Here is a 56,456-nt window from a genome sequence, read left to right on the forward strand (position 1 = left end):
CACCAGCTTGTCGGTGGTGATCGAGCCGTTGGCGTGGCGCAGCACGGTCTTGTTGCCGTACTCGACTTCGGTGATCGGCGTGCGCTCGTACAGGGTGACGTTGGCCGGCAGGTTGTCGGCCAGGCCCTTGACCAGCGCCGACGGCTGGATCAACGAGGTGCCCGGGGTGAACAGCGCCTTGCGATAGAAGTGGGTGCCGATGTGCTCGGGCAGCTCGCTGGCCTCGATCATCTGGTATGGCTGGTCGAGCTTGTCAAGGCCACGGCGGTAGGCCTCGAGCACGGCGATGCCGCGAGGCTCGACGGCAGCCTGGTACTTGCCGCAGTGCTTCATCTGGCAATCGATCTGGTAGCGCTCCACCAGTTCCTTGAGATACGACTGACCACTGAGGTTGAGCTTGAGCGTCGTGCGGGCCACGCCGATGTCGCCGATGTAGTCGTCGGCGCCGATGTCGTGGGGCAGGTCGATGGCGAACCCGGCGTTACGCCCGGACGAGCCGAAACCAACCTCCTGAGCTTCCAGCAGCACGATCTGCTCGTCGGGAAAGTTCAGCGCCAGCTGGCGTGCCGCGGCAAGGCCGGTGAAACCGGCACCGACCACAACCCAGCGCGCCGTGCTGTGGCCGCTGTGCGGCGCCTTGATGCGCCGCCCTTTGCTCAGGTGATACCAACCGCACGTACTGTCGTCGGCGGGCAACGAGGTGATCTTTGTCATGTCAGGAACCAGATGTTGTTTTTAGCTTCTGTTCCTCATCACGCCCGCCCTTCCCGGCCTCCAGCCGGGTGGTGGGGTGGCGGTGAGTTTCACGTCAAGGCCAGTGCCACTTCCATTCCCTGGGGCGCCGCGTATTCGGCCATGCGGCGACGGGACAGCTCGAAGTGCTCGCGCACCAGCTGCCCGGCGGTTTCTGGATCGCGGCGTTCGATCGCCTCGATCATCTGATCGTGTTGGGTGCAGGCCAGCTCGAGGTCGCGCTGCATGTCAACGGTGGTCGGGTGGCGGTAGAAGATCTTGCCCAGGCGGGTGTGGTCGATCAGCAACCGGCGCAGGCTCGGCATCAGGTAGTCGTTGTGCGCCATCTTGCCGATTTCCAGGTGGAAGGCATCGTTGTAGAGCACGCGGTTTTCCACGTCCTGGGTTTCGATGGCCTGGCGGAACTGGGCCTGGATCGCCTTCAGCCCCTCGATTTCCTGCGCGGTGGCATGGGTTGCCGCCAGCTGCGTGGTGGCGATGTAGATCAGTGGCGCGGCCATGAAGAAGCTGTGCAGCGAGTCGTGGTTCATCGCTGCCACACGCGGTGCGCGGTTGGCTTCCAGCTCGAGGTAGCCCTCGGCTGCCATCTGGCGCAGCAGTTCGCGCACCGGAGGCCGCGACAGGCCGAACTCTTCGCACATCGCCAGTTCATCGACCACCGCGCCAGGCGCCAACTCCATGCTGAGGATGCGTCGGCGCAGGGCGTCGGCGAGGACGCCCTTGCGGTCGAGCGGCACATCGCCAGTGGTGGGTTGGACATCGACGTTGGCTTTCATGGAGGCCTTTTTGCTTGTCATAGGTCTGTGTCTACAATTTGTATAATGACTATAGGGTAGCGTTAGACAATGTGTCTACAGCTTTTTCGATGAGCGGTTGAAGTGTCGGAAACACCTGTTGCGCGCTTTGGGTATTTGACCACATCCGCTGTTTACCCGCGCTGGAACGGGCCTGAGGGCAGACGCTTATCCATTGGCGACAGAATCATGCCCGGCAACGACGGTTTTGCGCGCTGTGTTCGCCCGCCCTCCCGCACGCAACCCCATGAAACGCATGGGTCGCTGAGTATTCTTGCTGAATTTTTTAAGTATACATAAAGAATACAATGCGATTGACCGCCCTCCGATCCCGTGCGAGTCTGCTGCAAAACAGCCATCACTCCGGGTGTCAGCGCAGCGGGGGTCTTCATGAGAAGCGGCAAGAACGATCTGTACGAGGATCTGAAAAACCAGATCCTGACCATGGAGCTGGACCCCGACCAGGTGCTCGACGAACTGGGCCTGAGCGAGCGCTACGGCCTGTCGCGAACCCCGGTCCGCGAGGTGTTCCGCCGCCTGGCCGGCGAAGGCTACCTCGACATCCAGGAAAACCGTGGCGCCCGGGTGGCGCCGATGAACCACTCGACCCTGCGCAACTTCTTCCTGGTCGCGCCCATGGTCTATGCCGCCATCGGCCGCCTGGCGGTGCACAACTACAAGCCGGGCCAGCTGCGCGACCTGCGCGCCACCCAGGAGCGCTTCCGCCTTGCCAGCGCCGAGCACGACGCCCGCACCATGGTGGTGGCCAATAACCGCTTCCACGAAATCATGGGCCAGATGTCGGGCAACCCCTACCTGGAACCCAGCCTCGGCCGCCTGCTGATCGACCACGCACGCATCGGCCACACCTTCTTCCGTCCGCGCAACAGCGAGATGGAGCGCCACCTGGCCCTGGCCGTGGAACACCACGACAGCTTCATCGAAGCCTTCGACCGGCATGACGAAGGCGCGGTGGTCGACCTGGTGTTCGAACACTGGGAGCTGTCGCGCTGCAACATGCAGCTGTACATCGCCCCGCAAGGGCTGGTCGACGACCTGGCCAGCGGCATCGGCGGCGGCTGAGCGCACCCCGGGCGGTGCCCGGTGAACAACGGACTTGGTAGTACGCACCCCTGGCGGGCTTCGGCCCGGCGGCGGACCTGCGCAGGTGAAATTCAACAACGACAACAACATGAAGGGCCCCCAAAGCCCACACGACACCTCGAAGGAGCAACACATGAACCGCATCCGCAAGGCGCTCTGCGCACTGACCATCGTTGGCCTCGGCCTGTGCCAGGCCCACGCCGAAGACAAGGTCATCAAGATGGGCACCCTGTCCTGGGAAGACCTCACGCCCATCAGCGGCATCACCAAGAAAGTCCTGGAAGACGCCGGCTACAAAGTCGAGGTGACCTCGTTCTCCGAATGGGGCATCGCCTACGCGGCACTGGGCAAGGGTGACGTGCAGATCCTCGCCTCGCAGATCGACTACGTGGCCCAGGACTACTGGAACAAGAACAAGAACCGCCTGGAGAAGATCTCGCCGGTGTCCCACGGCCTGTACCAGGCCATCGCCGTGCCCAAGTACGTGACCATCGACTCCATCGAGCAGCTCAATGAAAACGCCGACAAGTTCGGCAACAAGATCGTCGGCATCGAGCCCGGCTCGGGCCTGATGAACGAAGCCGCCAACGCGGTGAAGGCCTACGACCTCAAGCTCAACCTGCTCGAGGGCAGCACCGCGGCCATGACCGCCGCGCTCAAGTCGGCCGTTGACCGCAAGGAGTGGGTGGCCGTGACCCTGTGGGAGCCGTCCTGGATGGCGCAGAAGTACGACATCAAGTTCCTCAAGGACCCCAAAGGCGCCTTCGCCCCACCCCAGGGCTACTACTGGGTCGGCCAGAAAGGCTTCTCCGCCGCCAACCCTCAGGCCCGCGAAGTGATCGCCAGCGTCTATGTGCCCCTGGCCGACATCACCGCCATCAACGGTGAGGTGAAAGATGGCAAGACCATGGACGACGCGGTCAAGGACTGGGCCGACAAGCACGCCGACCTGCTCAAGCGCTGGGAAAACATCAAAAAATACTGATTAACGCCACACCTTTTCGCCACTGCCGAACTTGACACAAGAACACACCAGAAGACTCTGGTTCGGGTGCACCTATGAATACTGAACATGCTGTTGAAACACTGGTCGATTGCCGCGGCGTCTGGAAGATCTTCGGCGACCGCGCGCCGGCCGCCCTGCAGGCCTACCGCGAGTGCGGCCTGAGCAAGACCCAGATCCTCCAGGAATACGGCTGCGTGGTGGGCGTCTCGGACGTCAGCCTGCAGGTCCGCCGTGGCGAGATCTTCTGCATCATGGGCCTGTCCGGCAGTGGCAAGTCCACGCTGATCCGCCTGCTCAACCGGCTCATCACCCCCACCAGCGGCGAAGTGCTGGTCAAGGGCCGGGATATCGCCAAGCTCGATGCCGCCGCCCTGCGCGACGTGCGCGCCAAGCACATCGGCATGGTGTTCCAGAGCGTCGCCCTGCTGCCGCACCGCACGGTGCTGGAGAACGCCGCCTTCGGCCTTGAAGTGCAAGGCGTGAACAAGGCCGAGCGCCACGAGGTGGCTGGCCGCGCCCTGGCCAAGGTGGGCCTGAGCGACTGGGCCAACCGCTACCCGGCAGAGCTGTCCGGTGGCATGCAACAGCGCGTCGGCCTGGCCCGGGCCATCGCCTCGGACCCGGAAGTGATCCTCATGGACGAGCCGTTCAGCGCCCTCGACCCGCTGATCCGCCGCCAGTTGCAGGACGAGTTCCGCCAACTGACCAAGTCGCTGGGCAAGTCGGCGGTGTTCATCACCCATGACCTTGAGGAAGCGATCCGCATTGGCGACCGCATCGCCATCATGAAAGACGGGGTGATCATCCAGGAAGGCACCGCCGAGGACATCGTGCTCAGCCCCGCCGACGACTACGTGGCCGAGTTCGTCGCCGGCATCTCGCGCCTGCACCTGGTCAAGGCCCATTCGATCATGCAGCCGCCGCCCCGTGGCGAGAGCCTCGAACACCTGGAATGCGCCAGCCCCGACAGCGACCTGGACACCCTGATCAACCTGCTGATCCGCTCGGGGCACGATGCCGTGGGCATCCGCGACAACGGCGCGCTGGTGGGTGTGATCAGCCAGCGCGCCCTGTTGCGCGCGGTGCAGGGCGTAGCGCCGGAAACGCCGCTGCATGCGGTACCCACCTCGCGGGAGGGCTCGGCATGAACCCCGCCGACTTTGCCGCTGCCTTCGACGAAACCGTCGACAACGGCCTGATGTGGCTGTCGGACAACGCCTCGCAGCTGTTCGACGCGGTCAACGACGTGCTCAAGGCGCTGTACGAGGCGGTGCTGGCCGTGACCACCCTGGCGCCGTTCTACGTGGTCGCCGTGCTGTTCGCCCTGCTGGCCTGGCGCCTGGCCGGGCGGCGCTTTGCCCTCGGCACCCTGGCCGCGCTGCTGTTGTGCGCGGTGATGGGGCTGTGGCCGCAGACCATGAGCACCCTGGCGCTGGTGGTGACCGCCACCAGCCTGGCGCTGCTGGTGGGCATCCCCTGCGGCGTGGCCGCCGGCCTGTCACCCACCCTGTACCGCATCAGCGAACCGGTGATGGACCTGATCCAGACCCTGCCGCCGTACATCTACCTGCTGCCGGCCATCGCCCTGCTCGGCTATGGCGCCGGCACCGCGCTGGTGGCCACCTTCATCGTCGCCGTGCCGCCGGTGGTGCGCCTGACCGCCTTGGGCATCCGCATGACGCCCAAGGTGTTCATCGAGCTGGGCCACGCCAGCGGCACCACCGGCTGGCAGCAGTTCGTCAAGATCCGCCTGCCGTTCGCCCTGCCGAGCATCATGACCGGCATCAACCAGAGCCTGATGATGGCCTTCGGCATGGTGGTGATCGCCGGCATCGTCGGCTCCGGCGGCTTGGGCGAGGTGATCTACACCGCCATCCGCACCCTGGACATCGCCCGTTCGATCAACGCCGCCATCGCCATCGTGGTGCTGACCCTGATCCTCGACCGCCTCGCCCAGAGCGGCACCCGCCAGGAGACCGGCCATGACACTCACTGAGCTTAAGTTTTCCCCCGGCGCCTACCTGGCCCCCGTCTTCGACTGGCTCAATGCCAACCTGCACGGCCTGTTCGTCGCCATCAGCCACTTCGTCGAAGCGGTGCTCGGTGCCATCGAGGCAGCCCTGCTGCTGCCCCCGGCCTGGGCACTGATCGCCGTGGTGTGCGGGCTCACCGCGCTGTTCATCAGCCTGCGCAACGCGCTGCTGGCCGGCGTGCTGCTGGGCTTCTGCTGGGGCAGCGGCTTCTGGACCGCGTCGATGCAGACCATCGCCCTGGTGTCGGTGGCGGTGCTGATCGCCGTGGCCATCGCCTTCCCGCTGGGCATCCTGGCGGCGCGGGTCAAGCGCTTCGACAACGCCATCGGCCCGCTGCTGAACATCATGCAGACCGTGCCGCCGTGGGTGTACCTGATCCCGGCGGTGATCATCTTCAGCCTGGGCAAGGTGCCGGCGATCATCGCCACCATCATCTATGGCATCCCGCCGATGCTGCGCCTGACCAGCCTGGGTTTCCGCCAGGTGCCCAAGGACCTGCTCGAACTCGGCCAGGCCACTGGCGCCACACCCCGCATCATCCTGCTCAAGATCGAACTGCCCAGCGCCCTGCCCACCCTGCTGGTAGGCCTTAACCAGTGCATCCTGCTGTCGCTGGCCATGGTGGTGCTGGCCGGGCTGGTGGGTGCCGGTGGCCTGGGCGCGGAAGTGACCCGCGGCCTGACCCGCATGGAAATGGGCCTGGGCCTGCGCGCGGGGTTGGCGATCGTGGCCGTGGCGCTGCTGCTCGACCGCTTGTCCCGCGGCCTGCTGGAACGACGCCGGGGCGCCCTGCCCGCCCATTGAACCCACACGCGGCGGGCAACGGTGCCCGCCGTCTTTCAACCTGCCAGCAAGAGAAACACCCGTTGCTCCCGACACGACACTTCAGCAACGCCCTGCAAGGGCACAATTCACGGTTCACCAGCAACGCAGCACAGCCCACCGGCCACCAGGCCCGCGTGGGCTTTCTGCTGCTGGAGCACTTTTCCCTGCCCGCCTTCACCCAGGCCCTGGACACCCTGGTCACTGCCAACCTGATCCAGCCCGACGCCTGCGCCAGTACCACCTTCAGCCTCGATGGCCACTCGGTCACCAGCGACCTGGGCATCGTCATCTGCCCCGCCGGTGCCATGGCCCACAGTCTTGAACAGCCGCTTGACCTGTTCGTGGTGTGTGGCGGGCTGCGCACCGCGCTGGCGGCGTCGGCGGAGCTGGCCGGGCTGCTGCAGGCCCTGGCACGCAAAGGTGTGGCCCTGGCCGGGCTGTGGAATGGCGCCTGGTTCCTCGGCCAGGCCGGGCTGCTCGACGGCCACCGCTGCGCCGTGCACCCGGAGCATCGCGGCGCGGTGGCCGAGATTGCCCGGCACAGCCAGGTCTCGAGCGACAGTTTTGTGGTTGACCGCGACCGCCTCAGCGCCGCCAGCCCCAGCGGTGCATTCGGCATGGTGCAGGAATGGCTCGGCCGCCTGCGCGGCAGCGAGCTGGCAGAAGGGATCGGCGCGATCCTGGCGTTCGAGGCGTCACGCTACAAGCGCGCCACGCCAGCGCCGCAGACCAACATCAGCGAGCCCCTGCGCGAGGCGATCAACCTGATGAGCGCGAACCTCGAGGAGCCGCTGAGCCAGGACCAGCTGGCCGACTATGTAGGCCGCTCCAAGCGCCAGATCGGGCGTTTGTTCCAACACCAGTTGGGCACCACGCCGGTGCGCTATTACCTGGAGCTGCGGATTACCGAAAGCCGGCGGCTGCTGCAGTATTCCGACCTGCCGATCCTGGACGTGGCGGTGGCCTGCGGGTTTGTCTCGGCCAGCCATTTCAGCAAGTGCTATGCGTCGTTCTTCGGCTACAGCCCGTCGCGGGAGAAGCGGTTTGGTTGTGTAAAGGCGCCTAAACGCGACGGGGCTTGAACTTCTGTCTGCCTGATATGGCCTCATCGCTGGCAAGCCAGCTCCCACAGGATAAGCGCACGCGGTCGAGGTGGGAGCCGGCTTGCCGGCGATGAGGCCAATGCTGTCTCAGGCCGTACGCTCGACCAGTGCCGCCCCATGCCGCCGCTGATTGACCACCCCGATCAGCAGAATCACCACCGCCAAGCCAAGGGTCAACGACACCTCCAACCGATGCTGCGGCATCACGAACATCACCCCCAACGCAAACACGATGAAGCCGATCACCGCCCAGGTCAGCCAGGGGTACAGCCACATCTTGAAGGCGATTTCCTGGTTCTGCCGCTCAAGGATCGCGCGCATGCGCAACTGCGAAAACGCAATCGCCAGGTACACCAGCAGCGCGATGGAGCCCGAACTGGCCAACAGAAAGCCAAACACCTCGGACGGCGCGAAGTAATTGACCACGGTGGTGAGCATGCCGATCAGCGTACTGCCGATCACCGCCGCGCGCGGCACCCCGACCTTGGACGTACGGCCAATGGCCGCCGGTGCGTCACCGCGTTTGGCCAGCGAGAACAGCATGCGCGAGGAAATGTAGATCGACGAGTTCAGGCAGCTGGCCACCGCCACCAGTACCACCATGTCCACCAGCAGCTTGGCGTAGGGGATCTGCATGACCTCCAGCGCCCGCTGGTACGAGCCCTGCACCGGCAGCAGCGGGTCGTTCCACGGCACCACCGAGATGATCACGAAGATCGACAGCAGGTAGAACACGCTGATGCGCCAGATCACCGAACGGGTGGCCTTGGCAATGTTGCGCGCCGGGTCCGAGGACTCGGAAGCGGCGATGGTCACCGCCTCCGTGCCCAGGTAGCTGAACATGGTGGTGAGCAAGGCGCCGATGATCGCCGTCCAGCCGTTGGGCATGAAGCCGCCGTGCTCGTTCATCAGCCGCGTCAGGCCACTGACCTCGCGCGCGGGCAAGGCCCCGGCCAGGGCAAACGCGCCGAGGGCGATGAAGGCAACGATGGCGATCACCTTGAGCATGGCGAACCAGAACTCGAACTCGCCGTACTTGGCCACGCTGAACAGGTTGGTGAAGGTCAGCAGCACCGTCATCGCCAGGGCGAAGAACCAGGGTTCGATGTGTGGGAACCAGTTGTTGAGCACCACCCCGGCGGCGATGGCCTCGATGGGGATCACCAGCACCCAGAACCACCAGTACAACCAGCCGATGGTAAAGCCCGCCCAGCGGCCGATGGCGCGGTCGGCGTAGGTGGAGAACGAGCCGGTGTCGGGGCTGGCCACGGCCATCTCGCCGAGCATGCGCATCACCAGCACCACCAGGGTGCCGGCCAGGGCGTAGGCGACGATGGCCGCCGGGCCCGCCGCGGCGATGGCATGCCCGGAGCCGACGAACAGCCCGGCGCCGATCACCCCGGCGATCGACAGCATGGTTACGTGCCTGGGTTTGAAACCTTGCGCCAGCTGGCCGCCGGCATGTCCCGCGCTTGGATTGGTCATCCTGATCCCTTCTTGGAGTTGTTATGGGAGCGCGCCAGGCCGGGTTGGACGGGCTTGGCGCCAATCCAAGCTAAGCGAGCGCCAGCGGGGCGGATTGCCCAAGACGGACCTGCACTTGGCCAGGGAGGTCATGCCAGAGCGGTTGTGTGCAGAGATCGAAGGGAGGGACGGAGTTGGCGGCGCTCAACGCAGGTGCCGAGATGGCGACGCGGGGCCTGGCACGGTTTGCCTGTCAGGGCCTCATCGCCGGCAAGCCGGCTCCCACAGGGTCAGCGCACGCGGTCGGTGTGGGAGCTGGCTTGCCAGCGATTAGGCCGGCACAGGCGATAAAAGTAATCGGATCTAGCGCACCAGTTTGCTCTGCAACACCTCGGACTGGCGCCCGAGCACGTTCTCGCTGATCTGCACGAACTCTTCGGTGCTCACGCTGGACAGGCGCATCAGCGCCCGCGCCACATCGTCCAGCGAGCGCTTGTCGTGGTTATGCAGGCGGATCTCGCGGTCCAGCGCCTGCAGCAGCAACACCCCTCGGGCGACCTGCCCGGCGTCGGCCTTGGCGCCCTTGAGCTGGGTCACCTTGGCGCCCTGCTTATGCAGACGCGCCTGCAGCGCCTCATAACGGTCATCGCTGATCCCGCCGGCCCGGCGCAGCAGTTCGGTGGCGTAGTAGTCGGTGAGGCTCTCGCCAAGCCAGTCGCTGCCGTCGCGGTCGTTGATCTGCGCGAACAGCTGCACCACCTCGCGCAGCAGCGGGCTGGCGCCGCTGTCATTGATCAGCGGGCCGCCGCTGTACAGGTACAGCGAGTTGTGCCCGGCCAGGGCACCGCGCCACATGCCGTCCCGGGCGCCGACCAGCAGCAGCTTGGGTGGGTTGCGCGGGAACACCGCCTGCAGTTGCGGCCAGACGAAGGTCAGCAGGGTCAGCGTATCCATGCGGCGCATGCCCTGCCCCTGCGGCGCGGCCACGGTGACCTCGGTCTCGCCCAGGCGCGCACGGCGGCTGCCGAGGTTGCCGGCGAGCATCCAGCCGGTGGGGCGGTCGAACAGCCGCGAAACATCGTCGATACGGAATTTCTGCCGGCCGATGCGCGGCCAGGCGGTTTCCACGCTTTTCCAGCCCGCGGGCAATTCGAAGGTCAGGCGTGCCACCAGCTCGGTACCGTCCTGCTGGTCGAGGCGCGCCGGCGGCACCAGTTGCTCGCCGCGCAGCAGGGCCCACTGCGCGGTGACACGGGCCTCATGGCTGGCGCCAGGCTGCGCATGGTCGAGCAGTACCCGGTAGCTGAGGCTGGTCTTGCCCGGGGCCGGGCGCCACACACCGCGGCCACCCTGGGCCTGCCACTGGCCGTCGGCGAGGAAGTCGCTGTAGGTGCCGCCCTGGCCCAGGTCGAAGTCCAGGCTGCGCACCACGCTGCCGTCGGCCAGGGTCAGGCGCACTTCGGCCTGGCCGCTTTGCGGCAGCAGGCGCACCTGGTAATCGAGGTCGACTTTCTTCGCCAGTACCTGGGAACTGGCCAGCAGGCCAAGCAGCAGCAACAGCGGGCGACGCATACAGAAAACTCCTTGTTCCCCAGAGGCGAAAGCCCGGGCGATTCAACCAGCGCGGAAAATCAGGTGATCTTCCCAGTCGTCTTCATCCACATCGTTTTCACTGAGCATGCGTCCGGACCGGGAAATGCGCTGCTCGTGGACTTGCTCGCGGTCGCCGCTGACCAGGTGATGCCAGGCCGGCAGGTCCTTGCCCTCGCTGACCAGGCGATAACCGCAGGTGGGCGGCAGCCACTTGAACTGGTCGGCCTTGCCCGGGGTGAGCTGGATGCAGTCGGGCACCTGGGCGAAGCGGTTGGGGTAGTCGCTGCACTGGCAGGTGGTGAGGTCGAGCAGCTTGCAGGCGATGCTCGTGTAATAGACGCTGTTGTCTTCTTCGTCCTCGAGCTTCTGCAGGCAGCACAGGCCGCAGCCGTCGCACAGCGACTCCCACTCGCGCGGGTCGAGTTCTTCGAGGGTCTTGCGCCGCCAGAAGGGCGCGGTGTCGGCGATCATCACACGTATTCCTGCAATCAACTTGAATCCGCGGCGCGCGGCGGCGCCAGTCTAGAGGCTGTCCGGCGGCAACGCCAGACCGCTTGTCAGTGCTTGCCGGACGCAGTAGCGTGCGGTCTTTACCCCGCCCACTGCAGGAGCAGCCATGAGCGCCACCCCTCGTATCGCCGACTACGCCATCAACGAGCAGTTCATCAACCGCTGGTCGCCACGCGCCTTCACCGCCGAGCCGATCAGCCAGGAGACCCTGCTGAGCTTCCTCGAAGCCGCGCGCTGGGCGCCGTCGGCCTACAACTCGCAGCCTTGGCGCTTCCTTTATGCGCGCCGCGACACGCCGAGCTGGGAGCGCTACCTGGGCATCCTCAACGAGTTCAACCGCAGCTGGGCGCAGCAGGCTTCGGCGCTGGTGCTGGTGATTTCCAAGACCACCTTCGCCGCACCGGGCTCGGATGAAGAAAAGCCGGCGCTGTGGCACACCTTCGACACCGGTTCCGCCTGGGGCCACCTGGCGCTGCAGGCCAGCATCAGCGGCTGGCACACCCATGGCATGGCCGGTTTCGACCAGGACCTGGCCCGCCGCGAGCTGAAGATCCCCGAGGGCTACGCACTGCATGCGATGGTGGCGATCGGCAAACTGGGCGACAAGGCGACCCTGGCCGAGGGCCTGCAGGCCCGCGAAGTGCCGAGCCCGCGCCGGCCGCTGAGCGAGCTGGCGGCTGAGGGTGAGTTCAGTCTTTAAGCGGTAGGTTGCCTGCCCTGGCCCCATCGCTGGCAAGCCAGCTCCCACAACGGCAAACGTGACCCTGCGGGAGCCGGCTTGCCGGCGATAGGGCCTCAATCAGTACCCGCGGGCGAAATCCACTTCGCCGCGCAACCCCTGCCCTGCCTCATACGCCCGCATATTCTCGACGAACAGACGCACCATCGCCGGCGGCGAGGTCGGCGCCGAGCTGTGCCCGGTCAGCAGCAGCCCCCAGGCCGTCCAGAACGGGTGCCGTTGAGGCAACGGCTCCTGTCGGCAGACATCGATCACCGCACCGGCCAGATAGCCTTCCTTGAGTGCCTCGACCAGGTCCGCGTCGACCACCGCCGCGCCACGCCCGGCATTGATGAACAATGCGCTGGGCTGGAAGCGCTTGAACAGCGCCGTATCGTAGAGGTCATGGGTGGCCGGGGTATCGGGCAGCAGGTTGAGCACGTAGTCGGCCTGCCCGACCATGCGTGGCAACTGGTCGAGCCCGACCACCTCGACGAACGGCGCCTGCTCACGGGCGCTGCTGGCCACGCCGTACAGGGTCACGCCAAAGGGCACGAGGAACTCGGCGACCCGCTGGCCGATGTCGCCCGTGCCGACGATCAATACCCGGCGCCCTTCCAGGCTGCGCCCGGGGCGGTCGTCCCAGCGCCGCTCGACCTGGCTGACCAGGCGCGACAACACTTCGCGCTCGTGCACCAGCATGTAGGTGAGCATGTACTCGGCCATCACCTGGCCGAAGATGCCCACTGCCCGGGTCAGGCGGTAGTCACGCGGCAGCGCATCGGCCAGCAGCGGAGTGATGCCGGCCCAGGTCGATTGCATCCACTCAGGTTTATGGCCCTGGCGCAGCAGGCTGGCCAGCAGGTCCGGCTGGCCCAGCCACACCGGGCATTCGGCGGCGAAGCGCGCCAGTTCGGCGGAGTCGCCGCTGGTCAGCACTTCCAGGTCCGGTGCCGCCTCACCGAGCAGGCGGGCGTAGTTGGCATGATCCTGTTCAGCGATCAGTACGCGCATGTGAAACACAACCTTGGCAAACAACGAAAACGGCCCGCCAGGCGGGCCGCAGCTATGAGGGTGACCGTGGCCGAATCAGACCGGGTCGTTGCGGCGCAACAACTCTTCGGGCAGGTGCTCGATGTACTCGTCGTCCGGCGGCGGCATCTGCAGGTGGTAACCCTGGCTGTCGAGGTTCTCCAGCACTTTCACGATGTCCTCGCGGGCCAGCTTGCGCTCCGGGGTCAGCACCAGGTCGAAGGCGTGCATCGGGGTGCCGAAGATTGGCAACAGGCCTTCCGGCATGCGCTCCAGGCCGTCGGCCTTGAGCACATAGAGGTACATGCCGTTCTTGCGTGGGCTCTTGTAGATCGAGCAGATACGTTTCATTTAGCGTCTCCGGCGCCTGCCAGGTCGTCCAGCAGGGCCTGGCCCATACGCTCGCGACGCCAGCCGCGCAGCGAATCGGGCAGTTGATAGGGGCCGTCGGGGTAGCCGCTCTTGAGCAGGGCTTCGAGGGTCTTCTTGCGCAGCATCAGCTCCGGGGCGATCTGCAGGCGCTCGCCTTCGGCCTGGCCGATGGCGCGCAGGCGCTTGAGGATGCCGGCGGCCTCGATCGGCAGCGGCTCAGGCAAGCGCTGCGGCCACTGTTCGGCGGGAAGGCCGGCGGCGCGCTTGATCAGCTGGATGAGGAACTCGCCGTCCTGGCGGATGGTACGCGGGTGCATCTCTTCGATCTTGCCCAAGGCCTGCAGGCTGCTGGGCTGGCCCTTGGCCATGGGCCACAACGAGTGTTCCTTGAGGATACGGTTGCGCGGCACGTCGCGGCTGCGGGCCTCGCGCTCGCGCCAGGCGCACAGCTCGCGCAGCACAGCCAACTGCTGAGGGCCCAGCTTCCAGGCCAGCTTGACGTCGCGGTACAGGGTTTCGGGCTCGACTTCGCGGCGCAGCGCAGCCACCAGCTCGGCGCCGTCGTCGAGCACCCAGGCGTACTTGTCGTCGGAGAGTTTCGGGCGCAGCACGCTGAACAGCTCGGCCAGGTGCACGGCATCCTCGGCGGCGTAGCTCACCTGGGTATCGGACAGCGGGCGCTGCAGCCAGTCGGAGCGGGTCTCGCCCTTGGGCAGTTCAAGCCCGAGGACTTCCTGCACCAGGCGCGAATAGCCCATGGAGAAGCCGATGTTCAGGTAGCCGGCGGCCAGCTGGGTGTCGAACAGCGGCTGCGGCAGCTTGCCGGTCAGGCGCAGCAGCACTTCGAGGTCTTCGCTGCAGGCGTGCAGCACCTTGACCACGGCCGTGTCGTCGAGCAGTTCGCCCAACGGCTGCCAGTCCTTGATCAGCAAAGGGTCGATGAGGTAGGCGTGCTCGCCGACGCCCACCTGGATCAGGCCGGCTTTCGGGTAGAAGGTGTCGACCCGCATGAATTCGGTGTCGAGCGCTACGAAGGGCAGTTCGCGCCAGCTTTGGCAGTGTTCGGCCAGGGTCTGGTCGTCACGGATCCAGTGAATTTCGATGGCCACGAGGCTCTCCCACTAACATTGGCGCGCAGTATATACGGCGCGGCCCCTGGGGGTGAAACCTCGCGCCATCCATGGTGCCGGGCGGTCGCCCGGAACAGTGACCGGACTTCATCATCGCGAGCTTGCTCCGCGATGGCATAAACACCGTGGTTCAGCGCCCTGCCGCCATCCACGGCCGGCAGCTGGCGAACATGTCCAGCGATTGCTGGTAGACCTGGGTGCGCACCTGCAACAGGCCGAGCATCGAGTGGAACAGGTTGTCCTGGGACAGCGGCGCGTCGCGCAGCTTGGCCAGACAGTCGGTGTCCAGGCCGAAGTCCTGCTGGTAGCTGTCGGAGAACCAGGTCAGCAGCGGCACGTGCTTCTGCTGGTCCGGCGCCATCACATAGGGGGTGCCGTGCAGGTAGAGGTTGTATTCACCCAATGACTCGCCGTGGTCGGACAGGTAGATCATCGCCGTGTCGACCTTGTCCTGCTTGCTGCGCAGGGTGTCGATCAGCGAGGCGAGCACCTTGTCGGTGTAGGCCAGGGTATTGTCATAACCATTGACGATTTCCTGCTGGCTGCACTGGTTCAGCGCATTGCTGCGGCACACCGGGGTAAACGGCTCGCTGCCCGTCGGGTAACGCTTGAAGTACTCGGGGCCGTGGCTGCCCATCTGGTGCAGCACCAGCACGGTGTCCTGGTCGAGGTTGTCGATCAGCTCGCCCAGGCCCTGCAGGAGGATCTCGTCGTGGCACTCGCCGTTGGCGCACAGGGCCGGGTCGGTGAGGTTGCTCACGTCGACGAACTGCACGCGGTCGCAGGTGCCCTTGCAGCCGGACTGGTTGTCACGCCATTGCACGGTGAGGCCTGCGCGCTGGAGGATGTCGAGCAGGCCTTCGCGGTTCTTGGCCACGCGGGCGTCATAGTCCTTGCGGGTCATGCCGGAGAACATGCACGGCACCGACACGGCGGTTTCGGTACCGCACGAGTGCACATCGGTAAAGCTCAGCAGGCCCTGCTGTCTGGCCAGGTTCGGCGTAGTGTCGCGGGCATAGCCCAGCAGGCCGAAGTTCTCGGCGCGGGCACTTTCCCCCACCACCAGCACGGTCAGCGACTTGCGCTCATGGTGCTGCCAGGCGGCATCGCGACGGGCATCCGTGCCGTAGGGCTGGAAGGGACGAGCCGCAGTACCGATTTTTTCGCTGACATAACCGATGGACGCACCGACGATATTGCTCGGGGTAAGCATCAGGCGCAGTTCGTGGTGGTTGCGAAACAGCGACGAAAGCCCTTGGTAGTTGACCAGTGCCACCGAGCCCAGCGCTGCCACACAAGCACCCGTCACCACCAACTTGCCCAGCACTTCGCGATACCAGGGGCGATAGGCGATTCTTGCCTTCCACACCAACAACGACGGCAGCACACCGAGCAGCACGATATACAGCGCAAACTTGATCGACAGCAGGTCACGCACTTCCGCCACGTTGGTTTCCGCCACATTGCGGAACATGCCGGTATCGATCAGCACGCCATATTGATTCATGAAGTACGCAACACCCGCGCCACTCATGAACAACAGGATCAATATCGGTTTCAACACATACTTGAATGCCAGCAAGGTCAATATCAGGTTGAAGGCGAACAACATCAGCACGGCGAACGCCAGGCCCAGCCACAACCCCACCATGCCGGGCGGCACGATGGTTTGCAGGTGTTGCCAAAGGAAGGTGTTCAAGCCGATCAACAGGTAAAGGCTGGCCAGCAGCGTGACCCATTCAGTCCGCAGGGATTTGACGTTGAGCATGGCATTCGCAGGTAGAGTTCATGAGCGGCCAGGGTGCCCGGACGGGCACCTTGGGAAGTTGGCCGAACTCTAAGAAGGCTAGCATCAATTTTTTGTGAAAAACTTGGTAACAATTGGTCGGGACGCGACTTTCATCAATTAAACAAGTTTCATTCAGCCTTTATTCAGCCGGCAGGCGCAGCTTGGCGTAAGGCTCTCGGTCGATGTCCAGCACCTCCACGCACAGCTGGATGTCCAATCCGGCCTGGGCAGGGATCGCGTCCTGCAGCACCGCCAACAGGCTGTTCGACAACTGCTGCTTCACCTGCTCGGAACGCCCGCTGAGGATCGCCAGGCGGACATGGGCGAAGGCTCGCTCGCCCGGTGCCGTGCCCACCCGGTACCTGGCGAAGGCCTGGGCGCGGCTCTTGATGTCGGCTTCGTCGGCGAACTGGCCGCTGCCTACCAGGGCGTGGTTCAGGCGCAACAGCAGCACATCGACGTTGAGTTCACGCAGGTTGTCGCTGTATTCCAGGTTCAGGTGAGGCATGGCGCAGGTTCCGGTCACGGGAAAAGATCTGACAGACTACTCCAGTCCCCCAGTAGGGCAAAGGCGACTATCCTCATGGTTCAGGCCCGTTCGCCAACCCTGAAAGAGGTGAAGAAATGCCAGTTCCGCACGATTTGCTCGCAGACCTGCACGTTAGCGCCGACCAATTCCAGGCCCTGATCGACAAGAACCAGGACCTGCACAAGCTGCACAAGGACTACAACGCCAAGGACAAGGAAGTGCTGGCTGCCGAAGCCAACGGCACCGCCGATGACAAGGTCAACCTGCTGCGCAAGGAGCGGCTGCTGATCAAGGACAAGATCGAACGGATCATCCATCCGCCCAAGTCCTAAATCGCATTCCATCGGGGCCGCTGCGCGGCCCCAAAATCTCAAGCCTGAGCCGAAGCCTGCAGCGCCACATCCAGATCCTCGATCAGATCGCGATAATCCTCGATCCCCATCGACAACCGCACCAGGTTCTCGCTGATCCCCATCACGCCCTTCTGCTCCGGGCTCAGCGAGTTGTGCGACATGCTCCAGGAATGGTTGATCATGCTCTCCACCCCGCCCAGCGAATCGGCCAGGACGAAGATCTGCAGCGCCTCGACCAGGCGATTGACCGCGGCCCGGTCACCCTTGATGCGAATCGCCACCACGGCCCCGCCGGTGCGCATCTGGCGCTTGCACAGCTCATGCTGCGGGTGGCTCTCCAACCCCGGGTAGTACACCTGCTCGACCTGCGGATGGCCTTCCAGGTACTGCGCCACGCGCAGGGCGTTTGCGCTCTGGCGCTCCATGCGCACGTCGAGGGTCTTCAGCCCGCGCAGCGCCAGGTAGCAGTCGAACGGCCCCTGGATCGCGCCCACCGCCATGCTGATCTTGCGCAGGCGCCCCAGCAGCGCGTCGTTGGCCGCCACCACCACGCCGCCGGTGAGGTCGGAGTGGCCGCCGATGTACTTGCTCGCCGAGTGCATCACCAGGTCCACGCCCAGGGTGATCGGCTGCTGGTTCCACGGCGAACAGAAGGTGTTGTCGATGCAGGTCATGATGCCGCGGGCACGGGCCAGGTCGCAGACCGCCTTGATATCCACCAGGTGCAGCAGCGGGTTGGTCGGCGACTCGATCCAGATCAGTTGCGTGTCCGGGCGGATCGCCGCGGCCACGGCTTCCACGTCGTTGAGGTCGACGTAGGTGGTGGTCAGGCCCGAGGTGCGCCCGCGGTAGTCTTCCAGCAGGCGGAAGGTGCCGCCGTAGACACCGTTCATCACCACCACATGGGCGTCCTTGGACAGCAGTTCGAGCACCGTGGCCGTAGCGCTGACGCCAGAAGCACAGGCCACCGCGCCGACACCTTCCTCAAGGGCCGCCACGCAGGTCTCATAGGCATGCCGGGTGGGGTTGCTGACGCGGCTGTAGGCGTATTCAGGGTTATCGTCCAGGCCACGCTTGATGAACGAGCTGGAGGTGACGATGGCCGGGAAGATGGCGTTGTCGGCAACGCTGGACTGCTCGCCGGCGTGGATGGTGCGGGTGGCGAAATTGCGCGGCTTTTCGGACATGGTCGGGTCCATTGACTAGGGGTGGAAAAGCGCAACTATCTCATATCCGCCACCGACCGGCGCCAGCCAGAACATTATTACCTTATGCGAGCCTTGCCGATTCCAAGCTGCACCGCCAACGGCTAATCTCGGGAAACTTTTTCTCGCCTGGAGCCCAAGAGTGGCATGGACAGTTTCGACCAGCACATCCTCACCCTGCTCCAGCGCGACGCCTCGATTTCGCTCAAGGACCTGGCCGAAGCGGTCAACCTGACCACCACCCCCTGCTGGAAGCGGGTCAAGCGCCTGGAGGACGAAGGTTATATCCGCGGCCGGGTTGCCCTGCTCGACCCCGAACGCCTGGGCCTGGGCCTGACGGTGTTCGTCCAGCTCAAGACCCAGCGCCACGACAGCGCCTGGCTGGCGCAATTCGCCGCCACGGTGACGGCGTTCGAGGAGGTGATGGAGGTGTACCGCATGTCCGGTGACTGGGACTACATGCTGCGGGTGGTGGTGGCTGACATAAAGGCCTACGACTCCTTCTACAAGAAGCTGATCACCAGCACCGACGGGTTGTCGAACATCACCTCGAGCTTTGCCATGGAGCAGATGAAGTACACCACGGCGTATCCGGTGAGCCGCTGATTCCGCTGCCTGCAGGCCCGGCCTCATCGCCGGCAAGCCGGCTCCCACAGGGATAATGCGAACCCACTGTGGGAGCCGGCTTGCCGGCGATGAGGCCCTGACCGGCAACCGATCAGTCAGCCACTGCCGCGATCCGGTTCCCCGCGCTGGCCTTCTGCAGCTTGATCGCCACGAACTTCGAGGTCGGCGTGTAAGTCCCCTCGCCATAACTCTCCAACGGCACCAACGGGTTGGTCTCCGGGTAGTACGCCGCCGCCTGCCCCTCGGGCACGTCATAGGCCACCAGGCGGAACCCCGACACCCGCCGCTCGCGGCCATCCGCCCACAGCGACACCAGGTCCACCTGCTCGCCCGGCTCGAAGCCCAGGCGGCGGATGTCGGCTTCGTTGACGAACACCACTTCGCGCAGGCCGAACACCCCGCGGTAGCGGTCATCCAGCCCGTACAGGGTGGTGTTGTACTGATCGTGCGAGCGCAGGGTCTGCAGGATCAGGTCGGGCTTGTCGCCACGGGCCAGCACCTGGTCGTTGACCAGTTGCTCGGGCAATGCGCTCGGGGTGAAGCGCGCCTTGCCGGTGGCAGTGCGGAAACTGCGATCAGCGGCATTGTTGCCCAGATGGAAACCGCCCGGATGCTGCAATCGCTCGTTGAAGCCGGCAAAGCCCGGGATCACATCGGCAATCATGCTGCGGATACGGCTGTAGTCGGCAATTGCATACATCCAGTCGATCGGTGTGTTGCCCAGGGTGGCCTTGGCCATGCCGGCAACGATCGCCGGCTCCGAGCGCAGGTGCGGCGAACGCGGCTTCAGCTGGCCATGGGAGATGTGCACCATGCTGAAGGTGTCTTCGACCGTCACCCCCTGCGGGCCCTCGCTCTGGATATCGATCTCGGTACGGCCCAGGCACGGCAGGATCAGCGCGTCGCGCCCGGTCACCAGGTGCGAGCGGTTGAGCTTGGTGGAGATCTGCACGGTCAGCGCGCAGTTGCGCAGGGCCGCGTGGGTGCGGGGCGTGTCCGGGGTGGCCTGGGCGAAATTGCCGCCCAGGGCGATGAACACCTTGGCCTGCCCCTCCTCCATGGCCTTGATCGCCAGCACGGCGTTGTGGCCATGGGCGCGCGGCACCTGGAACTGGAAGCGCTTTTCCAGGGCGTCGAGCAGTTGCGCCCTGGGTTTCTCGTCGATACCCATGGTGCGGTCGCCCTGCACGTTGCTGTGGCCACGCACCGGCGACAGGCCGGCACCGGGCTTGCCGACGTTGCCGCGCAGCAGTTGCAGGTTGACGATTTCCTGCACGGTGGCCACCGAATGGCGGTGCTGGGTCACGCCCATGGCCCAGCACATGATCACCCGTTCGGCCTTGCGGTACATGCGCGCGGCCAGCTCGATCTCGGCCTTGGTCAGGCCGGACTGCTCGACGATATGGTCCCAGGGCGTGGCCTCGACCACGGCCAGGTAATCCTCGACGCCACTGGTGTGCTCGGCGATGAAGGCATGGTCGAACACCGGCGGCTCATGGTTGAGCTGCGCTTCGCGCTCCCACTGCAGCAGGTACTTGGCGATGCCACGCATGGCCGCCATGTCGCCGCCCAGCGCCGGGCGGAAATACGCGGTACTGGTGGATTCGGAGCCGTTGCTGAGCATCTCCAGCGGGTGCTGCGGGTGCTGGAAACGTTCCAGCCCGCGCTCCTTGAGCGGGTTGAAGCACACCACCTGGGCGCCGCGCTTGACCGCCTCGCGCAGCGGTTCGAGCATGCGCGGGTGGTTGGTGCCGGGGTTCTGGCCGATGACGAAGATCGCGTCGGCCAGCTCCAGGTCATGGAACACCACGGTGCCCTTGCCCACGCCGAGGGTTTGCGACATGCCCACGCCGCTGGCTTCGTGGCACATGTTCGAGCAGTCGGGGAAGTTGTTGGTGCCATAGGCGCGCACGAACAGCTGGTAGAGGAACGCTGCCTCGTTGCTGGCCCGGCCCGAGGTGTAGAACTCGGCCTGGTCGGGGGACTCAAGGCTGTTCAGGTGCTGGCCGATCAGGGCGAAGGCCTCGTCCCAGCTGGTTTCGACATAGTGGTCGGTGGCCGCGTCATAGCGCATCGGGTGGGTCAGCCGGCCCTGGTACTCGAGCCAGTAGTCGGTCTGCTCCAGCAGCGCGCTGACGCTGTACTTTGCAAAGAAAGCCGGATCCACCGAGCGACCAGTGGCCTCCCAGTTCACGGCCTTGGCGCCGTTCTCGCAGAACTTGACCATGTCGCTTTCCGGCGACTCGCCCCAGGCGCAACCGGGGCAGTCAAAGCCGCCGTTCTGGTTGGTCTTGAGCATGGCCCGCAGGTTCTTGAAGGCGTTCTCGCTGCCCAGCCAGCTCTTGGTCACGCTCTTGAGCGCGCCCCAGCCGGCGGCCGGCCCCTTGTAGTCCCTGATGTGTTCGTCCTGGCTCATGCGGTCAATCCTCACGCGGGCATGGTAAAGGTGCGGCGGATCGCGTTGCCCGCTGCTTTTTTCCAGCCTATGGAGGGTGGTGTGGGGCGTCCAATCGAAATGTCTGACGGGGTGATAGGCCGTGTCGATCATGGCTAAAACCAGGCCTGTACTGGCCTCTCGCGGGGCAAGCGCGCTCCCACGGGCTCGTTCGTCGCAGTCGTGATAGAGGCCATTGATCAAGCGGTCAGGGAAAGCAATTTGACGGGTCTGGTCCCAGGCGATAGCTTGGATTGCATAGCCCCAACCCTTTCGAGCGCCCACGTGGAACAGACCCCCCAGGCCCTGATCGACGGTTTCAACCGCAAGGTCGACTACCTGCGGATGTCGGTCACCGACCGCTGCGACTTCCGTTGCGTCTACTGCATGGCCGAAGACATGCAGTTTTTGCCGCGCCAGCAGATCCTCAGTCTCGAAGAGCTGTATCAGGTGGCCGAACGCTTCGTCGCCCTGGGCACCCGCAAGATCCGCCTGACCGGCGGTGAACCCCTGGTCCGCCAGGGCATCGTCGGGCTCTGCGAACGTATCGCCGCGCTGCCCGGCCTGCGTGAACTGTGCCTGACCAGCAATGGCTCGCAGCTCGGCCGCCTGGCCCAGCCGCTGTTCGATGCCGGCGTGTCACGCCTGAACATCAGCCTCGACAGCCTCGACCCCGAGCGCTTCCGCGCCCTGACCCGCACCGGTGACCTGGCGCAGGTGATCGCCGGCATCGATGCCGCGCGCGCCGCAGGCTTCCGCCGTACCAAGCTCAACGCCGTGGTGCTCAAGGGCCGCAACGACGACGAGATCGTCGACCTGGTGCGTTTCGCCATCGACCGCGAGCTGGACATCTCGTTCATCGAGGAAATGCCTCTGGGGGTGATCAGCGAACACCAGCGCGGCGAGTCCTACTGCTCCAGCGACGCTGTGCGCGAGCGCCTGGCCGGGCACTTCAGCCTGATCGAGTCGGCTGAATCCTCCCAAGGCCCGGCCCGCTACTGGCGCCTGGCCGAAGCACCGAACACCCGGGTCGGATTCATCTCGCCCCACAGCCACAACTTCTGCGCCACCTGCAACCGCGTGCGCCTGACCGTCGAAGGCCGCCTGCTGCTGTGCCTGGGCAACGAGCATTCGCTGGACCTCAAGCAGGTGCTGCGCCAGCACCCCGGCGACAGTGCCCGCCTGGACAACGCCATCCGCGAGGCCATGCAGCTCAAGCCCTGGCGCCACCACTTCGAAGTGGGTGGCGAGGTGCAGATCCTGCGTTTCATGAACATGACCGGCGGCTGAGCAGCCGCCTCGGGAACCCTCTTGATCGTCCATTCCCGCCCCGACCTGCTGCGCGTGCTGTTCACCCTCAAGGGCTCGATCGTCAAGCGCATCGCATTGCGCTGCCTGATGGTCACCCTGCTGGCCGCGTTCATCGTGCTGATCGAGCGGCACTACCCGGCGTTGTTCTACCCGGTCAGCGCCACCCCGTTCACCCTGCTCGGGCTGTCGCTGTCGATCTTCATGAGCTTTCGCAACAACGCCTGCTACGACCGCTGGTGGGAAGGCCGCAAGGCCTGGGGGCGGATGATCATCGAGGTGCGTTCGTTCGTGCGTGAAAGCGTGGTGATCGAGGATGCACAGCTGCGCTCGGCGATGTTGCGCAGTCTGTGCGGTTTTGCCCACGCCCTGAATGCCCGGTTGCGCAACGAGGACGAGCTGCGCGCCGCCCGCCCGTGGCTGGCGGAGCAGGCGCCGCTGACCCCGCACAATGTGTGCAACGGCATCCTGCAGGACATCGGTGCGCAATGTTCACGGCTTGCGCAGCAACAGGCGATCAGCGAGTTCCGTTACACCACCCTGGAACAGCGCCTGTCGGGACTTTCGGAAGTACAGGCCACCTGCGAGCGGATCAAGGGGACGCCGCTGCCGTTCCCCTACACCCTGCTGCTGCACCGCACCATCTACATCTTCTGCCTGCTGCTGCCGTTCGCCCTGGCCGAGCCGCTGGGCTGGCTGGCGCCGCTGTTCACCACCATCGTCAGCTACACCTTCTTCGGCCTGGATGCCATTGGCAACGAGCTGGAAGACCCGTTCGGGCGCGATGAGAACGACCTGCCGACCGATGCGCTGGTGCGCACCCTCGAACGGGATGTGCTGGCGGCGTTGGGGCATGAGCCACTGCCGCCGGTGTTGCTTCCGGTTGATCACGTGCTGAGTTGAAGATTGGCGCTCTTCTGAACCGGCCCTTTCGCGGGCAAGCCCGCTCCCACAGGGTCACCAGTGTCCTCAGATTCCAGGTCATCCTGTGGGAGCCTACAGGGTCACTTGTGTCCTCAGGTTCCAGGTCATCCTGTGGGAGCCCACAGGGTCACCTGTGTCTTCAGGCTCAAAGTCATCCTGTGGGAGCCCACAGGGTCACCTGTGTCTTCAGGCTCAAGGTAATCCTGTGGGAGCGGGCTTGCCCGCGAAGAGGCCGGTGCAGGCAACCCTTAACCGCGGCTCTCGCACAGCCCGATCGGCTTCAGGTGCGCCACGAAATTGCACGGCCGGTGCCGGGCATCCAACTGCTCGGCCAGGATCCCCTCCCACGCCGTACGGCACGCCCCGGTCGACCCCGGCAGGCAGCACACCAGGGTGCCGTTGGCCAGCCCGGCCAGCGCCCGGCTCTGCACGGTCGAGGTGCCGATATCGAGGATCGACAGCGCGCGGAACAACTCGCCAAAACCATCGATGCGCTTGTCCAGCAGGCACTCAACCGCTTCAGGGGTACTGTCGCGGCCGGTAAAGCCCGTGCCGCCGGTGATCAGCACTACCTGCACCTGCTCGTCGGCAATCCAGGTGGCAACCTGGGCGCGGATCTTGTACAGGTCGTCCTTGAGCAGCTCACGGGCGATCAGCCGATGGCCGACCTCCACCGCACGGCTGGCCAGCAGCTCGCCGGAGGTATCGTTGGCGTAGCTGCGGGTATCGCTGACAGTCAGTACGGCGATGTTCAGTGGCACGAACACCGCATCCGGTTTAACACTCATCAGTTTGTGCTCCGTGATTGGCCTCGCGGCCACGTTAGGGGCAAGCCTCGTACCGCGTCCAATCGATAGGGCGAACCAGCCGATCAAGGGCCTCTATCAACCGGTCACCATTAAAGATTGGCCAGCCCCCGCGGAGTTGGTTAAGGTCGCCGAACCCGCCACCCCGCTCGCCAGGCCGCACCATGGACATCAAGCAGCTCAAGTTCCTCATCGCCCTCGACCAGACCCGCCACTTCGGCCAGGCCGCGGCGCTGTGCCATATCACCCAGCCGACCCTGTCGATGCGCCTGCGCAACCTGGAGGACGAGCTGGACCTGGTGCTGGTCAAGCGCGGCCAGCGCTTCGAGGGTTTCACCGAGGCTGGCGAGCGTATCCTGGCCTGGGCCCGCACCCTGCTGGCCGCCCACGACGGCCTGCAGGCCGAGGCCGCCAGTTGCCGTGGCCAGGTGGTTGGCAGCCTGCGCCTGGGCACCGTGCCGCTGGCCAGCTTCAACCCCATGCAGCTGCTGCTGCCGCTGCGCGAAAAATACCCCGAGCTGAGCTTCCAGCTGTCGTCGTTGAGCTCCGAGCAGATCATCGACGGCCTGTCGCGCAACCAGCTGGACCTGGGCATCTGCTACCTCGACCAGGTCAACGCCAGCTTCTTCGAAGTGATCGAGCTGAGCACCACCACCATGGGCCTGCTGCACGACACCCGGCACTTCCAGTTCGACGCCGACACGCTGCGTTGGGACCAACTCGGCGAGATCCCGCTTGGCCTGCTGAGCAAGGGTATGCACTACCGCCAGTCACTTGACCTGAGTTTTCGCAGCCGTGGCCTTGAACCCAACTCAGTGTTGGAAAGCGACTCGACCTTCCAGCTGATCCAGGCCATCAACGTCGGGGTGTGCTGCGCAATCATGCCGCTGGATTGCGGCCTGGAAGAGCTGAGCACGCACCTGCGGATCATCCCGGTGGCCGACGCCAGCATCCACAGCCCGGTGGGCCTGCTGCTGCGCCGCAGCGAGCCACGCTCGGCGATTGCCGAGCAGTGTTTCATCGAGGCCAAGGCGCTGTTTCAGCCTTCCTGAGCCGTTGCCTGGCGATACTGACGTGGCGTGAACCCGGTCAGTTGCCGGAACTGGCGGCTGAACGCGCTGTGGTCGGTGTAGCCGCAGCGCAGGGCGACCTCGGTGATCGGCAGGTCCGAATGGAGCAACTGGTGGGCGTGCTCCAGGCGGGCCTTGTGGATCATCTGCCGCGGGGTCAGGTGGAACACCCGTTTGCAGTAGCGCTCCAGCTGCGCCACTGAAATCCCGGCGATACGGGTCAGCTCGCCCATGCTGATCGGCTGGTGGAAATGCGCGCGGATATGCGCGTCCACCGCGGCCAGACGCTGGTAGGCGGGGTGAGTGTCGGCGGCGGATTGCAGGTCCACCGAAATCCCTACCAGGCCGATGATCCTGCCGGCGGGATCGTAGAGCGGGCGCTTGTGGGTCAGGCACCAGCCCGGTTCGCGGCTGCCGTACAGGTGCAGCTCCAGCTGGTCCTCCAGCACCAACCCTTGCTCCAGCACACGGCGGTCCTGCTCGGTGTAGCCGGGGCCGAGCCGGGCCGGGAACACTTCGGCGCTGGTCTTGCCCAGCAGAGGCTGCAGCTGCTTCAGGCCACAGCGTTGCACCAACGTGCGGTTGGCCAGCACGTAACGGGCCTGCTCGTCCTTGATGAAGATCGCCGCGTTGGCGATGACGTCGAGCATCGGCAGCAGCCAGACCACGCCAGTGAGCAGCGCCTCCAGGGATTCGGGGCGGTGCTGGTCCAGCTGCTGGTACAGGGCGGTCAGTGGGCTCTTGGTCATCGGCTTGCATCTCAAGTGGCTGTTACGGCCCTTTCGCGGGCAAGCCCGCTCCCACAGGGACGGCGCTGAGTTCGGAGTTGGCGCAGGGCCTGTGGGAGCGGGCTTGCCCGCGAAAGGGCCGGCGGCGCCACTGCCTATCTGAAGCCCGCACCGGGCATGCCCCGCAGACTATTCAGCGGGCACCACAAGGCGCCAGCGTTTTTTGCAACTGTGCCGATTTCGTCATCCCCCTTGCCGAAAACCATCAAGAACCCCCGCCCCGATCGGTCCACTCTATGCCCCACGCAAGCCGCCCATGACCTACAAGAACGCGGCCCGCAAAGCCGCATCGTGACATCAGACCTGCCTATCCAAAACTTACAAAAAGGCGACCCCATGTCAGGCAAATTCAAGAAACAGCTGTCATTGCTGGACCTCACCTTCATCGGCCTCGGCGCCATCTTCGGCTCCGGCTGGCTGTTCGCTGCCAGCCACGTGTCGGCCATCGCCGGCCCGGCCGGGATCCTCTCCTGGTTCCTCGGCGGTTTCGCCGTACTGCTGCTGGGCATCGTCTACTGCGAGCTCGGCGCTGCGCTGCCGCGTGCCGGTGGCGTGGTGCGCTACCCGGTGTATTCCCACGGCCCGCTGCTGGGCTACCTGATGGGTTTCATTACCCTGATTGCCTTCTCAAGCCTGATCGCCATCGAAGTGGTCGCCTCGCGCCAGTACGCCGCGGCCTGGTTCCCCAGCCTGACCAAGGCCGGCTCCAGCGACCCGACGGTGCTTGGCTGGCTGGTGCAGTTCGCCTTGCTCGGGCTGTTCTTCGCCCTCAACTACCGCAGCGTGAAGACCTTCGCCAAGGCCAACAACCTGGTCAGCGTGTTCAAGTTCATCGTGCCGTTGCTGGTGATCGGCGTGCTGTTCACCTTCTTCAAGCCGGAAAACTTCGCGGTGCAGGGCTTCGCCCCGTTCGGCATGTCCGGCGTGGAAATGGCCGTGTCGGCCGGCGGCATCATCTTCGCCTACCTGGGCCTGACCCCGATCATCTCGGTGGCCAGCGAGGTGAAGAACCCGCAACGCACCATCCCCATCGCGCTGATCCTCTCGGTACTGCTGTCCACCGCGATCTACGCCCTGCTGCAACTGGCCTTCCTCGGCAGCGTGCCCACCGAAATGCTGGCCAATGGATGGGCCGGGGTGACCAAGGAACTGGCCCTGCCCTACCGTGACATCGCCCTGGCCCTGGGCGTCGGCTGGCTGGCCTACCTGGTGGTGGCCGATGCGGTGGTCTCGCCCAGCGGCTGCGGCAACATCTACATGAACGCCACCCCGCGGGTGATCTATGGCTGGGCGCAGACCGGCACCTTCTTCAAGTACTTCACCCGCATCGACGAGCAGTCCGGCATCCCACGCCCGGCACTGTGGCTGACCTTCGCCCTGTCGGTGTTCTGGACCCTGCCGTTCCCGTCGTGGGAAGCGCTGATCAACGTGGTCTCGGCCGCCCTGGTACTGAGCTACGCCGTGGCACCGGTGACCGTCGCCGCCCTGCGCCGCACGGCCCCGGACATGCCGCGCCCGTTCCGGGTCAAGGGCATGGGGGTGCTCGGCCCGCTGTCGTTCATCATCGCCGCGCTGATCGTCTACTGGTCGGGCTGGAACACCGTGTCGTGGCTGCTGGCCCTGCAGATCGTGATGTTCGTGCTGTACCTGCTGTGCCGCCGCTTCGTGCCCACCGAGCATCTTTCCATTGGCCAGCAAGTGCGCTCGTCGGCCTGGCTGATCGGTTTTTACGCCGTAACCATCCTGCTGTCCTGGCTGGGCAGCTTTGGCGGCCTGGGGGTGATCGGGCATCCGTTCGACACGGCGGTCGTGGCTGCCGCGGCGCTGGGTATCTATTACTGGGGCGCAGCGACCGGCGTGCCGGCACACCTGGTGCGGCTGGAAGGTGACGATGAGAGCGAAGCCAGCCATGAGCCCCAGGTTGGTCATCGTCCGGCTGCACTGGCGCCGTGAGGGCTACTGGCCCTATCGCCGGCAAGCCGGCTCCCACAGGTGTGGCATAGGCCGCCGGGGCAGCTCGGTCCCTGTGGGAGCCGGCTTGCCGGCGATGAGGCCCGCACCAACAGCACAAAACTTCGCTTATCGGAAAACGGACAAACCCATGAAACAGATCCACGTCATCGACTCCCACACCGGCGGCGAACCGACCCGCCTGGTGATGAAAGGCTTCCCGCAGCTGACCGGCCGCAGCATGGCCGAGCAGCGCGACGAACTGCGTGAACTGCACGACCACTGGCGCCGCGCCTGCCTGCTGGAGCCACGCGGCAACGATGTGCTGGTGGGTGCGCTGTACTGCCCGCCCGTCTCAAGCGACGCCACCTGCGGGGTGATCTTCTTCAATAACGCCGGCTACCTGAACATGTGCGGCCACGGCACCATCGGCCTGGTCGCCTCCCTGCAGCACCTGGGGCTGATCGCACCGGGCGTGCACAAGATCGACACCCCGGTCGGCCAGGTCAGCGCCACCCTGCATGAGGACGGCGCGGTCACCGTCGGCAACGTGCCGGCCTGGCGCTACCGCCAGCAGGTGGCGGTCGAGGTGCCGGGTTTCGGCCGCGTGCAGGGCGACATTGCCTGGGGCGGCAACTGGTTCTTCCTGGTATCCGAACACGGCCAGCGCATCGCGCTGGACAACGTCGAGGCCCTGACCGACTACACCTGGAAAATGCTCAAGGCCCTGGAAACCCAGGGCATCACCGGCGAGCACGGCGCACCGATCGACCATATCGAGCTGTTCGCCGACGACGCCCACGCCGACAGCCGCAACTTCGTGATGTGCCCGGGCAAGGCCTATGACCGCTCGCCCTGCGGCACCGGCACCAGCGCCAAGCTGGCGTGCCTGGCCGCCGACGGCAAGCTCGCCGAAGGCCAGACCTGGGTGCAGGCGAGCATCACCGGCAGCCAGTTCCAGGGCCGCTTCGAGCGCGAGGGCGAGCGTATCCGCCCGTTCATCACCGGCCGCGCCCACATGACCGCCGACAGCACCCTCTTGATCGACGAACAAGACCCGTTTGCCTGGGGCATCTGACCCCGCTTTCTTCCCAACGAACACTGCAAGGAGTGACAACAATGACTGACAACATCTTCACCGGTTGCATGCCCGCCCTGATGACCCCGTGCACCGCACAGCGCACGCCCGACTTCGATGCCCTGGTGCGCAAGGGCCGCGAACTGATCGAGGCTGGGATGAGCGCAGTGGTGTACTGCGGCTCGATGGGCGACTGGCCGCTGCTGACCGAGGCCGAGCGCCAGGAAGGCGTGGCGCGCCTGGTGGCCGCCGGCATCCCGACCATCGTTGGAACCGGCGCGGTGAACACCCGTGAGGCGGTGGCCCATGCCGCCCACGCGGCCAAGGTCGGTGCCGCCGGGTTGATGGTCATCCCCCGCGTGCTGTCCCGTGGCGCTTCGCTGATTGCCCAGAAGCATCACTTCTCGGCCATCCTGGCGGCCGCGCCCAAGCTGCCGGCGGTGATCTACAACAGCCCCTACTACGGCTTCGCCACCCGCGCCGACCTGTTCTTCGAGCTGCGTCGCGAATACCCCAACCTGATCGGCTTCAAGGAATTCGGCGGCGCCGCCGACCTGCGCTACGCCGCCGAGCACATCACCGCCCAGGATGACGACGTGACCCTGATGGTCGGCGTCGACACGCAAGTGGTGCACGGCTTCGTCAACTGCAACGCCACCGGCGCCATCACCGGCATCGGCAACGCCCTGCCACGCCAGGTGCTGCAACTGGTGAGCCTGAGCAAGCAGGCGGCCATGGGCGACGCCAAGGCGCGGCGCCAGGCGCGGGAGCTGGAGGCGGCGCTGGCGGTGCTGTCGTCGTTCGATGAAGGCTGCGACCTGGTGCTGTACTACAAGCACCTGATGGTGCTCAACGGCGATACCGAATACAGCCTGCACTTCAACGAAACCGACGCCCTGACCGACGCCCAGCGCCACTACGCCGAGCAGCAGTACACGCTGTTCCGCACCTGGTACGCCAACTGGTCGGCCGAGCAGAACGTGGCCTGACCCGCAGGCGCGCCTCCGTCCCTGTGGGAGCGGGTTCACCCGCGAAGCAGGCAACTCGGTGCATGGCACCGGCTTCGCCGGTGTTCGCGGGTAAACCCGCTCCTACAGGGACGGCGGCGCGGCTTGATCCTGACCTCAACTTTCCAAGGACACCCCATGCCCCTCACCGGCAACCTGCTGATCGGCCAGCGCGCCGTAACCGGCACCCAGGCCGCGATCCGCGCCATCGACCCGGCCACCGACACTCTGCTCGATCCCCCCTACCCCGGCGCCAGCACCGAGCAGCTGGCCCAGGCCTGTACCCTGGCCTGGGCGGCGTTCGATGAATACCGCGCAACCTCGCTTGCGCATCGCGCCCGCTTTCTCGAAACCATCGCCGAGCAGATCGAGGCACTGGGCGATGAACTGATTCACCGCGCCATGGCCGAAACCGGCCTGCCCCAAGCCCGCATCCAAGGCGAACGCGGCCGTACCTGCACCCAGCTGCGCACCTTCGCCCGGGTAGTACGTGCCGGCGAATGGCTGGACGTACGCGTCGACCACGCCCTGCCCGCGCGCCAGCCACTGCCCCGCGCCGACCTGCGCCAGCGCCAGGTGGCCCTGGGCCCGGTGGCGGTGTTCGGCGCCAGCAACTTCCCGCTGGCCTTTTCGGTGGCCGGTGGCGATACCGCCTCGGCGCTGGCGGCTGGCTGCCCGGTGGTGGTCAAGGCCCACAGTGCCCACCCTGGCACCAGCGAGCTGGTCGGCCAGGCCGTGGCCCGGGCGGTGCAGTTGTGCGGGTTGCCCGAAGGCGTGTTCTCGCTGCTGTACGGCGCCGGCCGCGATATCGGCCTGGGCCTGGTCAACGATCCGCGTATCAAGGCAGTGGGCTTCACCGGTTCGCGCACGGGTGGCGTCGCCCTGTGCCAGGCCGCCCAGGCACGCCCGGAGCCGATCCCGGTGTACGCCGAAATGAGCTCGATCAACCCGGTGTTCCTCTTCGACGCCGCCCTGCAGGCGCGCGGCGAAGCCCTGGCGCAAGGCTTCATCGCCTCGCTGACCCAGGGTGCCGGGCAGTTCTGCACCAACCCCGGCCTGCTGATCGCCCGCCAGGGCCCGGCGCTGCAACGCTTCATCGCCGCCGCCAGCGAGCAGCTGCAAGGCGCCGCCGCGCAGACCATGCTCACCCCCGGCATCTTCAGTGCTTATACCGCCGGCGTTGCCATGCTGGCTGAAAACCGCAATGCCCAGCTGGCCGCCAGCGGCCAGGCGCCGCGGGGGCCGAACCAGTGCCAGGCACAGCTGTTCGTGACCGAGGCTACGGCCTTCCTGGCTGACCCGGCCTTGCAGGCCGAAGTGTTTGGCGCGGCGTCACTGGTGGTGGCTTGCGACAGCGACGCGCAGATGCGCCAGGTCGCCGAGCACCTGGAAGGGCAACTGACGGCCACCTTGCAGCTGGACGACGCCGACTTCGACAGTGCCCGGCAACTGCTGCCGACCCTGGAGCGCAAGGCCGGGCGCATCCTGGTCAATGGCTGGCCGACCGGGGTCGAGGTGTGCGATGCGATGGTCCACGGCGGGCCGTTCCCCGCCACGTCCGATACCCGTAGCACCTCGGTGGGGACGGCGGCCATCCTGCGCTTCCTGCGCCCGGTCTGTTACCAGGACTTGCCCGATGCCCTGCTGCCCGCTGAGCTGCAGCACGGTAACCCGCTGCATCTGCGGCGTCTGCTCGACGGCAAACGGGAAGGCTAGGCATGCTCGAAACCCCTGAAACCGATATCGCCGTGGTGGGCGCCGGCATTGTCGGCGTCGCCTGTGCCCTGCAACTGGCCCGCCAGGGCAAGCGGGTGCTGCTGGTCGACCGCCAGGCGCCCGGCCATGGCGCCTCCTGGGGCAATGCCGGGCATCTGGCCACCGAGCAGGTGTTCCCCATCGCCGACCTGTCGATCCTCAAGCGCCTGCCGACCATGCTGCTCGACCCGATGGGCCCGCTGCGCCTGGACTGGAAGTACCTGCCCAGGGCGTTGCCCTGGTTCACCCGGCTGCTGCTCAACCTGCGCCCGACGCCTTTCCAGCGCAGCGTGGCCGGTCTGCGTGCGCTCAACGAGGCCAGCCTGGACGCCTGGCAGCGCTTGCTGGGCTCGATCGGGCGCAGTGACCTGCTGCATGAGGATGGCTCGTTGCTGGTGTTCGAGCGTGCCGAATCACGCCCGGCACTGCAGGCCTTGCGCGCCCGTCTGCAGCAGCAGGCGGTGCCGGTGGACTACTGGTCGGCACAGACCGTACAGGCCGCAGCGCCTCAGTTGAGCCCGTCGATTCAGGGTGGCCTGTTCTTCCCGCGTACCGGCCATTTCGTCGACCCCTACCGGGTGGTCGGCGCCCTGTTCGACGCTGCCCAGGCGGCTGGTGTGCGGTTCGCCAGGGGGCAGGTAAACGGTGGCCGGCTGCACGCTGGCGGGGTCACCCTGCACAGTGACCAGGGCGACCTGCAGGCCCGCCAGGTGCTGATCGCCTGCGGGGCGCATTCGGCGAAGCTGGTGCACAGCCTGACCGGCAAACGCGTGCCGCTGGACACCGAGCGCGGCTACCACCTGATGCTGCCCAACGAACAGCAGCGGCTGCCGTTCGCGGTCACGTCGCTTGAGCGCAAGTTCATCATGACGCCCATGGCCGATGGCTTGCGCCTGGCCGGCACGGTGGAGTTCGCCGGGCTCGCTGCCGCGCCGAGCATGCAGCGGGCGTGGCAGTTGCATCGCTTGAGCAAGGGGTTGTTCCGGCGCGAGCTGGATACCGAGGGGGCGACACCTTGGATGGGTTTCAGGCCGTCGTTGCCGGATTCGCTGCCGGTGATCGATCGGGTGGCGGATGGCAAGGTGTTGCTGGCGTTCGGGCACCAGCACCTGGGGTTGACCCAGGCGGCGGTGACGGCGCAGTGGGTAGGGCAATTGATTGATGGCTTGCGCGTTTGCGAGGCCTATCGGCTGGATCGTTTTTGAAACTGGGGTTGCTGCGCAGCCCATTCGCGGGCAAGCCCGCTCCCACAGGATGTTCGCGGCCCTGAGGTTGGCGCATTACCTGTGGGAGCGGGCTTGCCCGCGAATGGGCCGCAAAGCGGCCCCCTTGTCACTCAGCGATAACGCTCAAGCCAGTGCGCATAAGGCGCAGGCAGCGTCCACGACGCCTTGTCCACCCCCAGCGCCTTGGCCGCGAAGTACGGCCAGTGTGGGTCGGCCAGGTGCGCACGCCCCACCGAGACCAGGTCCAGCTGGTTGGCCTGCAGTGCCCCTTCGGCCAGCTCCGGCGTACCGAAGCCCCACGCCGAGGTCACCGGCAGTTTCGCTTCCCGGCGCACGCGCTCGGCAATCGGCCCCATGAACGCCGGGCCCCACGGGATGTTGGTCTCGGGGATGGTAAAGCCGACGCTGACGCTCAGCAGGTCCAGGCCACCGGCCTTGAAACGCCGCGCCAGTTCGATGGACTCCTGCAACGTCTGCTCGTCACGCCCGTCGTATTCCAGCACGCCAAAGCGCGCCGTCAGCGGCAGGTGCTCCGGCCACACTTCACGCACGGCCGCCAGGGTTTCCAGGAGGAAGCGGCTGCGGTTTTCGAAGCTGCCACCGTAGGCGTCGGTGCGTTGGTTGGAATGCTCGGAGAAGAAGCTCTGCCCCAGATAGCCGTGGGCGAAATGCAGCTCGATCCACTCGAAACCGGCATCACGGGCACGGCGAGCACCGTCGACGAAGTCCTGCTTGACCCGGGCGATGTCATCCAGGGTCATGGCCTTTGGCACTTTCGGCAGGTGGGCGCCGAAAGCGATGGCCGACGGGGCGAGGGTGTCCCAGCCGCGTACATCGTCGGCGGCGATATGGTCGTCACCTTCCCATGGGCGGTTGGCGCTGGCCTTGCGCCCGGCGTGGGCGATCTGGATGCCCGGCACCGCGCCTGCGGCCTTGATCGCCTGCACCACCGGCACGAAGGCCTGGGCGTGGGCGTCGCTCCAGATACCGGCGCAGCCGGGGGTGATGCGGCCTTCCGGCGACACGGCGGTGGCCTCGACCACCACCAGGCCGGCACCGCCACGGGCCAGGCCGGCCAGGTGGACGTGGTGCCAGTCGTTGATCATGCCGTCCTCGGCCATGTACTGGCACATCGGCGGGATGGCGATGCGGTTGCGCAGGGTGACGTCCTTGAGGGTATAGGGTTCGAACAGGGCGGACATGTCGTTACTCCGGGGGTGAGTTAACTTACGATTGTTCGATCATATTCGAACTATGGCAATTTGTGAAACCCCGTTATCATGTCGGCCATGCGAACCTATACCCACCCCTCCCCCGACAACCTCACGCTGGAGCGCCTGCTCTACGCCCTGAGCGACCCTGTGCGCATGGAAATCGTCCGCCACCTGGCCGGTGTGGCCGAGGCCAGCTGCGGCGAGCTGGATGGCGGGCGGCCGAAGTCGAGCATGTCCCATCACTTCCGCGTGCTGCGCGAGGCGGGGTTGGTGTTTACCCGTAATGTGGGGACCACGCACATGAATTCGCTACGCAGCGATGAGCTTGAGGGGCGTTTCCCCGGGCTGCTGGGCAGCATTCTCGGGCAGCGCTGAAGCCACGGCCCAAGCGGTGGGGTTCGACGCCACGTCCTGTGTTTTCTGGGCTGGCCTCATCGCTGGCAAGCCAGCTCCCACAGGGTAATGCATCGCCTGAAGCGATGCGGTCGGGGTGGGAGCCGGCTTGCCGGCGATGGGCCGCACAGCGGCCCCATATTGCAGGCACAAAAAAACCACGAGGCCGCCTGGGGCGACGCTCGTGGTTGGTGTTGCCGGGTTTCCCCGGCAAGCGGCAGGGCCTTACAGCGCCATGTCGTTAGCAGGCTTGCTCTCGACCGCTGCGGCAGGAGCTGCGCTGGTGCCGACGCTCTGGTCGATCACTGGCGGCTTCTCCAGCTGCAGCACTTCGGCGGTGTAGTTCCACTCTTTCTGGGTGGCAGCGGCCGAATCGTTCAGCTTGGTGCCGTAGCTCGGGACGATCTCCTTGATCTTGGCCTGCCACTCAGGGGTAGCGACCTTTTCCTTGAACACGGTGTGCAGCACGTTGAGCATGATCGGCGCGGCAGTCGATGCACCTGGGGAGGCACCCAGCAGGCCGGCGATGGTGCGGTCTTCGGAGGCCACCACTTCGGTGCCCAGCTTCAGCACGCCGCCCTTCTCTTCGTCACGCTTGATGATCTGCACGCGCTGACCCGCCTGCCACAGGCGCCAGTCTTCTTTCTTGGCGTTCGGGAAGTAGGTGCGCAGGGCTTCGAAGCGGTCGTCATCCGACAGCATCAGCTGGCCGGCGAGGTACTCGACCAGCGGGTACTGCTCGATACCGACCTTGGTCATCGGCCACACGTTGTGCATGGTGGTGCTGCCCAGCAGGTCCAGGTACGAGCCGTTCTTCAGGAACTTGGTCGAGAAGGTGGCGAATGGCCCGAACAGGATGACGCGCTTGCCGTCCAGCACGCGGGTGTCCAGGTGCGGTACCGACATGGGTGGCGCGCCGGTCGAAGCGATGCCGTAGGCCTTGGCCATGTGCTGCATGGCAATGGTCGGGTTCTCGGTCACCAGGAACGAGCCGCCCACGGGGAAGCCTGCGTATTCCTTGGCTTCCGGGATGCCCGACTTCTGCAGCAGCTTCAGCGCGCCGCCGCCGGCACCGATGAACAGGAACTTGGCGTCGGTGGCCGATGCGGTACCGTCCTTCAGGTTCTTGTACTCGACGTGCCAGGAACCGTCCGCGTTGCGGGTGATGTCCTGCACTTCGGTGGACAGCTTGAGGTCGAAGTTCTCTTTGGTCTTCAGGTGACCGACGAACTGGCGGGTGATCTCGCCGAAGTTGACGTCGGTACCGATCGGCGTCCAGGTCACGGCCAGCTTCTGGTTCGGGTCACGCCCTTCCATCATCAGCGGGACCCACTTGGCGATCTGCGCGTGGTCTTCGGAGTACTGCATCGGGCGGAACAGCGGGCTGGTCTGCAGCGCGTCGTAACGCTTCTTCAGGAACTTGATGTTGTCATCGCCCCAGACGAAGCTCATGTGCGGGGTGGTGTTGATGAACGAGTGCGGGTTCTTCAGCACGCCCTGGCGCACTTGCCAGGCCCAGAACTGGCGGGAGATCTGGAACGACTCGTTGATCTCGATGGCCTTGGTGATGTTGACGTTGCCGTCTTTGTCTTCCGGGGTGTAGTTCAGCTCGGCCAGCGCGGAGTGGCCGGTACCGGCGTTGTTCCAGCCGTTGGAGCTTTCTTCGGCGACGCCGTCCAGGCGCTCGACCATCTCCATCGACCAGCTCGGCTCCAGCTCGTTGAGCCAGACAGCCAGGGTGGAGCTCATGATGCCGCCGCCAACCAGCAGCACGTCAACTTTTTTGGTCTCTGCGGCGTGCGCTTGCATGAAGCTCGCTGCAACAGCCAGACCCAGCAAGGTCTTGCCAGCTTTCTTGAACATTGATCGATTCCAGTGTGTAGAACGGAGGGTGGGCCTGTGGCTGGCCCAGGTATTCCATGTTCTTCAGCGCAGGCTTGTTGTGATCATTGTTCAGCAGCCAGAGAGCATTGGACGCGCCAGCCTTTGGTCGGATTGACCGACAAGGCTGAAACGATTTACGGATTGTATATGAATTGCCAGCACAAACAAATTGCGGGGCAAGCCGCAAGGCGGTGGGTTGTCACGCGACAAGGTGCCACGCCCCACCGGGCAATGCGGGCGGCAAAAAACAAAAACCCCCAGCCACATCCATGGCCGGGGGTCTTGGATCAGGTCATCATTGACCCGATCGGGGTACCACCAAGATTACTGCTGAGGCAGTTTGTCGATCGCGCCGCAGCCGCCAATGATCTTGGAGATGGAAACCGATGGGTGGAACAGGTAGTCGTACGAGCAGTTCTTAGGCTGGTTGTAGACTTGGCCAGTGCAGCCGGACAGCAGGGCAACGCCCGAAACGAGAGCAACAGCAACAGTAGCTTTGATCAGCTTTTTCATCTAGAAAATCCTTTAGTCCATTATCCGCCATCATGCTGATGGCGGCGGGATGATACGGGAAACGTTCAATGATTAAAAGCCGTTAGTCCATTCACCCTGAATCGGCAGACCCCATACATATTGCTCTGCTCTAGTTGCACCCTCGCAAATGTGCGTGTCGTTCAAGCAATGTGTCGTCCACCCGAAGTTATTGCGTCGAGGTGAAACGAATGAAGCCCCTTAATATTTAGCAACTAGACAGTCAAACCAGGCTGGCCAACCGTATGGATGACTTGATCATCAAGATCCATCCAATCGACCTGGCGAGCCGGCCAAGGGCGCTCGACAGGTTGGGAAGTCGCGATTCCGCCATACTGACCAGTGTGGCAACAGTTGCACCTGATTTTTTGACCAAGATCAAATGCGGCATGAAGATCATTAGAATCAGGAAGGACGTTAGCCGGCAAAACGAATAGGCACTACACCTGGCGGATGAAGGATAAGTGGAACTTCATTGTCGACTGCATTGACAGAAAGGGGCTGTGTACGGCTCTTGTCCCGCGCTGTTTAAAAATTGCTTTCGATCAATTGGCTACCCGCGTGAACATTATTGCCGTGAGGAACGTCATGATCACATCAGCGTAAAATTCATAATCTCGAATGAAACTGCCACATCTAAGCCCTGACAGTTGGCTTGACGGTCTCATGGCCGATCTTAAGGATCTTACGCAGATCGAAGGCATCAGGCCGCCGATGCAAACATTCGAAAAACCATCCATAAACGACGAAGCCCCCGAAAACTCAGCGTTTTCGGGGGCTTCGACTACTTCGCATATGGCGGAGAGATAGGGATTTGAACCCTAGGTACTGTTGCCAGTACAACGGATTTCGAATCCGTCCCGTTCGACCACTCCGGCATCTCTCCAATGGCGCGCATCATACCAGCGTTTTTGATTCTGGCAAACCTTTTTTGAAAAAAATTCGCGTGGTATCAGGCGCTTGCGTGAACGTGCCGGTTACAGCGGCACGCCCAGGCGTTTTGCAACTTCTTCGTAGGCTTCGATCACGTCGCCCAGGCCCTGGCGGAAGCGGTCCTTGTCCATCTTCTTGCGGGTCTCTTTGTCCCACAGGCGGCAGCCGTCCGGGCTGAACTCGTCACCCAGGACGATCTGGCCGTGGAACACGCCGAACTCCAGCTTGAAGTCGACCAGCAGCAGGCCGGCGTCATCGAACAGCTTGTTCAGCACTTCGTTGACCTTCAACGACAGCTTCTTCATCTCGGCCAGCTGCTCGGCGGTACCCCAGCCGAAGGCGACAACGTGGGATTCGTTGATGAAGGGGTCGCCCTTCTCGTCGTTCTTGAGGAACAGCTCGAAGGTGGATGGCTCGAGCTTGATGCCCTCCTCCACGCCCAGGCGCTTGACCAGGCTACCGGCGGCGTAGTTGCGCACCACGCACTCGACCGGGATCATGTCGAGCTTCTTGACCAGGCACTCGTTGTCGCCCAGCAGCTTGTCGAACTGGGTCGGCACGCCGGCTTCTTCGAGCTTCTGCATGATGAAGGCGTTGAACTTGTTGTTCACCATGCCTTTACGGTCGAGCTGCTCGATGCGCTTGCCGTCGAACGCCGAGGTGTCGTTACGGAACAGCAGGATCAAGCGATCGGCGTCATCGGTCTTGTAAACCGATTTGGCCTTGCCACGGTAGAGTTCTTCGCGTTTTTCCATGATGGGCTCCGCTTGCTTGAGTAGGTGGGCTAGGCGATCAGGCGCCAGTCGAGCCCATGGTCTTGATTAGCCACCTGGAGCCAGTCCGGGTCGCACCCGAGGGCGTCGACGAAGCACTGGCGGGCCAGGTGTGGCTGGTTGTTCTTGCTGCTGAGGTGGGCCAGCACCAGGTGCTGAAGGTTCTGCCAGCCCAACTCGGCCACCAGGCTTGCGGCCTGGTGGTTGTTCAGATGTCCTTGGCTGCCGCCGACCCTACGCTTGAGGAACTGCGGGTAATGCCCGCGTGCCAGCAGGTCACGGCAGTGGTTGGCCTCGATCAGCAAGGCGTCGAGGGCCTGGTAACGCTGCAGCAGGTACATGTCGTAGCTGCCAAGGTCGGTCAGCATGCCAAAGCGTCGGCGACCATCGCTGATCACGTACTGCAAGGGCTCGTAGGCATCATGCTCGACCCGTGCGGCGCTGACCTGCAGATCGCCGACCTGCAGTGTATCGCCACAGCTGAGAAACCCCGCGACCTCCACCGGCTTGCGCAGGCCACGCAACGTGCCCTGGCTCATGTAGACCGGTACATTGTAGCGGCGCGCCAGCAAACCCACCCCATGCACATGGTCGGCATGTTCGTGGGTCACCAGCACCGCGCTCAGTTGCGTGGCCGACACCCCGAGCAGCGCCAGGCGCCGCTCGGTTTCCCGTAGCGAGAAGCCGCAATCGACCAGGATGAGCGTGTCACCACTGGCGATCAGCGTGCCGTTTCCCTGGCTACCGCTTCCAAGAACCGCGAAACGCACTTAGCCCAGACGGTCCTGGATTGCGCTCAGCACGCGGCGGGCCACATCGGCCGGGGCCACGGTGTTGATGTTCTTCTCGACGGTGACCTGGACACTTTCACCGACCTTGCTCAGGCGTACCTGGTAACGCTCGGCGCGGGCTTCACGCTCTTCCTTGCTCGGTTCGCTGCCGAACAGACGGCTGAAGAAGCCTGGCTCCTTCTGCTTGTCGTCCGGTTTTTCCGACAGGTTGATGTAGTACAGGCCCAGGCTGCGGTTGATGTCCTCGACACGCCATTCGCCCTGCTCCAGGGCACGGCCCACGCCGGACCAGGCACGGTCGAGGTCGGAGCCCAGGAACAGCACCGGGTTGCCGCTGCCGTCCTCGCTCAGGCTGACCTGGCTCGGCGCGTCGAAATCACGGGCGGCCAGCAGAGATACCGAACCGCCCTTCTCGGCGTTGCGGTTCATGCTGGCGAGCATTTCGTCGACCAGCAGCGCGTCGGCGCCGGTATTGCTCGAAGTGGACGGGAACTCGGGCTCGGCGGTGCTGCCGGCCGGGCGCTCGACGCTGACCACGTAAACTTCCGAGGTGTTGCGCTGCACGCCAGGCTCCATGCGCACACGCACACGGACTTCGCTGTCGGGGCTGCTGGAGGCGCTGGCCAGACGCTGGCCGAGCGACGCGGACAGCTCGTCGAAACGCTGCCAGCTGGTGCTGAATTCACCGGTCTGCGGGCGCTCATCGGCAATGCGGAAGCCGTTGTCCTCGAAGAACTGGTGGGTCACCGGCCAGACTTCGGCCGGCGAACGCTGGGCCAGCACCCAACGGCTGCTGCCGCTGCGCTGCAGGCTGAAATCGCTGATATCGGCGGTGGCCGACAGCGGTTGTGGGCGCGGCACTTCGAACTCGCCGGTGGCGCGATCGTCGGCAACGTTACGCGGGATCGGCAACAGCGGATCCATGCGCTTGACGTTGCTGGCGTCCGGCGGCAGCTGCATCGGCGCGGTAGGTTGCGCCTGCAGGTAATCGCTGCCGCGGTCGCGGAAATAGCCATCCTCGCCCCACAGCCAGCCACAACCGCTGGTGCTGGAGATGATCAGGGCAAGGGTGGAAAGACCAGCCAGTCGCTTCATGCGGTGTACTTCCTCGATTAAACCAGTACGCCGGACTGGCGCAAGGCAGTACGGACTTTTTCGTGACAGCTGTCGCTCAGCCAGGTCAGCGGCAGGCGGATGCCTTTGTGCATCAGGCCCATTTCAACGAGTGCCCACTTCACCGGGATCGGGTTGGCTTCGCAGAACAGGTCTTTGTGCAGCGGCATGAGTTTTTCGTTGATCGCGCGGGCCTTCTCGGCATTGCCCTCAAGGGCGGCCTCGCACAGGTCGGCCATTTCGCGCGGGGCGACGTTGGCGGTAACGGAGATGTTGCCCTTGCCACCCATCAGGATCAGCTCGACGGCAGTCGGATCGTCACCGGACAGGACGATGAAGTCCTTGCTGACGCCGTCGAGGATGGCCTTGGCACGTACCAGGTCGCCAGTGGCTTCCTTGATGCCGATGATGTTCGGCACGCTCGACAGGCGGATCACGGTCTCGGCCTGCATGTCGCAGGAGGTGCGGCCGGGTACGTTATAGAGGATCTGCGGAATGTCGACGGCTTCGGCGATGTGCTTGAAGTGCTGGTACAGGCCTTCCTGGGTCGGCTTGTTGTAGTACGGGACGACCAGCAGGCAGGCATCGGCGCCGGCGTTCTTGGCGTTTTGCGTGAGGTGCACGGCTTCGGCAGTGGAGTTGGCACCGGTGCCGGCGATGACCGGGATGCGCTTCTTGCTGTGCTTGACGCGCTCGACCACGTGCTTGATGACCAGGATGTGTTCTTCTACATCCAGGGTGGCCGACTCACCGGTGGTGCCGACAGCGACGATCGCGTGGGTGCCATTTTCCAGGTGGAAGTCTACAAGTTTGTCGAGGCTGTCCCAATCAAGACGCCCTTGTGCATCCATGGGTGTGACCAATGCCACCATACTGCCCGCAATCATGTAACTGCTCCTGCCGGAAAAAGAGAGCGGTAATGGTACTGGCGCCATCGGCCTTGCACAAGCGAAGCAGGCGGGCGGAGCATTCCCCTTCGCGCCGCTTTTCGCTACCCTTGATCCTTTGATCGGTACAGCGCGGCCCGCCGGGCCGTCGACAGTGCTCCCGGCCTGTGTTCATCGCCACCAAAGCGTGGCCGTGACCTCGCGCAAACAGCTGGCTTGCCGCCGTCCTGTACCGACCGCTCATCGCTTTAGGAATGCTGCATGTCCACCCCCACCGTTCGCGAACAATTCCTCGTCATCAGCGCCCTGGGCCCCAACCCGATGGAGCTGGCCAATGTTCTGAGCCGCGCAGCTTTCGAAAACCGCTGCGCGGTGGTTACTTCGCGCCTGAGCCGCCATGGCGAAACCAGCGCCCTGGTGTTGCAGGTCGGCGGTAGCTGGGACGCCCTGGCACGCCTCGAAACCACGCTGCCTGGCCTGGCCAAGAAGCACGGCCTGACCCTGGACGTGGTGCGCAGCGCCGAGCAGGAAGTGCGCCCACAGGCCCTGCCGTATGTGGCCTATGTCAGCGCTGCCTATCGCCCGGACATCATCAACGAGCTGTGCCAGTTCTTCCTCGACCACCGCGTCGAGCTGGACGCGATGACCTGCGACACCTACCTGGCCCCACAGACCGGCAGCAGCATGCTCAATGCCCAGTTCACCGTGATCCTGCCGGCCGGCACCCAGATCAGCTGGCTGCGCGATCAGTTCCTGGACTTTGCCGATGCCCTCAACCTGGACGCGCTGATCGAACCGTGGCGCCCACAGAACCCTGTCTAAGGAAGCCCTCATGGCCGTAGCACTCGACCAACCCGTTGCCGATTTCCAGGTCCAGGCCACCAGCGGCCAGACCGTCAGCCTCGCCCAGCTCAAGGGCCAGCAGGTGGTGCTGTACTTCTACCCCAAGGACAGCACCCCGGGCTGCACCACCGAAGGCCAGGGTTTCCGTGACCAGCATGGGGCGTTCCAGGCGGCCAACACCCTGGTGTTCGGCGTATCGCGCGACGGCATCAAGTCGCACGAGAACTTCAAGGCCAAGCAAGCCTTCCCCTTCGAGCTGATCAGCGACAAGGACGAGGCGCTGTGCCAGCTGTTCGACGTGATCAAGCTGAAGAAGCTGTATGGCAAGGAATACCTGGGCGTAGACCGCAGCACCTTCCTGATCGACAAGGACGGTGTGCTGCGCCAGGAATGGCGTGGGGTGAAGGTGCCGGGGCATGTGGATGCCGTGCTGGCGGCGGCCGAGGCCTTGAACAAGGCTTAAAGACGCATGGGGCTGCTGCGCAGCCCTTTCGCCGGCAAGCCGGCTCCCACAGGTAAAGCGATCCATGTGGGAGCCGGCTTGCCGGCGAAAGGGCCGCAAAGCGGCCCCGGCAATTCAGAGCATCGGCGCGACTGACGCTTCCTGCCGCGGCCACGCATCCAGCACCGCCTTGAACAGCGTCGCCAGCGGGATCGCGAAGAAGATCCCCCAGAAGCCCCACAACCCGCCAAACAACAGCACCGCGCAGATGATCGCCACCGGGTGCAGGCTCACCGCCTCGGAGAACAGCAGCGGCACCAGCACGTTGCCATCGAGCGCCTGGATGATCGCGTACACCGCCATCAGGTAGATGAACTGATCGCCCCAGCCCCACTGGAACAGCGCGATCAAGGTCACCGGCACGGTCACCACCACCGCCCCCACGTAAGGCACCACCACCGACAGCCCCACCAGCAGCGCCAGCAGTGCGGCGTAGTTGAGCCCCAGGCTGATGAAGGCGATATAGGTGGCGACACCGCAGATCAGAATCTCGATACCCTTGCCGCGAATGTAGTTGGCAATCTGCCGGTTCATCTCGTCGCCCACCCGGTTGAGCAGGGCGCGCTCACGTGGCAGGTAGCCGCTGACCCAACGGCCGATCAGCTCACGGTCCTTGAGGAAGAAGAACACCAGGATCGGCACCAGCACCAGGTAGATCATCGCGTTGACCAGCAGCGGCAGGCTCGACAACGAGAAGGTCAGCGCCCACTGGCCGAACTTGCCGATTTCGCCGCGCACCGACTCGATGGCGCGCAGCACCTGCTCGTCCGACACCAGGTGCGGGTAGCGCTCGGGCAGCAACAGCAACAACGACTGCCACTTGCCCAGCATGCCGGGCAGTTCGTTGAACAGGGTGATCAACTGATGCCAGAGCAGCGGCACCAGCACCAGCATGAAGGCCGCCAGGGCGCCCATGAACAGCGCGAATACCAGCCACACCGCCAAGCGGGTCGGCACCTTGAAGCGCTCCAGGGCGTTGACCAGCCCCTGCATCAGGAAGGCCAGGACCATGCCCGCCAGCACCGGCGCGAGCATCCCGCCCAGCGTCAGCACCACGGTAAAGGCCAGGAACAGCAGGACCGCCAGCACCACCGCCTCCTCGTCGGAGAAATAGCGCTGCATCCAGTCGCGTAGCACTTTGATCATTGCCGATCCTTGAAAGAAAACTCAGGCCTTGCGCAGCCAGTAGGTGTACACCCCGGCCTCGGCCGTTTCGTGCAGCAGCGTATGACCGGCCAGCCGGGCAAAAGTGCGGAAGTCGCGTTGCGAGCCTGCGTCGGTGGCGATCACCTTGAGCACCGCACCACTGGCCAGGCGGTTGAGTTCCATCTTCGCCTTGAGCAGCGGCAGCGGGCAGTTCAGCCCGCTGGCGTCGAGTTCGGCGTCGCAGGTCAGGGTGTCACTCATCGGGCGCGTCTCCACAGGCAGGGCAAAAAGGGCACTAGGATACCGCCACTGGTCGGCATCGTGCGACCCGGCTACAGTAAGGCTTTTGACCGACGCGAGCCTGTGCATGAATCTACTGCGCCCCACCCTGCTGACGCTGGCCTGCCTGATGGCCCTCCCCGGCCACGCCGACGACCTGCCGTCACTGGGCGATGCCAGCTCCGCGATCGTTTCGCCGCAACAGGAACACCAGCTCGGGCGCGCCTGGCTGAGCCTGCTGCGCGGCAACGTCAACCAGTTGAACGACCCGCAACTCAAGGATTTCGTCGAGACCAGCGTGTACAAGCTGGCCGAGACCAGCCAGGTACAGGACCGGCGCCTGGAGTTCATCCTGATCGACAGCAAGGAACTCAACGCCTTCGCCGCACCCGGCGGCATCGTCGGGGTCAACGGCGGGCTGTTCCTCAACGCCCAGACTGAGGGCGAATACGCCTCGGTACTGGCCCACGAACTGGCGCACTTGTCGCAGCGCCACTTCGCCCGTGGCGTCGAAGCCCAGCAGCGCATGCAGCTGCCGATGATGGCGGCGCTGCTGGCGGGCATCGTGCTCGCGGCGGGTGGCGGTGGCGACGCCGGCATCGGCGTGATTGCCGGCACCCAGGCGGCGGCCATCCAGGAGCAGCGGCGTTTCTCCCGGCAGAACGAGCAGGAGGCCGACCGCATCGGTATCCAGAACCTCGAAAAAGCCGGTTATGACCCGCGCAACATGCCCAACATGTTCGAGCGCCTGGCACGCCAATATCGCTACGACGCCAAACCGCCGGAATTCCTCCTGACCCACCCGGTCACCGAGTCCCGGGTGGCCGACACACGCAACCGCGCCGAGCAGGCGCCCCAGGGCGGTGTCGAGGACAGCCTGCGCTACCAGTTGATCCGCGCCCGCGTGCAGCTTACCTACGAAGGCACCCCGGGCCTGGCTGCCAAGCGCTTCCGCGCCCAGCTTGACGAGAACCCGCAAATGGACGCCGCGCGCTACGGCCTGGCGCTGGCGCAGATCAAGGGCGGCCAGCTCAACGAAGCACGGGAGAGCCTCAAGCCGCTGCTGGCCAAGGCGCCCAACGACATCACCTACAACCTGGCGCAAATCGACCTGGACATCACCAACAACCGCCTGGCCGACGCCCAGCAGCGCGCCCAGCGCCTGCAGGCGCTGTACCCTGGCAACTACCCGCTGAAACAGGTGCGCGCCGACCTGCTGATCAAGCAGGGCAAGCCGGCCGAGGCGGAGAAAGTGCTGGATGATCTGGTCAAGAGCCGCCCGGACGACCCGGACGTGTGGTACGACGTAGCCGAAGTGCGCGGCCTGTCCGGCAACACCATCGGCCTGCACCGCGCCCGCGCCGAGTACTTCACCCTGGTCGGCGATTTCGACCAGGCGATCCAGCAGCTCGACTATGCCAAACGCCGTTCGGGCAGCAACTTCCCGCTGGCCTCGCAGATCGACCAGCGCCAGCGCGAGATCATGGAGCAGCAGCGCATGGTCAAGGACATGATGGGGCGCTGAAGCACAGGCCAGGCATGATCACCGTGAAAGCGGCGGTTCGCCGCTGCGATTTACCCGCGAAGATGGCACTGCGGCGCCTGGCACGGGCTTCGCCCGTGTTCGCGGGCAAGCCCGCTCCCACAGGGGTCGCGTCAGCTCTTTAGAGGCTGCGCATGAGACATCAGGCGTTACCGGACAACTTCAAACGCGCCGCCTGGGTGAAATCGAGCATGCGGTTGAGCGGCTTGATCGCCTTGGGGATCAACGCCGGCTCGACGAAGATCTCGTTGCTGCCGGTGCGCAGGCAATCCAGCACCCGCTCCAGGGTGTTCATCGCCATCCACGGGCAGTGCGCGCAGCTGCGGCAGGCCGCGCCGTTACCGGCGGTGGGGGCTTCGACGAATTCCTTGTCCGGGCACAGCTGCTGCATCTTGTAGAAGATGCCGCGGTCGGTCGCCACGATGAAGGTCTTGTTCGGCAGGGTCTGCGCGGCCTTGATCAACTGGCTGGTGGAGCCCACCGCGTCGGCCAGCTCGATCACCGCTTCCGGTGATTCCGGGTGCACCAGGATCGCCGCGTCCGGGTACAGTGCCTTCATGTCGGCCAGTTGGCGCGACTTGAACTCTTCGTGAACGATGCAGGCACCGTCCCAGAGCAGCATGTCGGCGCCGGTCTGCTTCTGGATGTAGCGGCCCAGGTGCTGGTCCGGGCCCCAGATGATGGTCTCGCCGTTGTCCATCAGGCTTTCGACGATTTCCAAAGCGCAGCTGGAGGTCACCACCCAGTCGGCCCGCGCCTTCACTGCGGCAGACGTGTTGGCGTACACCACCACGGTGCGCTCGGGGTGCTGGTCGCAGAAGTCCGAGAACTCCTTGACCGGGCAGCCCAGGTCGAGCGAGCAGGTGGCTTCCAGGGTCGGCATCAGCACGCGCTTTTCCGGGGTGAGGATCTTCGCTGTCTCGCCCATGAAGCGCACCCCGGCCACGATCACCGTGTCGGCGGGGTGGTTCTTGCCGAAGCGGGCCATCTCCAGCGAGTCGGACACGCAGCCGCCGGTTTCCTCGGCCAGGGCCTGGATCACCGGGTCGCAATAGTAGTGGGCGACCAGCACGGCATTCTGTTTTTTCAGCTCGGCAGCGATGGCCGCACGGTATTCGGCCTCCTGCGCGGGGGTCAGCGGGTGGGGCTGCTTGGCGTCGAGGTGGGCCTGTACCAACAGGCGTTCGGAAATCTGGGTCATGATCGCTGGACCTGCGGGGCGCGTACGCGCGTCAGTCGAGTGTATCACCCGGCCCTGACAGATCGGCTAATGGTGCCGGACGGCCTGCATGGCGGGCCTTCGCGGCCCCTTCTGTGGGCGCGGACTATTATCGGAGGGCGAAGGCTACAGGCAATCGGAGCGATGCAAAAGGGGTTTTTGCGGGGATTGTCGGGGGGTAATTGCGTTACCCCCTTCGCGGGCAAGCCCGCTGCCACAAGGCCCGTGCAGACCGTGCGAAGGCAGGCTCGCCTGGCCGACCTCAGCCTTGTGGCTGCAGGGCCGCCAAGTGGGCGCTGATCAACATGGCGAACTCTTCGACGGTCATCTTCTTGCCGTTGAAGTCGACCATGCCATCGGCATACTGAAGGCTCGAAATCACGTCATTGCCCTGCACCGTGGCCATGCCGCTTTGCACCGCCATCATGCCGACCATTTCACCGGCCTGGTTGGACTGCTGGGCAATGGCCTGGGCGTCGGTCTCACCGCCCAGCAGCGCCTGCAGGGTGGCCAGGTCACCGACCATCGGCTTGGACACGCTCAGCTTGCTGTGCAGGCGGCTCACCAGTTGCTTGCCCAGTTGCTCAGGCGGCAGGTCGAAGGACGTCGGGTTGGCCAAGTCCATTGCCAGGCTGAAATGGCTCTCGCCGTTGGCGGTCTTGAACGACAGCTTGTCGATCGCCAGCTTCGGCTCTGCCGCCAGCAGCTTGCGCAAGTCCTGCTCGGCCTTGTCCTGCCCCTGGATGACGGCATCCACCGATGACAGGTCCTTGCCCTCGGCCGCCGCCTGCTGGATTACCGGCATGTTGCCCTGATACCACTGCATCAGCCCCTGCATGGCCTGGATGTCGACCGACTTCATGGTGAGGACCATCTCGGCGCTGCCCACCTTGCGCCCGGCATAGCTGATATCGGCCACCTTGTACTCCAGGCGCCCGGCCAGCTTGTCCTTGGCTTGGCCTTCGGCACTGTACAGGTTGTTCTGCTGCAGCCCCTTGAGCACCAGCACTTGCTGATCGGCACCGCTGGTGATCTGCGTGTCAGCCAGGGCCAGGTCGATGTTGCCGAGGTAGATCATGTCGTGGTCGGTCTGGGTAAGCTTGCCGCCAACCTTGAAGCCGTTGAGCAGGATCTTCACCGGCGTCTCTTGCGCATCGGCGAAATTAATCTCCAGACGATCAGCATTGGCGTGAATTTCGGTAGCCTCGCCCTCGCGGTCACCGCTCACCCGCAATTGCATGCCGGAGAAGTCCAGGACCTTTTCGCCATCCTGTTCGAGCTTGACCGGCGCCAGGCGGATATCGCTTTCGACCGTGCCGCCATAGCCCAGGCTGACCTGGCCGCTGACGGGTACCTTGTCCCCCGCCGCAGCGAACCACGGCGCGGTGAAATCGTCCTTTTCCAGGGCGCTGTTGCTGGTGGCCATCACCGGCATCAGCTTGAACGCCTTGACCCGCGACCAGGGGAACGGGCCGTGCTCGATCTGGTCGATCACACCGACATCGAAGTTCAGCTTCTCGACCTCGCCCAGTGGAACGTCCTTGGCCTTGAGGCGGTAGTGCGCCGTGCTGGTGAAGAAATGCTGCTCCAGCGAAGCCAGTTCGACGGTCATGCTGCCGCCACTGCCGACCAGGGCTCTCTTGAGCTCTTGGTTAGCCTGGGTGATGGAGCGCTCCAGCTCCGCCGGCAGCTGTTTGCCGGTGTACCAGGCGCCAGCGGTGGTTGCGACGGCGATGGCGACGGCCAGGCCGGAGAGGATGCCTACTGATTTCTTCATGAATAGAACCGATTGCTGTCCATAGGGGCTGCGCGTGGAGTACGCGAGGACGCGCAGAATAGCACTGTCAGGGTGACCGCATGGCACGGCAGTCGCACACGCACAAGCGAGGCACCGCACCACCGCCCGCCTTTTCGTAAATATTTATAGACACGGAAATCCATAAAAAACAGGTAAAGCGCCAATAAACGGCCGAAAAACCCTTTCAATGTAGATAAAAAACAACATGACCGGGCAGTCTGTCATGTTTAACTTGACACCCTAATGACCATCGTTTTTTATTTCACCCACCTTGCAAGCGCCCATTCCACGAAGAAGAACAATCGCGCCGCCATCATGCCCAAACGCCCCTGCCCGCACGCGCCACCTTCCTCGTCCTGGCGCTTGAAGCCCTGACACCCGCGCCCTCTCTGCGCACTTCGCAGCTCCAACATAAAAGGTGAACAACATGGAGCCCACCCGCTCGACCTTGCCGTGCCTGCCGCACGCCGTGCCCGCTGTCCAAAGCCAGGAGTGCCCCGCGCATGCAGCCTGACCACAGCGCCACCGGCAACGGCCAGTTCCGTAAATCCCTGCGCCTCTGGCATGTGGTGATCATCGGCTTGGCCTACCTCACCCCGATGACCGTGTTCGACACCTTCGGCATCGTCTCCGGCATCACCGCCGGGCACGTGCCCAGTGCCTACATCCTGGCGCTGGCGGGCATCCTGTTCACCGCAGTGAGCTACGGCACCCTGGTACGGCGTTTCCCGCAGTCGGGTTCGGCCTACACCTACACCCAACGCGCGATCAACCCGCACGTGGGCTTTCTGGTCGGCTGGTCGTCGCTGCTGGACTACCTGCTGCTGCCGATGGTGAATGCGCTGCTGGCCAAGCTTTACCTGTCGGCGATGTTCCCCGAGGTACCGGCATGGATGTGGGTGGCCGGCTTCGTCACCCTGATCAGCCTGATCAACATGCGCAGCATCAACCTGGTGGCGCATTTCAACCTGCTGTTCGTGCTCGTCCAGGTGGCGATCATGAGCGTGTTCGTCTACCTCTGCGTGCGTGGCCTGGATCAAGGAGAGGGCCTGGGCACCGCGTGGAGCCTGGTGCCGTTCGCCGACGAGCAGACCCAGTTCGCCGCCCTGGCCGCGGGTGCGACCATCCTGTGCTTCTCGTTCCTGGGCTTCGACGCGGTCACCTGCCTGTCGGAAGAAACCCGTAATCCAGGCAAGACCATCCCGCTGGCGATCTTCCTCACCGCGCTGATCGGCGGTGTGGTGTTCATCGGCGTGTCGTACTTCATCCAGGCCTACTTCCCGACCATGCAGCGCTTCCACGACCAGGAAGCGGCGCTGCCGGAAATCGCCTTGTACGTTGGCGGCAAGCTGTTCCAGTCGATATTCATCGCCTGCACCGTGATCAACACCATCGCTTCGGGCCTGGCGTCGCAGACCAGCGTGTCGCGCCTGCTGTACGTGATGGGCCGCGACAAGGTGATCCCGGCCAGCGTGTTCGCCCGCCTGCACTCGCGCTACAAGACCCCGGTGCTGAACATCGCGATTGTCGGCCTGGTGTCGCTGTCGGCGGTCTTCTTCGACCTGGTCACCGCCACGTCGATCATCAACTTTGGTGCGCTGGTGGCGTTCAGCTTCGTCAACCTGTCGGTGATCAACCACTGCTACCTGCGCGAGGGCAACCGCCAGGGGCTGGCCAACACGATGAAGTACCTGGTGCTGCCGACCATCGGCTTCTGCATCATCGTTTCGCTGTGGCTGGACCTAAATGAACACTCGCTGTTGTTCGGCGGGGTCTGGGCGGCACTTGGCGTGCTGTACCTGGGCTGGCTGACCAAGGCCTTCCGGGTTGCGCCCCCGAACTACATCGCTGAATGAACCACACCCGACGCCCGCCTGACCGCGGGCGTTCTGTTTTGATCGAGAAGGAAAAGCCCATGTCGCTGCGCCGCCTCTCCATCCAGTGGAAGATCACCCTGCTCGCCGGCCTGTGCCTGCTGGCCATCGTCGCCCTGCTGGTGGCCACTTCGCTCACCCAGGCCCGGCGCAACGCCGAGCAGGTGTTCCAGGCCAACACCGAGCTGCTCGACCACAGCGCTCGCCTGCGCCTGCAGGCCCACGGCGAAACCCAGGCGCTGCGCATCCAGCGCTACTTCATGGACGCCTACCAGTACGGCAACGGTTTCGCCCGCCTGGTGCAGGCACTCAAGGCCCGGGGCGGCGCCGACCTGCGCAACCAGCTCAACCACGAAGCCCGCGCGGCACTGGCCGGCAACCCCGACCTGATCGGCCTGTACCTGGTGTTCCAGCCCAACGCCCTGGACCAGCGCGATGCCCAGTTCGTCGGCCAGGCCGACGCCGGCAGCAACGACAGCGGGCGCTTCTCGCTGTACTGGTCGCAAAGCAGCCCCGGCGCGCTGGAAACCGAGGCCATGCCCGAAGCGATGCTCGCCGACGCCAGCATCGGCGCCAACGGCTCACCCTACAATCGCTGGCTGACCTGCCCGATGGAGACGGCCAAGGCCTGCGTGCTCGACCCGTACTTCGACGAGATCAACGGCCAGAAGGTGCTGATGACCAGTATCGCCCTGCCGCTGCTCGAAGGTGGCAAGGTGGTCGGCGTGATCGGCCTGGACATCGGCCTGGACAACCTGCAGCAGCTGGCCCTGGCCGGGCGCCAGGAACTGTTCGATGGCCAGGGCCAGGTGAGTATCGTCAGCCCGGTCGGGCTGCTGGCCGGCCATAGCCAGGACGCCCGGCAACTGAGCAAGACCGTGGAGCAGGCCTTCGGCAGCGCCGCCAGCGCCTTTGCCGGCCCCCTGCGCGCTGGCCAGCCGGTCGAACGCCTGGACGGCGGCATGATGCGCATCTCGCGCCCCTTCACCCCCATCCCTGGCGCCGCACCCTGGCAGGTACTGCTGGAGCTGCCGGAGAGCGTGCTGCAAGCGCCAGCGGTCGCCCTCAACCAGCGCCTGGACGATCACAACCAACGCGCCAACCTGACCAGCCTGCTGATCGGCCTGGGCGCTGCGGTGCTGGGCCTGCTGCTGGTGTGGCTGACCGCCCGCGGCGTGACTCGACCGATTCTGGCGGTAGCCGCGCGCCTGGAAGATATCGCCAGCGGTGAAGGCGACCTGACCCGGCGCCTGGACTACGCCCGCGACGACGAGCTGGGGCAGTTGACCGGCTGGTTCAACCGCTTCCTGGACAAGTTGCAGCCGGTGATTGCCCAGCTCAAGGGCTCGGTGCAGGAGGCCCGCGGCACCGCCGACCAATCCTCGCTGATCGCCAGCCAGACCAGCACCGGCATGCAGCAACAACACCGCGAAATCGAACAGGTGGCCACCGCCGCCAACGAGATGAGCGCCACCGCCCAGGACGTTGCCCATAACGCCGCACAAGCCGCCCAAGCCGCGCGCGGCGCCGACCAGGCCACCCGCGAGGGCCTGGCCCTGGTCGCGGCCACCCGCCAGGCCATCGACCAGCTGGCCAGCGGCATGGATGCAGCCATGGCGCAGGCGCGCTCGCTGGAAAGCCGTGGCGAGCAGATTGGCTCGGTGCTGGAGGTGATCCGCGCCATTGCCGAGCAGACCAACCTGCTGGCACTCAATGCCGCCATCGAGGCCGCCCGCGCCGGCGAGGCCGGGCGCGGCTTCGCAGTGGTCGCCGACGAAGTGCGCAGCCTGGCCCAGCGCACCCAGGTGTCGGTGGAGGAAATCCGCCAGGTGATCGAAGGCCTGCAGCAGGGCACTCAGGACGTGGTCGGCGCCATGCACGGCGGCCAGCGCCAGGCCCGCGAAAGCGCCGCGCAAATGGAACAGACCCTGCCCGCCCTGCAACGCATCGATCAAGCCGTGACGGTGATCACCGACATGAACCTGCAGATCGCCTCCGCCGCCGAGCAGCAGAGCGCGGTGGCCGAAGAGGTGAATCGCAATGTCGCGGGGATTCGCGATGTGACCGAGTCGCTGTCCGGGCAGGCCGATGAGTCGGCGCGGATCAGCCAGGCACTGAACCGGCTGGCCAACCAGCAGCAGGCCTTGATGGAGCAGTTCCGCGTGTAGGAACGGCAGTTCACTCGGCATTTTCAGGGCCGTATGGCGGCCCTGACAACTGTCACCAGATGTTTCGCAAGCCTTTCATCTTCTATTGACGATCTTTTCACTTCGCCTGCTCTAGCGTCGCCTCCTTTAAGCAGCCGCCAGCCTGATGGCGGCTACCTGGCTCCTGAGGCGCACGTGACCACCCCATCCCCTACCGCAAAAAAAACCATGGACTGGGCAGGCCTCGGCTGGCTCCTGCTGTTTTTCTGGTACTTCTCCGGCGTCACACAGGCGCTGTTGTTGTTCAGCGGCACCACCGGTTTCGCCGGGTTTCGCGACGCCTTCATCCTCAGCAGCCTCTGGCTGGCGCCAGTACTGTTGCTGCCACGCCTGACTCGGCCACTGGCGGCTGCCATCGGCCTGGTGCTGTGGGCCAGCTCGCTGGTGGGCCTGAGCTATTTCGGCATCTACCGCCAGGAGTTCTCGCAGAGCGTGATCTTCGTGATGTTCGAGTCGAACACCGCCGAGGCCAGCGAGTACTTCAGCCAGTACTTTAGTGTTTCGCTGTGCCTGGCGCTGCTGCTGTACACGGCGGTCGCGGTACTGCTGTGGACCCGCATCCGCCCGGTAACCCTGCCTCTGCGCAGCCGGATCCCCGTGGTGGTCTTGCTGCTGGTGTCGCTGCTGGTCTTGCCGTTCTACAAGCAGCTTGTCACCCAGCAACGCACCTTTGCCGAAGCCCGGGAGAAGGTCGAACAGCGCATGGAGCCGGCGGTACCCTGGCAGTTGGTGGTGGGCTACCGGCAATACCGCCAGCAACTGGACAACATGCAGGAACTGCTGCAACAGAACGCCGCCTTGCCGCCGCTGCAGAACCTTGCGGACAGCAACGGCGACACGCCGCGCACCCTGGTGCTGATCCTGGGTGAGTCCACCACCCGCGAACACATGCACCTGTATGGCTACAACCGCGACACCACGCCGAACCTGGACGCCCTGGCCGCCAGTGACAAGGGCCTGACGGTGTTCCGCAACGTGGTCTCGCCACGCCCCTACACCATCGAAGTGATGCAGCAGATCCTCACTTTCGGTGACGAAGAACACCCGGACCGCTTCCTGACCGATCCGTCGCTGATCAACCTGATGAAACAGGCGGGCTACAAGACCTACTGGATCACCAACCAGCAGACCATGACCAAGCGCAACACCATGCTCACCACCTTCTCCCAGCAGACGGACGAGCAGGTCTACCTGAACAACCAGCGCAACCAGAACGCCAGCCAGTACGACGACGTGGTACTCGCGCCCTTCGAAAAAGCGCTGCAGGACCCGGCGCAGAAGAAGTTCATCATCGTCCACCTGCTCGGCACCCACATGGATTACCGCTTCCGCTATCCAGCAGGCTACGAGCACTTCAAGGACAATGCCGGCGCACCCACAGCGCTGTCGCCGGACAAGCTGCAAACCTACAACTTCTATGACAACGCGGTGCGCTACAACGACTACGTGGTGTCGAGCCTGATCAAACAGTATTCGGCGACCGCACCGAACGGCTTCTTGCTGTACCTCTCCGACCATGGCGAGGATGTCTACAGCTCCGGCCAGCACGATCGCCTGGGGCGCAACGAAGGCGATCCGACCCGGCCGATGTACACCATCCCGTTCCTGCTCTGGACCTCGCCAAGCTGGCAGGCCAGCCACCCACGGGACCTGCAGGCAATGGCCTCGCGCCCTTACAGCAGCTCGCACCTGATCCACACCCTGTCCGACCTGGCCGGGCTGAGCTATGACCGCTTCGAGCCCGCCAAAAGCCTGGTAAGCACGCAGTTCAGCCCCCGCCCGCGCTGGATCGGCAACCCCTATGCCAAGAACGGCCTGCGTGAGTTCGACCAGCTGCCCGACGGCAAGGCGCAGAACGAGCAGCGCACCGCCGCCAGCGATGAGGTCAAGCCTGGCAAAGGCTGATGGCGACAACGCCCATAAAAAAGCCGATACCTGATTGCTCAGGTATCGGCTTTTTGCTTTTGGGGGAGATTGAGAAAGGTATGCCCCCGGCAACGAAAACGAAAAAGCCCGCCATGAAGGCGGGCTTTTCGTACTGCATATGGTGGGTCGTGTAGGATTCGAACCTACGACCAATTGGTTAAAAGCCAACTGCTCTACCAACTGAGCTAACGACCCGTTGGATGGCGCGTATATTACTGATTTCTCAGGAGAAATCAACACCCTATACGCATATTTTTAAAAATAACGGGTCGGGTCCGCTACACCGGCAGCACTGAAGCCATCGGCACGCAGGCGGCAGCTGTCGCACTTGCCGCAGGCGCGCCCTTCATCATCGGCCTGGTAACAGGACACGGTCAGGCTGTAGTCCACGCCACGGGCGATACCAGCCTGAACAATCTGCGCCTTGCTCAGGTTCTGCAGTGGCGCCTGGATGCGAAAGCCCTGCCCTTCGACCCCGGCTTTGGTGGCCAGGTTGGCCATGCGCTCGAAAGCCTCGACGAACTCGGGACGGCAATCCGGGTAACCGGAGTAATCGACCGCATTGACACCAATGAAGATGTCGCGCGCCTCCAGCACTTCAGCCCAGCCGAGTGCCAGCGAGAGGAACACGGTGTTGCGTGCCGGCACGTAGGTGACCGGGATGCCCTCGCTTGGCGCCTCGGGCACATCGATGCTGCTGTCGGTCAGGGCCGAGCCGCCGATGCCGTTCAGGTTCAGTCCAATCACCTTGTGCTCCACCACGCCCAGGTCTCGGGCGACCCGCGCCGCAGCGTCGAGCTCGGCGCGATGGCGCTGGCCATAGTCGAAACTCATGGTGTAGCAGGCGTAGCCTTCAGCCTTGGCCATGGCCACTACAGTGGCCGAATCGAGGCCACCGGACAGCAGGATTACCGCGCGTTTATCAGTCATGTCGTTGTACTCAGCGTCCAGGTTCGTCGTTCCACAGCAGCTTGTGCAACTGCAGCTGGAAACGCACGGGCAGGTTGTCGGCGACGATCCAGTCAGCCAGGTCGGAGGCACTCACCTGGTGGTGGCTGGGCGAGAACAGCACCTCGCCAGCACGCTCGGCCAGGTTGTACTGGATCAGTTTGGAGACCGCCCAGTCGTAATCTTCGCGCGAGCAAATAACGAACTTGACCTGATCGTTGCGGGTCAGCAGCTCGATGTTCTCGTAGCGGTTACGGTGCGACTCTTCGGAGCCAGGCGTCTTGAGGTCGACCACGCGGCTGACCCGGGTATCGACACCGCTGATGTCGAGGGCGCCGCTGGTTTCCAGCGATACCTCGTAACCGG

The 56,456-nt window shown here is 64.7% G+C and carries 51 protein-coding genes, 2 tRNA genes and 2 pseudogenes (2 of these 55 running past the window's edge); 25 read left to right on the top strand and 30 right to left on the bottom strand.

Annotation, left to right across the window (positions count from 1 at the left end):
• Together L6D77_RS03460 and L6D77_RS03465 are read right to left on the bottom strand one after the other, a co-directional pair.
• Window positions 1-714: the 5' portion of an NAD(P)/FAD-dependent oxidoreductase gene (locus tag L6D77_RS03460; protein WP_153786677.1), read on the bottom strand. It extends 606 nt beyond the left edge of the window; only the first 714 of its 1,320 coding nucleotides appear in the window; the start codon lies at window positions 712-714; its stop codon lies beyond the left edge, outside the window.
• 89 nt (window positions 715-803) lie between these two features.
• Window positions 804-1,529 (bottom strand): GntR family transcriptional regulator, encoded by a 726-nt coding sequence (locus L6D77_RS03465; protein WP_236169968.1) that lies wholly within the window; start codon window positions 1,527-1,529, stop codon window positions 804-806.
• A 408-nt stretch (window positions 1,530-1,937) separates the two neighbouring features.
• On the opposite strand from L6D77_RS03465, the gene L6D77_RS03470 reads away from it, so the two are divergent.
• From L6D77_RS03470 to L6D77_RS03495, 6 genes are all read left to right on the top strand, one after another.
• Window positions 1,938-2,630, top strand: a complete 693-nt coding sequence (locus tag L6D77_RS03470) for a GntR family transcriptional regulator (RefSeq protein WP_232880695.1) — start codon at window positions 1,938-1,940, stop codon at window positions 2,628-2,630.
• 154 nt (window positions 2,631-2,784) lie between these two features.
• Window positions 2,785-3,636: a glycine betaine ABC transporter substrate-binding protein gene (locus L6D77_RS03475; RefSeq protein ID WP_232880694.1), complete on the top strand. Its 852-nt coding sequence runs from the start codon at window positions 2,785-2,787 to the stop codon at window positions 3,634-3,636.
• A 74-nt stretch (window positions 3,637-3,710) separates the two neighbouring features.
• A complete protein-coding gene (locus tag L6D77_RS03480) occupies window positions 3,711-4,805 on the top strand; it encodes a quaternary amine ABC transporter ATP-binding protein (RefSeq protein ID WP_232880692.1) in 1,095 nt (364 codons plus the stop codon).
• Window positions 4,802-5,653: an ABC transporter permease gene (locus tag L6D77_RS03485; RefSeq protein WP_232880690.1), complete on the top strand. Its 852-nt coding sequence runs from the start codon at window positions 4,802-4,804 to the stop codon at window positions 5,651-5,653. The genes L6D77_RS03480 and L6D77_RS03485 overlap by 4 nt, the downstream gene beginning before the upstream one ends.
• A complete protein-coding gene (locus L6D77_RS03490) occupies window positions 5,640-6,494 on the top strand; it encodes an ABC transporter permease (protein WP_232880688.1) in 855 nt (284 codons plus the stop codon). The genes L6D77_RS03485 and L6D77_RS03490 overlap by 14 nt, the downstream gene beginning before the upstream one ends.
• A 62-nt stretch (window positions 6,495-6,556) precedes the next feature.
• Window positions 6,557-7,597, top strand: a complete 1,041-nt coding sequence (locus tag L6D77_RS03495; protein ID WP_232880686.1) for a GlxA family transcriptional regulator — start codon at window positions 6,557-6,559, stop codon at window positions 7,595-7,597.
• A 108-nt stretch (window positions 7,598-7,705) separates the two neighbouring features.
• On the opposite strand, the gene gabP is transcribed toward L6D77_RS03495, so the two are convergent.
• The 3 genes from gabP to L6D77_RS03510 form a co-directional block, all read right to left on the bottom strand.
• Window positions 7,706-9,103, bottom strand: coding sequence for a GABA permease (gene gabP / locus L6D77_RS03500; RefSeq protein WP_232880679.1), 1,398 nt, complete (start codon window positions 9,101-9,103; stop codon window positions 7,706-7,708).
• A 342-nt stretch (window positions 9,104-9,445) separates the two neighbouring features.
• On the bottom strand, window positions 9,446-10,654 hold the full coding sequence (locus tag L6D77_RS03505; protein ID WP_232880655.1) for a hypothetical protein: 1,209 nt from the start codon (window positions 10,652-10,654) through the stop codon (window positions 9,446-9,448).
• A gap of 42 nt (window positions 10,655-10,696) precedes the next feature.
• A complete protein-coding gene (locus L6D77_RS03510) occupies window positions 10,697-11,146 on the bottom strand; it encodes a YcgN family cysteine cluster protein (RefSeq protein WP_232880653.1) in 450 nt (149 codons plus the stop codon).
• Between the two features lie 145 nt (window positions 11,147-11,291).
• Here L6D77_RS03510 and L6D77_RS03515 point away from each other — a divergent pair, with 145 nt between their 5' ends.
• Window positions 11,292-11,885 (top strand): nitroreductase family protein, encoded by a 594-nt coding sequence (locus L6D77_RS03515; protein WP_232880651.1) that lies wholly within the window; start codon window positions 11,292-11,294, stop codon window positions 11,883-11,885.
• A gap of 99 nt (window positions 11,886-11,984) precedes the next feature.
• On the opposite strand, the gene L6D77_RS03520 is transcribed toward L6D77_RS03515, so the two are convergent.
• The 5 genes from L6D77_RS03520 to L6D77_RS03540 form a co-directional block, all read right to left on the bottom strand.
• Complete coding sequence (locus L6D77_RS03520) at window positions 11,985-12,917, bottom strand: D-2-hydroxyacid dehydrogenase (protein WP_232880649.1); 933 nt, start codon at window positions 12,915-12,917, stop codon at window positions 11,985-11,987.
• A gap of 75 nt (window positions 12,918-12,992) precedes the next feature.
• On the bottom strand, window positions 12,993-13,286 hold the full coding sequence (locus L6D77_RS03525; RefSeq protein ID WP_232880648.1) for a YcgL domain-containing protein: 294 nt from the start codon (window positions 13,284-13,286) through the stop codon (window positions 12,993-12,995).
• Window positions 13,283-14,416 (bottom strand): ribonuclease D, encoded by a 1,134-nt coding sequence (rnd, locus tag L6D77_RS03530; protein ID WP_232880641.1) that lies wholly within the window; start codon window positions 14,414-14,416, stop codon window positions 13,283-13,285. Before rnd ends, L6D77_RS03525 begins: the two co-directional genes overlap by 4 nt.
• 151 nt (window positions 14,417-14,567) lie before the next feature.
• Window positions 14,568-16,205 carry a phosphoethanolamine transferase gene (locus L6D77_RS03535; protein WP_232880640.1) on the bottom strand — a complete coding sequence of 546 codons (1,638 nt, stop codon included), beginning with the start codon at window positions 16,203-16,205 and terminating at the stop codon, window positions 14,568-14,570.
• Between the two features lie 160 nt (window positions 16,206-16,365).
• A complete protein-coding gene (locus L6D77_RS03540; protein ID WP_232880639.1) occupies window positions 16,366-16,734 on the bottom strand; it encodes a 5-carboxymethyl-2-hydroxymuconate Delta-isomerase in 369 nt (122 codons plus the stop codon).
• 116 nt (window positions 16,735-16,850) lie between these two features.
• Here L6D77_RS03540 and L6D77_RS03545 point away from each other — a divergent pair, with 116 nt between their 5' ends.
• Window positions 16,851-17,087: a DUF465 domain-containing protein gene (locus L6D77_RS03545; RefSeq protein WP_232880638.1), complete on the top strand. Its 237-nt coding sequence runs from the start codon at window positions 16,851-16,853 to the stop codon at window positions 17,085-17,087.
• 38 nt (window positions 17,088-17,125) lie between these two features.
• On the opposite strand, the gene L6D77_RS03550 is transcribed toward L6D77_RS03545, so the two are convergent.
• Window positions 17,126-18,307 (bottom strand): trans-sulfuration enzyme family protein, encoded by a 1,182-nt coding sequence (locus tag L6D77_RS03550; RefSeq protein WP_232880637.1) that lies wholly within the window; start codon window positions 18,305-18,307, stop codon window positions 17,126-17,128.
• 153 nt (window positions 18,308-18,460) lie between these two features.
• On the opposite strand from L6D77_RS03550, the gene L6D77_RS03555 reads away from it, so the two are divergent.
• Window positions 18,461-18,919, top strand: coding sequence for an Lrp/AsnC family transcriptional regulator (locus tag L6D77_RS03555; protein WP_232880636.1), 459 nt, complete (start codon window positions 18,461-18,463; stop codon window positions 18,917-18,919).
• 112 nt (window positions 18,920-19,031) lie between these two features.
• On the opposite strand, the gene L6D77_RS03560 is transcribed toward L6D77_RS03555, so the two are convergent.
• Window positions 19,032-21,356 (bottom strand): FdhF/YdeP family oxidoreductase, encoded by a 2,325-nt coding sequence (locus L6D77_RS03560; protein ID WP_232880635.1) that lies wholly within the window; start codon window positions 21,354-21,356, stop codon window positions 19,032-19,034.
• Window positions 21,357-21,659: 303 nt separating this feature from the next.
• Between L6D77_RS03560 and moaA the strand changes: the two genes are divergently transcribed.
• Both moaA and L6D77_RS03570 read left to right on the top strand, forming a co-directional pair.
• Window positions 21,660-22,664 carry a GTP 3',8-cyclase MoaA gene (gene moaA, locus L6D77_RS03565; RefSeq protein WP_232880633.1) on the top strand — a complete coding sequence of 335 codons (1,005 nt, stop codon included), beginning with the start codon at window positions 21,660-21,662 and terminating at the stop codon, window positions 22,662-22,664.
• A gap of 21 nt (window positions 22,665-22,685) precedes the next feature.
• Window positions 22,686-23,585, top strand: a complete 900-nt coding sequence (locus L6D77_RS03570) for a bestrophin family protein (RefSeq protein WP_232880631.1) — start codon at window positions 22,686-22,688, stop codon at window positions 23,583-23,585.
• A gap of 269 nt (window positions 23,586-23,854) precedes the next feature.
• On the opposite strand, the gene moaB is transcribed toward L6D77_RS03570, so the two are convergent.
• Entirely contained in the window at window positions 23,855-24,394 is a 540-nt protein-coding gene (moaB, locus tag L6D77_RS03575; RefSeq protein WP_232880630.1) for a molybdenum cofactor biosynthesis protein B, read from the bottom strand.
• A gap of 182 nt (window positions 24,395-24,576) precedes the next feature.
• On the opposite strand from moaB, the gene L6D77_RS03580 reads away from it, so the two are divergent.
• On the top strand, window positions 24,577-25,464 hold the full coding sequence (locus L6D77_RS03580) for a LysR family transcriptional regulator (protein WP_232880629.1): 888 nt from the start codon (window positions 24,577-24,579) through the stop codon (window positions 25,462-25,464).
• Here the strand turns inward: L6D77_RS03580 and L6D77_RS03585 are convergent.
• Window positions 25,452-26,231 (bottom strand): AraC family transcriptional regulator, encoded by a 780-nt coding sequence (locus L6D77_RS03585; protein ID WP_232880628.1) that lies wholly within the window; start codon window positions 26,229-26,231, stop codon window positions 25,452-25,454. The genes L6D77_RS03580 and L6D77_RS03585 overlap by 13 nt on opposite strands.
• A 375-nt stretch (window positions 26,232-26,606) precedes the next feature.
• On the opposite strand from L6D77_RS03585, the gene L6D77_RS03590 reads away from it, so the two are divergent.
• From L6D77_RS03590 to L6D77_RS03610, 5 genes are all read left to right on the top strand, one after another.
• Complete coding sequence (locus L6D77_RS03590) at window positions 26,607-28,223, top strand: APC family permease (protein WP_232880627.1); 1,617 nt, start codon at window positions 26,607-26,609, stop codon at window positions 28,221-28,223.
• Between the two features lie 148 nt (window positions 28,224-28,371).
• Entirely contained in the window at window positions 28,372-29,298 is a 927-nt protein-coding gene (locus L6D77_RS03595) for a 4-hydroxyproline epimerase (RefSeq protein WP_232880625.1), read from the top strand.
• A gap of 41 nt (window positions 29,299-29,339) precedes the next feature.
• Window positions 29,340-30,287, top strand: coding sequence for a dihydrodipicolinate synthase family protein (locus L6D77_RS03600; protein WP_232880624.1), 948 nt, complete (start codon window positions 29,340-29,342; stop codon window positions 30,285-30,287).
• Window positions 30,288-30,443: 156 nt separating this feature from the next.
• Window positions 30,444-32,021 (top strand): aldehyde dehydrogenase (NADP(+)), encoded by a 1,578-nt coding sequence (locus L6D77_RS03605; RefSeq protein WP_232880623.1) that lies wholly within the window; start codon window positions 30,444-30,446, stop codon window positions 32,019-32,021.
• A 2-nt stretch (window positions 32,022-32,023) separates the two neighbouring features.
• Complete coding sequence (locus tag L6D77_RS03610) at window positions 32,024-33,265, top strand: NAD(P)/FAD-dependent oxidoreductase (RefSeq protein ID WP_232880622.1); 1,242 nt, start codon at window positions 32,024-32,026, stop codon at window positions 33,263-33,265.
• A 131-nt stretch (window positions 33,266-33,396) separates the two neighbouring features.
• Here the strand turns inward: L6D77_RS03610 and xenA are convergent, their stop codons facing one another.
• Window positions 33,397-34,488 (bottom strand): NADH:flavin oxidoreductase/NADH oxidase, encoded by a 1,092-nt coding sequence (gene xenA / locus L6D77_RS03615; protein ID WP_232880620.1) that lies wholly within the window; start codon window positions 34,486-34,488, stop codon window positions 33,397-33,399.
• A 78-nt stretch (window positions 34,489-34,566) separates the two neighbouring features.
• Here xenA and L6D77_RS03620 point away from each other — a divergent pair, with 78 nt between their 5' ends.
• Complete coding sequence (locus tag L6D77_RS03620) at window positions 34,567-34,875, top strand: ArsR/SmtB family transcription factor (protein ID WP_232880619.1); 309 nt, start codon at window positions 34,567-34,569, stop codon at window positions 34,873-34,875.
• Between the two features lie 243 nt (window positions 34,876-35,118).
• Here the strand turns inward: L6D77_RS03620 and mqo are convergent, their stop codons facing one another.
• From mqo to dapA, 7 genes are all read right to left on the bottom strand, one after another.
• On the bottom strand, window positions 35,119-36,756 hold the full coding sequence (gene mqo / locus L6D77_RS03625) for a malate dehydrogenase (quinone) (protein WP_232880617.1): 1,638 nt from the start codon (window positions 36,754-36,756) through the stop codon (window positions 35,119-35,121).
• A gap of 345 nt (window positions 36,757-37,101) precedes the next feature.
• A complete protein-coding gene (locus tag L6D77_RS03630; RefSeq protein WP_110992320.1) occupies window positions 37,102-37,290 on the bottom strand; it encodes a YhfL family protein in 189 nt (62 codons plus the stop codon).
• 814 nt (window positions 37,291-38,104) lie between these two features.
• Window positions 38,105-38,194 (bottom strand) — tRNA-Ser (locus L6D77_RS03635).
• A 91-nt stretch (window positions 38,195-38,285) separates the two neighbouring features.
• On the bottom strand, window positions 38,286-38,996 hold the full coding sequence (gene purC, locus L6D77_RS03640) for a phosphoribosylaminoimidazolesuccinocarboxamide synthase (protein WP_012315794.1): 711 nt from the start codon (window positions 38,994-38,996) through the stop codon (window positions 38,286-38,288).
• Window positions 38,997-39,025: 29 nt separating this feature from the next.
• Window positions 39,026-39,784 carry an MBL fold metallo-hydrolase gene (locus L6D77_RS03645; protein ID WP_232880601.1) on the bottom strand — a complete coding sequence of 253 codons (759 nt, stop codon included), beginning with the start codon at window positions 39,782-39,784 and terminating at the stop codon, window positions 39,026-39,028.
• Window positions 39,785-40,900: an outer membrane protein assembly factor BamC gene (gene bamC / locus L6D77_RS03650; RefSeq protein WP_232880599.1), complete on the bottom strand. Its 1,116-nt coding sequence runs from the start codon at window positions 40,898-40,900 to the stop codon at window positions 39,785-39,787.
• Between the two features lie 17 nt (window positions 40,901-40,917).
• Complete coding sequence (gene dapA, locus L6D77_RS03655; protein WP_236169969.1) at window positions 40,918-41,805, bottom strand: 4-hydroxy-tetrahydrodipicolinate synthase; 888 nt, start codon at window positions 41,803-41,805, stop codon at window positions 40,918-40,920.
• A gap of 261 nt (window positions 41,806-42,066) precedes the next feature.
• On the opposite strand from dapA, the gene L6D77_RS03660 reads away from it, so the two are divergent.
• Together L6D77_RS03660 and L6D77_RS03665 are read left to right on the top strand one after the other, a co-directional pair.
• Window positions 42,067-42,627, top strand: coding sequence for a glycine cleavage system transcriptional repressor (locus tag L6D77_RS03660; RefSeq protein ID WP_110992325.1), 561 nt, complete (start codon window positions 42,067-42,069; stop codon window positions 42,625-42,627).
• Between the two features lie 10 nt (window positions 42,628-42,637).
• Window positions 42,638-43,111 carry a peroxiredoxin gene (locus L6D77_RS03665; RefSeq protein WP_232880595.1) on the top strand — a complete coding sequence of 158 codons (474 nt, stop codon included), beginning with the start codon at window positions 42,638-42,640 and terminating at the stop codon, window positions 43,109-43,111.
• 114 nt (window positions 43,112-43,225) lie between these two features.
• Here the strand turns inward: L6D77_RS03665 and L6D77_RS03670 are convergent, their stop codons facing one another.
• Window positions 43,226-44,296: an AI-2E family transporter gene (locus tag L6D77_RS03670; RefSeq protein ID WP_232880593.1), complete on the bottom strand. Its 1,071-nt coding sequence runs from the start codon at window positions 44,294-44,296 to the stop codon at window positions 43,226-43,228.
• 21 nt (window positions 44,297-44,317) lie between these two features.
• Complete coding sequence (locus L6D77_RS03675) at window positions 44,318-44,557, bottom strand: sulfurtransferase TusA family protein (protein WP_110992328.1); 240 nt, start codon at window positions 44,555-44,557, stop codon at window positions 44,318-44,320.
• Window positions 44,558-44,663: 106 nt separating this feature from the next.
• Here L6D77_RS03675 and L6D77_RS03680 point away from each other — a divergent pair, with 106 nt between their 5' ends.
• Window positions 44,664-46,100: a M48 family metalloprotease gene (locus tag L6D77_RS03680; protein WP_232880592.1), complete on the top strand. Its 1,437-nt coding sequence runs from the start codon at window positions 44,664-44,666 to the stop codon at window positions 46,098-46,100.
• Between the two features lie 160 nt (window positions 46,101-46,260).
• On the opposite strand, the gene nadA is transcribed toward L6D77_RS03680, so the two are convergent.
• Together nadA and L6D77_RS03690 are read right to left on the bottom strand one after the other, a co-directional pair.
• Entirely contained in the window at window positions 46,261-47,319 is a 1,059-nt protein-coding gene (nadA, locus tag L6D77_RS03685; protein ID WP_125465132.1) for a quinolinate synthase NadA, read from the bottom strand.
• 280 nt (window positions 47,320-47,599) lie between these two features.
• Complete coding sequence (locus L6D77_RS03690) at window positions 47,600-49,114, bottom strand: YdgA family protein (RefSeq protein WP_232880590.1); 1,515 nt, start codon at window positions 49,112-49,114, stop codon at window positions 47,600-47,602.
• 524 nt (window positions 49,115-49,638) lie between these two features.
• Here L6D77_RS03690 and L6D77_RS03695 point away from each other — a divergent pair.
• The 4 genes and pseudogenes from L6D77_RS03695 (at window position 49,639) to L6D77_RS03705 (ending at window position 55,121) form a co-directional block, all read left to right on the top strand.
• Complete coding sequence (locus tag L6D77_RS03695; protein WP_232880589.1) at window positions 49,639-50,991, top strand: APC family permease; 1,353 nt, start codon at window positions 49,639-49,641, stop codon at window positions 50,989-50,991.
• A 278-nt stretch (window positions 50,992-51,269) separates the two neighbouring features.
• Window positions 51,270-52,319 (top strand): annotated as a pseudogene (locus L6D77_RS27465) (methyl-accepting chemotaxis protein); the annotation flags it as partial.
• A gap of 336 nt (window positions 52,320-52,655) precedes the next feature.
• A pseudogene (locus L6D77_RS27470) lies at window positions 52,656-53,177 on the top strand (methyl-accepting chemotaxis protein); the annotation flags it as partial.
• Between the two features lie 174 nt (window positions 53,178-53,351).
• Window positions 53,352-55,121 (top strand): phosphoethanolamine transferase CptA, encoded by a 1,770-nt coding sequence (locus tag L6D77_RS03705; RefSeq protein ID WP_275094574.1) that lies wholly within the window; start codon window positions 53,352-53,354, stop codon window positions 55,119-55,121.
• Here the strand turns inward: L6D77_RS03705 and L6D77_RS03710 are convergent.
• From L6D77_RS03710 to queE, 4 genes are all read right to left on the bottom strand, one after another.
• Complete coding sequence (locus L6D77_RS03710; protein WP_232880586.1) at window positions 55,102-55,260, bottom strand: hypothetical protein; 159 nt, start codon at window positions 55,258-55,260, stop codon at window positions 55,102-55,104. The two genes, L6D77_RS03705 and L6D77_RS03710, sit on opposite strands and share 20 nt — an antisense overlap.
• Before the next feature lies 1 nt (window position 55,261).
• A tRNA-Lys gene (locus L6D77_RS03715) sits at window positions 55,262-55,337 on the bottom strand.
• A 60-nt stretch (window positions 55,338-55,397) separates the two neighbouring features.
• Window positions 55,398-56,072 carry a 7-cyano-7-deazaguanine synthase QueC gene (queC, locus tag L6D77_RS03720; protein ID WP_232880585.1) on the bottom strand — a complete coding sequence of 225 codons (675 nt, stop codon included), beginning with the start codon at window positions 56,070-56,072 and terminating at the stop codon, window positions 55,398-55,400.
• Window positions 56,073-56,082: 10 nt separating this feature from the next.
• Window positions 56,083-56,456: the 3' portion of a 7-carboxy-7-deazaguanine synthase QueE gene (queE, locus tag L6D77_RS03725; protein WP_232880578.1), read on the bottom strand. It continues 274 nt past the right edge of the window; only the last 374 of its 648 coding nucleotides appear in the window; its start codon lies off the right edge, out of view — the gene reads right to left on this strand; it ends in the stop codon at window positions 56,083-56,085.

This window comes from Pseudomonas parasichuanensis (assembly GCF_021601385.1).
GTDB lineage: Bacteria > Pseudomonadota > Gammaproteobacteria > Pseudomonadales > Pseudomonadaceae > Aquipseudomonas > Aquipseudomonas parasichuanensis.

Bases quoted from the DNA above. Each gene is read 5' to 3' on its own strand.
- L6D77_RS03465 (WP_236169968.1), bottom strand. From the start codon at position 1,529: ATGAAAGCCAACGTCGATGTCCAACCCACCACTGGCGATGTGCCGCTC.
- L6D77_RS03470 (WP_232880695.1), top strand. From the start codon at position 1,938: ATGAGAAGCGGCAAGAACGATCTGTACGAGGATCTGAAAAACCAGATC.
- L6D77_RS03475 (WP_232880694.1), top strand. From the start codon at position 2,785: ATGAACCGCATCCGCAAGGCGCTCTGCGCACTGACCATCGTTGGCCTC.
- L6D77_RS03480 (WP_232880692.1), top strand. From the start codon at position 3,711: ATGAATACTGAACATGCTGTTGAAACACTGGTCGATTGCCGCGGCGTC.
- L6D77_RS03485 (WP_232880690.1), top strand. From the start codon at position 4,802: ATGAACCCCGCCGACTTTGCCGCTGCCTTCGACGAAACCGTCGACAAC.
- L6D77_RS03490 (WP_232880688.1), top strand. From the start codon at position 5,640: ATGACACTCACTGAGCTTAAGTTTTCCCCCGGCGCCTACCTGGCCCCC.
- gabP (WP_232880679.1), bottom strand. From the start codon at position 9,103: ATGACCAATCCAAGCGCGGGACATGCCGGCGGCCAGCTGGCGCAAGGT.
- L6D77_RS03505 (WP_232880655.1), bottom strand. From the start codon at position 10,654: ATGCGTCGCCCGCTGTTGCTGCTGCTTGGCCTGCTGGCCAGTTCCCAG.
- L6D77_RS03510 (WP_232880653.1), bottom strand. From the start codon at position 11,146: ATGATCGCCGACACCGCGCCCTTCTGGCGGCGCAAGACCCTCGAAGAA.
- L6D77_RS03515 (WP_232880651.1), top strand. From the start codon at position 11,292: ATGAGCGCCACCCCTCGTATCGCCGACTACGCCATCAACGAGCAGTTC.
- L6D77_RS03520 (WP_232880649.1), bottom strand. From the start codon at position 12,917: ATGCGCGTACTGATCGCTGAACAGGATCATGCCAACTACGCCCGCCTG.
- L6D77_RS03525 (WP_232880648.1), bottom strand. From the start codon at position 13,286: ATGAAACGTATCTGCTCGATCTACAAGAGCCCACGCAAGAACGGCATG.
- L6D77_RS03535 (WP_232880640.1), bottom strand. From the start codon at position 16,205: ATGCTCAACGTCAAATCCCTGCGGACTGAATGGGTCACGCTGCTGGCC.
- L6D77_RS03540 (WP_232880639.1), bottom strand. From the start codon at position 16,734: ATGCCTCACCTGAACCTGGAATACAGCGACAACCTGCGTGAACTCAAC.
- L6D77_RS03545 (WP_232880638.1), top strand. From the start codon at position 16,851: ATGCCAGTTCCGCACGATTTGCTCGCAGACCTGCACGTTAGCGCCGAC.
- L6D77_RS03550 (WP_232880637.1), bottom strand. From the start codon at position 18,307: ATGGACCCGACCATGTCCGAAAAGCCGCGCAATTTCGCCACCCGCACC.
- L6D77_RS03555 (WP_232880636.1), top strand. From the start codon at position 18,461: ATGGACAGTTTCGACCAGCACATCCTCACCCTGCTCCAGCGCGACGCC.
- L6D77_RS03560 (WP_232880635.1), bottom strand. From the start codon at position 21,356: ATGAGCCAGGACGAACACATCAGGGACTACAAGGGGCCGGCCGCCGGC.
- moaB (WP_232880630.1), bottom strand. From the start codon at position 24,394: ATGAGTGTTAAACCGGATGCGGTGTTCGTGCCACTGAACATCGCCGTA.
- L6D77_RS03580 (WP_232880629.1), top strand. From the start codon at position 24,577: ATGGACATCAAGCAGCTCAAGTTCCTCATCGCCCTCGACCAGACCCGC.
- L6D77_RS03585 (WP_232880628.1), bottom strand. From the start codon at position 26,231: ATGACCAAGAGCCCACTGACCGCCCTGTACCAGCAGCTGGACCAGCAC.
- L6D77_RS03590 (WP_232880627.1), top strand. From the start codon at position 26,607: ATGTCAGGCAAATTCAAGAAACAGCTGTCATTGCTGGACCTCACCTTC.
- L6D77_RS03595 (WP_232880625.1), top strand. From the start codon at position 28,372: ATGAAACAGATCCACGTCATCGACTCCCACACCGGCGGCGAACCGACC.
- L6D77_RS03600 (WP_232880624.1), top strand. From the start codon at position 29,340: ATGACTGACAACATCTTCACCGGTTGCATGCCCGCCCTGATGACCCCG.
- L6D77_RS03605 (WP_232880623.1), top strand. From the start codon at position 30,444: ATGCCCCTCACCGGCAACCTGCTGATCGGCCAGCGCGCCGTAACCGGC.
- L6D77_RS03610 (WP_232880622.1), top strand. From the start codon at position 32,024: ATGCTCGAAACCCCTGAAACCGATATCGCCGTGGTGGGCGCCGGCATT.
- xenA (WP_232880620.1), bottom strand. From the start codon at position 34,488: ATGTCCGCCCTGTTCGAACCCTATACCCTCAAGGACGTCACCCTGCGC.
- L6D77_RS03620 (WP_232880619.1), top strand. From the start codon at position 34,567: ATGTCGGCCATGCGAACCTATACCCACCCCTCCCCCGACAACCTCACG.
- mqo (WP_232880617.1), bottom strand. From the start codon at position 36,756: ATGTTCAAGAAAGCTGGCAAGACCTTGCTGGGTCTGGCTGTTGCAGCG.
- L6D77_RS03630 (WP_110992320.1), bottom strand. From the start codon at position 37,290: ATGAAAAAGCTGATCAAAGCTACTGTTGCTGTTGCTCTCGTTTCGGGC.
- purC (WP_012315794.1), bottom strand. From the start codon at position 38,996: ATGGAAAAACGCGAAGAACTCTACCGTGGCAAGGCCAAATCGGTTTAC.
- bamC (WP_232880599.1), bottom strand. From the start codon at position 40,900: ATGAAGCGACTGGCTGGTCTTTCCACCCTTGCCCTGATCATCTCCAGC.
- dapA (WP_236169969.1), bottom strand. From the start codon at position 41,805: ATGATTGCGGGCAGTATGGTGGCATTGGTCACACCCATGGATGCACAA.
- L6D77_RS03660 (WP_110992325.1), top strand. From the start codon at position 42,067: ATGTCCACCCCCACCGTTCGCGAACAATTCCTCGTCATCAGCGCCCTG.
- L6D77_RS03665 (WP_232880595.1), top strand. From the start codon at position 42,638: ATGGCCGTAGCACTCGACCAACCCGTTGCCGATTTCCAGGTCCAGGCC.
- L6D77_RS03670 (WP_232880593.1), bottom strand. From the start codon at position 44,296: ATGATCAAAGTGCTACGCGACTGGATGCAGCGCTATTTCTCCGACGAG.
- L6D77_RS03675 (WP_110992328.1), bottom strand. From the start codon at position 44,557: ATGAGTGACACCCTGACCTGCGACGCCGAACTCGACGCCAGCGGGCTG.
- L6D77_RS03680 (WP_232880592.1), top strand. From the start codon at position 44,664: ATGAATCTACTGCGCCCCACCCTGCTGACGCTGGCCTGCCTGATGGCC.
- nadA (WP_125465132.1), bottom strand. From the start codon at position 47,319: ATGACCCAGATTTCCGAACGCCTGTTGGTACAGGCCCACCTCGACGCC.
- L6D77_RS03690 (WP_232880590.1), bottom strand. From the start codon at position 49,114: ATGAAGAAATCAGTAGGCATCCTCTCCGGCCTGGCCGTCGCCATCGCC.
- L6D77_RS03695 (WP_232880589.1), top strand. From the start codon at position 49,639: ATGCAGCCTGACCACAGCGCCACCGGCAACGGCCAGTTCCGTAAATCC.
- L6D77_RS03710 (WP_232880586.1), bottom strand. From the start codon at position 55,260: ATGCAGTACGAAAAGCCCGCCTTCATGGCGGGCTTTTTCGTTTTCGTT.
- queC (WP_232880585.1), bottom strand. From the start codon at position 56,072: ATGACTGATAAACGCGCGGTAATCCTGCTGTCCGGTGGCCTCGATTCG.